The sequence below is a fragment of the Nocardia sp. NPDC004340 genome, from assembly GCF_053602575.1.
The window spans coordinates 112,458-166,856 of the sequence record NZ_JBSGDW010000008.1 but is presented as its reverse complement, the minus strand read 5'-3'; the positions used below and the strand labels follow the sequence as shown (position 1 = coordinate 166,856).

Here is a 54,399-nt window from a genome sequence, read left to right as displayed (position 1 = left end):
TCATCCGCAGGTCGTCGGTCATGCGCTCCCCGACCGCGCGCAGCGGCGCGACGAGACGTTCACCTTCCGCCTCGGTGCCGGTGAAGGCGATATTGATGGTCGCCACGTACCGCCCGCGCAGGTGCGGGGGCAGCTGCGGGATATCGGGGAAGGTCAGCATGGTGATGGCCGAGGTGACGGTCTCGGGCACCTCCCGGGTCCACCGACGCCAGGCCTCCAGCGCCGGGGCGACCAGCGCGGTGTCGAACTGCAACTGGCCGCCGTAGACCCGGGTGACGGGCAGCAGGTCCAGTTCCAGCGCGGTGACCACGCCGAAGTTGCCGCCGGTGCCCAGCACCGCGCCGAACAACTCGTCCGCGGGCGTCAGGCGGCGCAGGCGGCCGTCGGCGGTGACGATCTCGACGGCCCGCACATGCTCTGCGGCATAACCGTATTCACGCGCCAGGATGCCGACCCCGCCGCCGAGAATGTAGCCGACCACGCCGACCGAGAGCGAGGAGCCGTTCAGCGGCGCCAGGCCGTGCGCGGCGGCCGCCTCGATCAGGGCTCCGGCCCGCACGCCCGCCCCGACGCGGGCGGTGCGCGCGTCCGCGTCGACGCGAATGTCGGTGAGGCGGCCGGTGGTGATGAGCACGCCGCCGGCGGCGGCGACCGACAGTCCGTGCCCGGTGGCCTGCACGGCGACCGGAAGTCCGTGCCGCGCCGCGTATTCCACGGCGGCGCGGACGTCCTCGGCGTGGGCCGCGGCCACCACGACGGCGGGCCGGTGGGTGTACGCGGTTTGGAATCCGGCGATCTCGGCGTCGTAGCCGGTGTCGCCCGGCTGGAAGACGGGTCCGGTGGTGGCGGGCAGTTCGGTGATCGCTGTCTTCGTCATGCCTCCCACCCTGCTCGCCCCGGAACAATAACTCCAACAGATAGTTCTTCTCATAGCTAGAATCATTAGTTATGGAACTGCGTCAGCTGCGCTACTTCGTCACGGTCGCCGAGGAGGCGAACTTCACCCGCGCGGCGGCGCGCCTGCATCTGGCCCAGCCCGGCCTCAGCGCGCAGATCCGCCGGCTGGAACGCGAACTGGGACAACCATTGCTGGATCGGACGAGCCGCTCGGTCACGCTCACCCCGGTCGGCGAGGCGGTGCTGCCGATCGCCCGCGCGGCCCTCGAACACGTCGAGCGCATCACCCACACCGTGGACGAATTCACCGGCCTGCTGCGCGGGCACGTGCGGGTCGGCTTGATCTCCGGCGCGGCGGGCGAGGAGATCGACATCGCCCAGGTGTTGTCCGACTTCCACGGCGATCACCCGCAGATCGGCATCTCCCTCACCGAGGACACCTCCGACGCCATGTACGGCGCCCTGCGGCGCGGCGAGCTGGACATCGGCCTGCTCTCCATCTCGGAGGATCTGGACCCGAGCATCGGCACCGAGCTCATCTACGAGAGCACGATCGTGGCGGCGGTGCCGGTGGCGGCCGAGGGCTACGGCGACCGGATCACCCTGACCGAACTGTGCGAGCACCCGCTCATCTGCCTGCCCACCGGCACCGGGCTGCGCGCGCTACTCGAAAACGCCTGCGCCGCGGCCTCTCTGACACCCGATGTGGCCTTCGAGGCCGCCGCACCCCCGCTACTGATCCGGCTGGCCGCCCACAACCTCGGCATTGCCGTCATTCCGCGAATCCCGGCGGACGAGGCCGCCCGCCTCGGTATCCGCACCCTGGAGATCGATCCGGCGATGTGCGGCCGCCTGGTGCTGGCGTGGAGCACCGAACGCCCCCTGAGCCCGGCCACGAAAGTCCTGCTCGGCCAACTCCGTATCGCGCTCGCGACCTGGAAGACGCCGGGTCAGGCGAATACGGCCCGCAGGCCGCGGTCGCGGACGGCCTGAATCCCGACCAGCGCCAGCAGCACGACGCCGGTCACGATGTGTTCGATGGCGTCGCTCCGGTGATTCGGGAAGCTGAACATCAACACGTTGTGCGCGAACAGCGCCCAGATCCCGACCACGAATCCGCCTCCGACAGCGGCGATCACGCAGTACCAGGCGGCCCAGCGCTTACGCAGGGCGGCGAGCAGCGCGGGGGTGAACAGCAGCAGGCCCGCGAGCCCGTGCCAGCCGTTGTAGTCCATGCCGAGAACCGGTGTGGCCGGGGCGTGTTCGCCCATCGCGAAGCTGGGTTCGGCGATCCAGCCCACGATCGCCCACACGATGTGGACGACGCCGACCACGAAGACCGCTCCTTGCAGAAAGCTCCATCGCGCCCGCGCAACCGGACGCTCCCCTGTCGCCGTCATCGCCATGTCGCCGCCTCCCAACGGTGCGACCGAATATCTACTACAAACTGTAGTTGACTTGACGGCTCCGCGTAAGTGCCATCACATAATTACCTAACCATCCCTATTGCTACTCTCAATAGGGATGGTTAGGGTAGTTTTCGTGACCGATCGTCTCTATTCCGTCGAGGAAGTCGCCGAACGCCTCGGCCTGCACGTGCGCACAGTCCGCGGGTACGTGCGGGAAGGAAAGCTGCCCGCCACCCGCATCGGCAAGCAGTACCGCATCACCCGGGCGGATCTGGAAGCCTTCACCGGCCTGCCCGCCCCCGAGGGCGGATCGCCTGCCCCGCAACGGTATTCGGAGGTGTCCAGCATCATCGAGGTCGATGCCGCGGATCCCTCGATCGCCGACCGGGTCAGCACGCTGCTGACCGCGGCGGCGGGCACCCACACCGGTGACGGGCAACCACTGCGGGTGCAGACCTTCTACGACCGCGAACGCGCCCGCCTGAAGGTCATTCTCGTCGGCGGCCTGGGCGATACCGCCCGGCTGCTCGAATACATGGAAGGAGTTCTCGCGTCGTGAACGCGATCTACAAGTCCGAGGCCGGACGGGCCGCCATCCAGGCCCGCTACCAGGAACTGGTGCGCCGCTGGCCGGTCGCGGTGGAGCAGTTGCACATTCCGACCCGGGAGGGCGACACCTTCGTGCTGGCCTCCGGCCCGAAGGACGCGCCGCCGGTGGTCCTGCTGCACGGGTCCGGGGCCAACTCCGCCACCTGGCTCGGCGATATCGCCTCCTGGGCAACCGATTTCCGCGTCTACGCGGTCGACATGGTGGGCGAGCCCGGCGGCAGCGCCGAGTCCCGCCCGGCGCTCGGCTCGGACGCGGTCGCGTCATGGCTCGACGATGTCCTTGCCGGACTGGGCGTTTCCGCCGCGGCCTTCGTCGGCATGTCGCTGGGCGGCTGGACCGCCCTGGATTACGCGGTCCGCCGACCCGACGCCGTCACCAGGCTGGCGCTGCTGTGCCCCGGCGGGATCGGCAAGCAGCGCTTCGGCTGGATCTTCAAGAACCTGCTCGACCACCTGTTCAGCAACCACGACCTGCGCCGCTCGGCCGCCATCGTCACCGGCCTGAACCTCACCGACCACGCCGAGATCCTCGACGACGTGACGCTGACCTTCACCCACTTCAACCCGCGCACCGGCAAACTGCCCCTCTTCACCGACGCGCAGCTGAGCGCCCTCCCGATGCCGGTCCTGGTGATCGTGGGCGAGGACGACGTCATGTTCAAGTCCGCCGACACCGCCCGCCGCGCACAGCAATCCATCCCGAACGCGACCACCCGGGTGCTCCCGGGCGTCGGTCACGCCATCCTCGGTCAGACCACGCCCGTGCTGGAGTTCCTCCGCAAGTGACAGATCAGGGAGCCCTCGCGCCGAGGGCTCTCTGATCTCGTTGTGGGACTACAGGATTCGCGAGAGGAACGCCTTGGTCCGGTCGTGCTGGGGATTGGCGAGCAGCTCACGCGGATCGCCCGCCTCCACCACGACACCGCCGTCCATGAAGGCCAGCTGGTCGGCCACCTCACGGGCGAAACCCATCTCGTGGGTGACGACCACCATGGTCATGCCCGAAGCCGCGAGTTCGCGCATGACGCCGAGCACCTCGCCCACCAGCTCGGGGTCAAGCGCCGAGGTGGGCTCGTCGAAGAGCATCAGCTTGGGGTCCATGGCCAGGGCGCGCGCGATGGCGACACGCTGCTGCTGACCGCCCGACAGCTGGGCGGGGTAGGCATCGGCCTTGTCCGCCATACCAACTCGGGCCAGCAGGTCCCGGGCGCGGGCCACCGCGTCGGCCCGCTTGAGCTTCTTGACCTGGGTCGGCGCCTCGATGATGTTCTCCAGCGCCGTGCGGTGCGGGAACAGGTTGAAGTGCTGGAACACCATGCCGATATCGCGGCGCTGCTTGGCGGCGTCGCGCGGGTGCAGCTCGTAGAGTTTGCCGTTCTTCTCGCGGTAGCCGACCAGATCCCCGTCGACGTACAGCCGTCCGGCATTGACCCGCTCGAGGTGGTTGATGCAGCGCAGGAAGGTGGACTTGCCGGAGCCGGACGGGCCGATCAGGCACAGCACCTCGCCGCGCTTCACCTCGAGGGTGATGCCCTTGAGCACGTTCAGCGCGCCGAAGCTCTTGCACACCCGGTCGGCGCGCACCATCGGCACCGCCGAGGGCGGCAGCGAGCCGTCGATCAGCGGCGTGGATTCCTTGGAGAACGACATCGAATCCTCGGACATGTTCACCTATCCCGTTCCGCCGGCGACCTGCGCCTGGGCCAAGGCGCGCAACTGTTTCGCGGTCAGCTGCCGGGAGGAACCGCGCGAGTAGTACCGCTCCAGGTAGTACTGGCCGATCATGAGCACGCTGGTGACGGCCAGATACCAGGTGGCAGCGACCAGCAGCAGCGGGATCGGCTGGAAGTTCACGCTGTAGATGTCGCGAGCCCGGCCGTAGAGGTCGGTGGTGAGCGGGATGGCCGTCACCAGCGAGGTGGTCTTCAGCATGGAGATGAGCTCGTTGCCGGTCGGCGGGATGATCACCCGCATGGCCTGCGGCAGCACCGTGCGGGTCATGGTCTGCGACCACGACATGCCCAGCGCCACCGACGCCTCGCGCTGCCCCTCGCCCACCGAATTGATTCCGGCGCGGACGATCTCGGCCATGTAGGCGGCCTCGTTGAGACCCAGGCCGATCATGGCGAAGAAGAACGGCGCCGACCAGTGCTGCACATCGAAGTGCGTCAGCGACGGCCCGAACGGCACACCCACGGTGACGGTCTTGTACAGCGACGGGAACAGGCCCCAGAACACCAGCTGCACATAGACCGGCGTCCCGCGGAAGATCCACAGGTACGCCCACGCCACCGAGCGCAGCACCGGGTTCGGCGACAGGCGCATGACCGCCAGCAGCACGCCGAGCACCACGCCGATCAGCATGGCCAGCACGGTCAGTTCCAGAGTCACCAACGCGCCCTGGGCGATTCGCTTGTCACCCAGGTACTTGAAGTAGGTGTTCCAGTGGTAGGCCTCGTTGGTCTTGGCGCCCCAGATGAACAGGGCCAGGGCGATCAGGATGATCGCGGCGGCGATCCACCGGCCCGGCCGTCGCAGCGGAATCGCCTTGATCGGCTCGGGCTCGGAGCTCTCGACCGGCATCGAGAGGTGGTTCTTGTCCTGCGACATAGGAGGTCAGCTGGCCCCGTTGATGACGGACTTGGTGATCGCGCCCTCCTGGACACCCCAGTTCTCGGCGATCTTCTTGTACTGGCCGTTGTCCATCAGGTACTGCACGGCTTCCTGCAGCACCGGCGCCAGCGTGGAGCCCTTCTTGACCGGCCAGCCGTACGGCGCGGAGTCGAAGATCTTGCCCGCGGGCTCGATCTTGTCTCCGGCCTGCTTGATGGCGTACGCGGTCACCGGGGAATCGGCGGACATGGCGTCGACCTGGCCCTGCACCAGCGCGTTGGCGGCGGCGGACTGCTCGTCGTAGGCGACCTTCTGGATCTCCGGCTTACCCGCGGCGACGCACGCCTTGGACTTGGCCGGGATCTCGTCGGTGTCCTGAACGGTGGTGCGCTGCACCGCGACTCGCTTGCCGCAGGCATTGTCGGGGTCGACGGTCTTGCCCTTCTGCTGGGCCCACTGGCTGCCCGCGGAGAAGTAGGTGACGAAGTCGGCGGTGGCCTCGCGCTCCTTGTTGTCGGTGAAGGAGGACATGCCGAGGTTGTAGGTGCCGGCCTCGATGGAGGGGATGATCTTCTCGAAGTCGGCTTCCTTGTAGTCCGCGTTCAGGCCCAGCACCTTGGCGACCGCGTCCATCAGGTCGACGTCGAAGCCGACGATCTTGCCGCTGGACGGATCCCGGTACTCGTTGGGCTGATACGGAACGTTGACGCCGACGGTCAGCTTGCCGGAGGACTTGATGTCGGAGGGGACCTTGCCCGCGATGGTGTCGACCTTGGCCACGTCGACCTTGGCCACCTCGGGACCGCTGGACTCGGAATTACTGGTACAAGCGGTCAGTGCGAGAGCGCCACCGGCGACGACGACAGCGGCTCGCAGGGCACGCCCGCGAAAAGAGTTACGAACAGACACAGCAGTCCTCCACAGTTCGGGTGCGCGACATCCGTGGGTCGCCCGCCGTTTGAAATGTAAGCGAGTGACACCGTCCGCGTCGGCCGGTAACCGAAGATTAATCGGCGACACGCCAGAGCGGGGCCGAACACGCCCGGCCCGGAATGCGCGCTCACCAGCGGTGCAGCCGTGCGCGCACCTGCTCGGTGAATTCGGAGGTAGAGGCTAGCCCACCCAAATCGGACGTTGCAACACCAGCTCGCAACGTGTCAGCAACCGAGCGTTCGATGCGGTCGCCGACCCGGCGCAATGCGCTGTAGCGCTGGGTGCGACCCATCCAGTGCAGCATCGCCGCCGCGGAGTTGAACAGCGCCACCGGATTCGCGCGATTGCGCCCAGCCAGGGTCGGGGCCGCGCCGTGCACCGCCTGCGCCATGATCTGGGTATCGGAGCAGTTCACCGAGGCGGCCATACCGAGCGAACCACTCAATTCGCCCGCCAGATCGGACAGGATGTCGCCGAACAGATTCTCGGTGACGATCACGTCGTAGTCGCGGGCCGCGCGGACCAGATGCGCCGCCGCCGCGTCCACGTGCTCGTCGTCGATCTCCACGTCCGGGTAGTCCGCGGCCACCTCGTAACAGATATCGCGGAACATGCCCATGGTCATGGGCAACACATTGGCCTTGTGCACCACGGTCAGCTTCTTCGAACGCTCCGACGCGATCTCGAACCCCAGCCGCGCGATGCGTTCGATCGCGGCCCGGGTGAACACGCCGACCGACAGCGCGACATCCCGCGACGGCTGGAACTCGCCCGACCCGGCGGCCATATTGCGGTCGGCGTAGAGACCCTCGGTGTTCTCGCGCAGGATCAGCAGATCCATGTCCTGGGCCAGCGCGCGCACCCCTTCGAGGCTGCGGGCCGGGCGGATGTTCGCGTAGAGACCGAAGCGCTTGCGGACCGCGCCCGCGGGCGGCAGGCCGGTGCGGTGTTCGGGGGCGTAGGAGGCGCTGTCGTGCGGGCCCATGATCCAGGCGTCGAGTTCGGCCAGCGCGGCGAGCGTCTGCTCGGGCACCGGGTTGCCGTACTGTTCGATCGCCTCGTGCCCGAGCGGCAGCGGGACCCACTCCACCGGCGGCAGGCCCGTGGTCTCGAAGGCGTCGTCGACCACATGCCGGGTGGCACGGACGATTTCGGGGCCGATACCGTCGCCCTCCAGCAGGCCCAGCCGGATTCGAGTCTCGCTCTCGCTCATGGCAGTCATCCTCGCGCAAACCCTGCCGCCGTCGCGCCCCGGCACACGCTGCCACGCCTGTTTCGAGACCTGGACGAGGATCGCGCGTAAGTTCAGGACACCATGGTGCAATCGGTGGAACTGGTGCTCGACGAGGCGTCCGAGACCGCGGTGCGGCGGCAGTGGGCGGCGCTGAGCGAACTCGGCCTGCACACGCCCGGGCCCTGGTACCGGCCGCACATCACCGTCGCGGTGGCCACCGAGATCTGGCCCCGGCTGGACAAGGTCTTGGCGCAGCAGGACTTCCACCCGTTCCCCGTGCGCCTGGGCGGACTACTGGTCTTCGGATCCCGTGCCGCCGTACTGGTTCGGGCGGTGGTGCCATCCGAACCACTGATCTCCTTGCAGCACAGGCTGTTCCGGGTGGTCGCCGACTGCCCGGGCATCCCCGGCAATGTCCGGCCCGACAACTGGACCCCGCACGTCACCCTCGCCCGCCGGCTGAGACCGGGCCAGTTCGACGCCGCACTGGGCGCGGTGGGCTGGGACAAGGACGTGCGGGCTACCGTGGAGGACATCCGCCGATGGGACGGTGACCGGCGCGCCGAATGGTCGGTGACCCGCCGGTGACCGGCCCACCCGGTAGCGCGGGGAAGATAACCGCAGGGCCCGGTGTTGGACCGGGGACATCGATACGAGAGGAAGCCATGGCCACCCAGACCCTGACCGAACAGAACTTCGACGAGGTAGTCACCGGTAACGACGTGGTTCTCGTCGACTTCTGGGCCTCGTGGTGCGGTCCGTGCCGCAGCTTCGCCCCCACCTTCGAGAAGTCGTCCGAAACCCACCCCGACGTGGTGCACGGCAAGGTCGATACCGAGGATCAGCAGGGACTGGCCGCGGCGGCCAACATCCGCTCCATCCCGACCATCATGGCGTTCCGCGAGGGCGTGCTCGTCTTCGCGCAGCCCGGCGCGCTGCCCCCGGCCGCGCTCGAGGATCTGGTCACCCAGGTGAAGGCTCTCGACATGGACGAGGTGCGCAAGCAGCTCGCCGAGCAGGAGTCCGCCAAGTAGCCGCCTCCCGCCGCAGCGTCAGCGCCGCAACTCCCGAAGGAGTTGCGGCGCTTCGCTTTTCACGGATGAATCAGAAGTGCGAGCCGAGGTGGTTGATGCCCGCGATCATGGCGCGGATGGTCGACTCGGCGGCGTCGTCGGCGAGGGCCGCGCCCCAGCCGCGGCGGCCGTTGAACTCGCACTGCACGAAGGTGGCGGTGCCGTCCGGGGTGCGGCGCTGATGGAAGGCGAGGATCTCCACCGGGTAGCCCTCGTCGTAGAGCGCCGAGGTGAGCGCGGCCACCGGGCTACCGGTCGCCACGACGGTGCGCAGGTGGGAGGCGATTTCCAGGGTGGCCGTACCGGCGCGGTCGCCGATCGGGGTCCAGTCGCTGAGCTTGACCGGGCCCATCGGGTCGCAGTAGCGGTCGTGGAACTCGGCGGGGGTCAGGCCGGTGCATTCGGCCCGCAAGGTCGCGGGAGCGGCGGCGATGAACATGGCGGTATCCAGGGTGATGGTCATTGAACTAGGTCTTCCCGACTTCTTCCGAAGAATTGACAGAGGGGACCAGCAAAAGAAAGTTCTATCGGCCGCAGCGAGGGGCCGGTCCGAATCAGACCCCGCTACGGCGGAGAACTACGAGTACGCGATCGCCGGCCACATTCGCGGTAAGCGAAATAAGCGCTGCGCGGTCGCGGTCTGCGACGTCGAGCGCTGCGCTGCGGCTGTTGGCGGGATTCGGCACGGGGTCGAGCATAGGGGGGAGCTCACGTAATGGCAACCATATTCGTGAGGGACCCACGGGTAACTTCGTCGCAGGTCACCGCCGATGCGACGGGCGCCACACGACCCCCGGCGCGGCCGCGAGCAAACACTGTGGGCCCGGCAAACATCCGATTCGTGAACATCCCCAGGTCGACGCAATTCCGGCAACCCGTACAGCGGGTTGCGGGCGGGTGCCGGTGCGCGCGGAGAGGGCGTCCGAGACACAAACCGCCCGCACCGAAACCCGGTGCGGGCGGTCCGCGTGTCGCACGACTCGCGAGTGCGTGTCGAGTTCCCTAGTGCGCGGCCGAATCCCAGCTGTGGCCCACGCCCACCGACACCTCCAGCGGCACCGACAGCTCGATGGCATTGGACATGTGCTCGCGCGCAAGCGATTCCAACCGCTCCCGCTCCCCCGCGGCGACCTCGAAGACGAGTTCATCGTGGATCTGCAGCAACATGCGGGATTTCAGGCCCGCCTCCCGGATCGCCTTCTGGGTGTCGATCATGGCGACCTTGATGATGTCGGCCGCGGTGCCCTGGATGGGGGCGTTGAGGGCCATGCGCTCGGCGGCCTCGCGGCGCTGCCGGTTGCTGGAATCCAGGTCCGGCAGGTAGCGGCGGCGGCCGAACAGGGTCTCGGTGTAGCCGACCTTGCGGGCCTGATCGACCGCGTCGTGCAGGTAGTCGCGGATGGCGCCGAAGCGGTTGAAGTAGATGTCCATCTGGACCTTGGCCTCGTCGGCGCTGATCTTCAACTGCTGGGACAGGCCGTACGCGGACAGACCGTAGGCCAGGCCGTAGGACATGGCCTTGATGCGGCGGCGCAGCTCCGGCTCCACCTCGGCGATCGGGATGTCGAAGGCCTTGGAGGCGACGAAGTTGTGCAGGTCCTCGCCCGAGTTGAAGGCCTCGATGAGGCCTTCGTCCTTGGACAGGTGGGCCATGATCCGCATTTCGATCTGGCTGTAGTCGGCCGTCATCAGCGACTCGTAGCCGGGGCCGACGACGAAGGTGTCGCGGATGCGGCGGCCCATGTCGGTGCGGATCGGGATGTTCTGCAGGTTCGGCTCGGTCGAGGACAGGCGGCCGGTGGCGGCGACCGTCTGGTTGAAGGTGGTGTGGATGCGGCCGTCGTCGGCGACCGACTTGAGCAGGCCGTCGACCGTCACCTTGAGGCGGGTGGCGTCGCGGTGCTCGAGCAGGTGCTGCAGGAACGGGTGCTGGGTCTTCTCGTAGAGGCCCTCGAGCGCGTCGGCGTCGGTGGTGTAGCCGGTCTTGGTGCGCTTGGTCTTCGGCATGTCGAGCTCGTCGAACAGGACCACCTGCAGCTGCTTGGGCGAGCCCAGGTTGATCTGCTTGCCGATGACGCCGTAGGCGGCCTCGGCGGCCTCGGCGACGCGGTCGGCGAACTCGCGCTGCAACTGCTCGAGCTGGGCGGAGTCGACCGCGACGCCCGCGGCCTCCAGGTCGGCCAGCACGCTCAGCAGCGGGAGCTCCATATCGCGCAGCAGCGCGGTGGACTCGATGCGCTCGAGTTCGGCGTCGAAGGCGTCGGCGAGGTCGTAAACCGCTCGGGCGCGCAGCATCTGGGCATTGGCGGCCTCGGCGTCCACCTCGTCCTCGTCGTCGAGCAGCGACAGCTGGGTCTCCCCGGCATTGTCGACGCGCAGCTCCCGGCTCAGGTAGCGCAGCGACAGGTCCTCCAGGTTGAAGGTGCGCTGGCCCGGCAGGATCAGGTAGGCGGCCAGCGCGGTATCGCTGGTGAGCCCGGCCAGCCGCCAGCCGCGCCCGCGCAGGGCGTGCATGGCGGTCTTGGCCTCGTGCAGCGCCTTCGGCGTCGCCGGGTCGGCCAGCCAGTCGCCGAGCGCCTTCTCGTCCTCGGGGGTGAGGGTGTGCACGTCGATGTAGGCGCCCTCGCCGTCGGCGGCGGCCAGGGCGATGGCCTGGGTGTCGCCGTGCGTCGGCAAGCCGTTGCCGACCACGGAAACCCCGTGCCGCACACCGGTTCCGGCGTGCTCGGCCAGCCAGGCGGCGACGGTGCCGGCGGCCAGCGCGCTGCCGCTGATCTCGAAGCCGGACTCGGCCTCGGGCTCGACCGGGGCCAGGGTGTCGAACAGGCGGTCGCGCAGCACCCGGAATTCCAGCTCGTCGAACAGCCGGTGGATCTTGTCCCGATCCCACGGCTGCACGGCCAGCTGGTCGGGCGTGTAGGGCAGCGGCACCGTCTTCACCATCTCGGTGAGCTGCCGGTTGAGCACCACGCTGGACAGGTTGGCGCGCAACGCGTCTCCGACCTTGCCCTTCACCTTGTCCACCTGGTCGACCAGGGTGGCCAGGTCCCCGTACTCGCGGATCCACTTGGTGGCGGTCTTCTCCCCCACGCCCGGAATGCCCGGCAGGTTGTCACTCGGGTCGCCACGCAGCGCCGCGAAGTCCGGATACTGCGCGGGGGTGAGCCCGTACTTCTCCTCGACCGCGGCCGGGGTGAACCGGGTGAGCTCGGAGACGCCCTTCTTCGGGTAGAGCACGGTGACGTTGTCCTCGACCAGCTGCAGCGAGTCACGGTCACCGGTCACGATCAGCACCCGGAACCCCTGGGCGACGGCCTGCGTGGTGAGCGTGGCGATCAGATCGTCCGCCTCGTACCCCTCGATGGCCATGACCGGAATCCCCAGCGCGCCCAGCACTTCCTGGGTGGTGTCCACCTGCCCCTTGAACTCGTCCGGGGTGGTCGCCCGATTCGCCTTGTACTCCGGGAACGCCTCGGTCCGGAACGTCTTGCGGCTCACGTCGAACGCCGCCGCCACATGCGTCGGCTTCTCGTCCCGCAGCAGGTTGATCAGCATCGCCGTGAATCCGTACACGGCATTGGTGGTCTGCCCGCTCTGCGTCTTGAAGTTCTCCGCGGGCAGCGCGTAGAACGCGCGATAAGCCAGCGAATGCCCATCCAGCAACAGCAGGGTCGGCTGCTCCCCGGGCACGGCTTCGGACGCAACAACAGGACGCTGATCAGTAGAGGCAGGGGTCACCCGCAAGAGTCTAGGTACCGCCCCCGACATCCGTGGGCAGCGGGCGTACTCGGCCCGTCGCCCCAGGTCAGCGAAACCGATTTCATCCTCGACCCGCTACCTGGTAGCGTTGCCCCCGCCAAGGGGTGTAGCTCAATTGGCAGAGCAGCCGTCTCCAAAGCGGCAGGTTGCAGGTTCGATTCCTGTCGCCCCTGCTTGAAGGTTCGGGCCGGTCACCGGAAGGTGACCGGCCCGAATGCTTTTCGGGGTGGGTGGGGCCGGCCGCCGCCGGTCAGCCGACGCCGAGGTAGGCGGACTTGACGGCGGGGTCGGTGAGCAGGGCTCGGCCGCCGCCGGTCTTGGTCACCTCGCCGGTTTCCAGGATGTAGGCGCGGTCGCTGCGGGTCAGGGCCTGCTGGGCGTTCTGTTCGACCAGCAGGACCGTGGTGCCCTGGGCGTTGATGTCGGCGATGATCCGGAAGATCTGCTGGATCACCATGGGGGCCAGGCCCATCGACGGCTCGTCGAGCAGCAGCAGCTGCGGGCGGGCCATGAGGGCGCGGCCGATGGCCAGCATCTGCTGCTCGCCGCCGGAGAGGGTGCCGCCCACCTGGCGGCGGCGCTCCAGCAGGCGCGGGAACAGCTCGAAGACCCAGTCCAGGGTTTTCGCGTAGTCCGCCTTCGACGCGAACGGCCTTGCGTGGCAACCCATGTCGAGGTTCTCCTGGACCGTCATGCCCGGGAAGACGCCACGGCCCTCGGGGGCCTGGATCAGGCCCGCCACCACGCGTTCGTGGGCCTTCATGCGGGTGATGTCGCGGCCCTGGAACATGATGCGGCCGCGGGTCAGCGGCAGCAGGCCCGACAGGGCGCGCATGGTGGTGGTCTTGCCCGCGCCGTTCGCACCCAGCAGGGTGACCAGCTCGCCCTGCCCGACCTCCAGCGAGATGCCGTGCAGCGCTTGGATTCTGCCGTAGTTCACGACCATGTCCTCGACCGTCAGCAGCGGCTCGCCGGTCGAGGCGGTGGGCGCGACGGAACCGGGCGCCTGCTTGGTGAGATCCGGAACCGGTTCGGCGGCAATGCTTCGCGCCTCGGCCGCGTCCTCGGCCGACTCGGCGTCGGCCTCGTCGGGCACGCCCAGGTAGGCGTTGATCACCGCGGGATCCTGGCGGATCTGCTCCGGCAACCCGTCGGCGATCTTGCGGCCGAATTCCAGCACCACGATGCGGTCGGTCACGCCCATGACCAGTCGCATGTCGTGCTCGATGAGCAGCACCGTGTAGCCGTCGTCGCGGATCTTGCGGATCAGATCCATGAGCGCGGACTTCTCGCTCGGATTGAACCCGGCGGCGGGCTCGTCCAGGCACAGCAGTTTCGGCTCGGTCGCCAGCGCGCGGGCGATCTCCAGGCGGCGCTGATCGCCGTAGGAGAGGTTGCGCGCCTTCTCGACCGCGTGCGGCGCGATGCCGACGTACTCCAGCAACGCCATGCCCCGCTCGAGCGAGTCCTTCTCCTCCTCGCGGTGCCGCGGGGTGCGGAAGAGCGCGCCCGGGACCGAGGTCTTGTGCCGGGCGTCCGCGCCGACGACCACGTTCTCCAGCGCGGTCATCTCCCCGAAGAGCCGGATGTTCTGGAAGGTGCGCGCGATGCCCAACCGGGTGATCTCGTTGCGCTTGGTCTTGGTCAGCGGCTTGCCGTCGAAGTAGACCGTGCCGTCCGACGGGCGGTACACCCCGGAGATGGCGTTGAAGCAGGTCGTCTTGCCCGCGCCATTGGGCCCGATGAGTCCGAGGATCTCGCCGCGGCGGATCTCGAAGCTCACATTGTCGAGCGCGGTGAGACCGCCGAACCGCATGGTCAGCCCGTCGGTGCGCAGCAGCGGCGCGCCGACCGCGGTCTCGATGTCCCGGTGCGGCGCAACGACTTCCGCGACCACCTCGGGGTCCTTGTAGACGGGCAGCACCTCGGTCACGTCGAGCATGCCGGCGCTGGGCTCCACCTCGGGCCGCGCGTACCCGGCCGCCATGTCCTCGTTGTCGAACAGCGCGTCGCCCGGCCCCGTCACTGTGCAGCTCCCGTCGTCTGCGCGGCCACCGCCGGCCGTCGCACCGCCCGATACACCTGCCGCCCGTAGGTCAGCAGTTTCTGCCGCGCCGGGAACAGACCCTGCGGCCGGAAGATCATCACGACCACCAGCGTGAGACCGAAGAAGAGGTACTTGTAGTCACCGAGCGACTGCCCGCCCACGTTCACGCCCATGAACCGGTTGGGCAGGTACACGATCAGGAACGCACCGACGATCACGCCGAGCTTGTTGCCCTGCCCGCCCAGCACCACCGCGCACAGGAACAGCATCGAGTTGATGACGTTGAACCCCTGCGGATTCACGTACTGCACCTGACCCGCGTACAGCGCGCCCGACAGACCGCCGATGGCCGCGCCGATCATGAACGCCCACAGCTTGAACTTGAAGGTGGGCACGCCCATGATCTCGGCGGCGTCCTCGTCCTCCCGGATGGCGACCCACGCGCGACCCACCCGGCTGCGCTCGAGATTGCCGACCAGCATGAGCACGGCGACCACCAGGACAATGCCCAGCCAGTACCACCAGGTGCCGGAGTTGGCCCGGTCCAGCACATTCCAGGTGTGCACGTCACCGAGATTGCCGGAGGAGAAGTAGCCGCCCGGATGAGTGTCGGACTCGCCGACGTGCGGGTACTGGATGCGGGACAGGCCGAGGCTGCCGTTGGTGATCTCGGGCAGATTGTCGGCCAGCAGCCGGACGATCTCACCGAAACCGAGGGTCACGATGGCCAGGTAGTCGCCGCGCAGGCGCAGCGTCGGCGTGCCCAGGATGAGACCGGAGATCGCGGTCGCCAGGATCGCGATCGGGACGCATGCCAGCCACGCCCACTGCGGATCGAGCCAGCCCCCATTGGTCTGGTTCCACGGACTGTTCGGACTGGTCAGCAGGCCGACCGAGTACGCGCCGACCGCGTAGAAGCCGACATAGCCCAGGTCGAGCAGACCCGCCTGCCCGACAACCACATTCAGGCCGATGGCGATGAGCGCGTACATGGCGAACTGCGCCATCACCCCGCCGAAACTGGTGCCGGGCGTGTCCAGCAGCGGCAGCTTGAACAGCGGCAGCGCGGCCAGCACGATGACCGCGGGAATGCCGAACGCCCATTGCGCCGGTCGCGAGAGCCCGGCCCACCAGGTGCGGATGGCGTCGCCGACGCCCCGTCCCGCGGGTGAACTGTGCGGCGCGGGAGTCGTTTTCGTGTCGGTCATGCGCGCGCCCTCCCCAGGCTCTCCCCGAGAATGCCGGTGGGCCGGACCATGAGCACCGCGACCAGCACCACGAACGCGACCACGTCACGCCACTGATCGCCGAAGAGCACCTGGCCGTAGTCCTCGGCCAGGCCGAGCAGCAGACCGCCCAGCAGCGCGCCGCGCAGGTTGCCGATACCGCCCAGCACCGCGGCGCTGAAAGCCTTGATGCCCAAAATGAATCCGCCGTTGTAGATGATGCCGTTGGGGATCTTGAGCGTGTACAGCAGCGCGGCGGCGCCCGCGAGCACACCGCCGATGAGGAAGGTCAGCATGATGACCCGCTCCCGGGAGACGCCCATCAGCGTCGCCGTGTCGGGGTCCTGGGCCACCGCGCGAATGCTGCGGCCGAATTTGGTCCGGTTGATCAGCAATTCGGTGGTGAGCGCCAGCGCCACCGCGGCCAGCACGATCACCAGCGCGATATTGGTGACCGACGCGCCGAAGAGCTTGAACTGTTCGGTGGGCGTCACCAGCTGGATCGGCTGCTGCGCGTTGGTGCCGCCGAGCTTGTTGCCGGTGAGCTTGGGCAGGATGTAGTGCACGAATTCCTGCAGCACGAACGACATTCCGATCGCGGTGATCAGGAAGATCAGCGGTTTCGCGCCGCGTTTGCGCAGTGGCCGGTACGCGACTCGCTCCAGCGCCACCGCGGCCGCGCCGGAAACCAACATGCCGAAGACCATGGCCGCTGCGAGGTAGACCACGGTCAGTCCGACACCCTGGGAGTACGTATCACCACTCGCCGCGAATCCGAACACCATCAATCCGACCAACTGGCCGAAGGTGCCGAGCATGAATACTTCCGAATGGGCGAAATTGATCAGGCGCAACACACCGTAGACGAGTGTGTAACCGACCGCGACCAGGGCATAGATCGAGCCGTAGGTCAGTCCTTCGACGGTGAGCCGCCAGAATTGATCGGCGACCCCGGACAGATCGAACTTGATGGACCCGCTCGCGAGGAGGGTCACATCGGCCAAAGCGGGTGCAGACATTCGTTACTTTCCGCTGTCGTGGAAAACAGCGTGTGCCGAAACGAATTTCGGCACACGCTGTTCCGATTAACAGTGATCGCTACTTGACCTGATACATCCAGATCAACGCGTTGGCCAATTCACCCGTGGAACCCCACTTGTACTGACGCGCCAGACCCTGGCCGTCGTATCCACGCACGTATTCGACCAGGTCGGGGCGGGTGACCTTACCGGCCTCGATGCCCTTGAGCACGATCGTGGTCAGGTCGTAGCCCTCGGTCGAGTAGGTGCCGGGCTCGTAGTTGTTGAACGCCTTGTAGGCGGTGGCGAACTTGTCACCGGCCGGACCACACGGGCAGGAGAGCAGCGCGTCCTTGGACTTGCTGCCGGCCTGCTTGGTGAACTCGACGTCCTTGGTGCCGTCGTCGGAGATGAAGGTCGCGGTCACGCCGCCGTCACGCAGCTGGCTCACCAGCGGGGCGGCCTCGGCGTAGTAGCCCGCGTAGAAGATGCCGTCCGGCTTGGCCGACGCCATCTTGGACACGGTCGCCGAGAAGTCCTTCTGCTTCGCCTTCACGCTGGCCGCGCAGCTCGGGTCGGCAATCGGACCCAGGCCCTCGGTGACCGTCTTGGCCAGGCCGGTGCCGTAATCCGAGTCGTCCTGGATGACGCAGATCTTCTTGAACTTGCCGGTGCCCTTGAGGTATCCGGCCACCGCCGGGCCCTGGATGCCGTCATTGCCCAGACCGCGGAAGAAGTTGGTCCAGCCGTTGGTGGTGAGGGTGACATTGGTGGCCGACGGCGTCAGCGACAGCAGGTTGGCCTGGTTGAGGATCGCGCCGGTCGCCTTGGTCTCACCGGAGAAGGTGGGGCCGATCAGCGCCACGATCGACGGGTCGCTGACGATGGTCGGAATGACCTGGGTGGCCTTCTGCGGGTCGCCCTCGGTGTCGAATTCCTTGACCGAGACCTGGCAGCCGGGGTTGGCCTTGTTGTGCTGGTCCAGCGCCAGCTTCACACCGCGGATGATGTTGAGGCCGAGGTTGGCGTTGTCGCCGGTCAGCGGGCCGGCCATCGCGATGGTCTGCGGGGCGCACTTGCCCTTGCCGTCACCGGCGGGGTCGGCGGCCGCGCTGGAGTCCGTGACCGGGACCTCCTTGCCCTGCGAGTCCACCTGCACCAGGGGCGAAATGGTCAGATTCGACCCGCCTCCGCCCGAATTGTCCGTCGATTTGCTACTGCAGCCGGCACTGCCCAATGCGAGTACGGCCGCGGCCCCGACGACAAGCATCTTGACCGTGCGACTGTGCCGCAGGGTCGACGTGCGCGTCATTGAACCAAGCACGATTCACCTCATGTTCTGTGCACCCCCGGGGTGACCGAGGAGGGCCGCCCCATCGATCGGCCCGCACAGAAACATAGTCGGGCCACGTTAGGTCCGCATCACATTCGAATCATTCATGTGACATCGCAACTAAAGTGGAACGCCCTGTTGTTACCGCACTGTTAATTTCCTCAGTGCATTAGTGGCAACAACAGGGCGACGACCCGGCAAATGCGACTTACTTCGGTGCGAGGTTCTCCAGCACCACTTCCGCGACCGCCTTCATAGTGGTGCGACGATCCATGGCGGTGCGCTGAATCCACTTGAACGCCTGCGGCTCGGATAGCCCCTGGGTCTGCATGAGCACACCCTTGGCACGCTCCACCAGCTTGCGCGTCTCGAGCCGGTCGGTGAGGTTCGCGACCTCGCTCTCGAGCGCGGCGATCTCATGGAATCGCGATGCGGCCAATTCGATGGCCGGCACCAGATCCGACTTGGTGAACGGCTTCACCAGGTACGCCATCGCCCCCGCGTCGCGTGCCCGTTCGACCAGGTCGCGCTGACTGAAGGCGGTCAGGATGACCACCGGCGCAACGCGTTTCGACGCGATCTCGGCCGCCGCGTCGATGCCGTCCCGGCGCGGCATCTTCACGTCCATGATCACCAGATCCGGACGCAGCTCCACAGCGAGGTCCACGGCCTGCTGACCGTCACCCGCCTCACCCACCACGTGATAGCCCTCTTCGGAGAGCATCTCCACCAGGTCCATCCGGATGAGCGCCTCGTCCTCGGCAACCACCACCCGCTTGGGGGCGGACGCCGCAGCGTCCTTCTTCGAACCGCCCCCTGCTGTCGTTCCCATAGATGAACCCCTGTCGCTTCCGAAATCCGATACCCGATGCCACCTCGTCTTGCGCCACCCTCACAGGACCAGCACGCACCCGAGTCTCCCAAAGAGTACCGTTCACCCGGCCCTACAACCCACGTACCCAGGGCAAACCGACCAGTATCACAACGATGTAGTCGCCCGACCACCTCGATTTCTTGGTTTGCCCCACCACCCGCTATCATTTCCCTCCGGTGCGCCGAGTTGGCGGAATTGGCAGACGCGACGGTCTCAAAAACCGTTGCCCGGAAGGGCGTGTGGGTTCGATTCCCACACTCGGCACCAAGGTGGAGGGCTGTTCCGATGATCATCGGAACAGCCCTTTTGTCATCCGGCCCGCAGTTGGCCCCGCAGCGGCTTGCGCTCCGGCAACCATCCGTTCGGCGACGGCGTCGAGGTCGTCGTCGTACAGGTGGCCATACCGACCTCTCGGGCGGCCCGGTCGAACACCCACCGGAACTCCGTGGAGGTCAGATAGCCACGCCGATGGCTGGGGAACACCAGCGCGTCGGGATCGCGATCCTTCAGCAGTGGCCGCAGTTCCTCGAGAACCTGATAGGACTGCATGACCCGCGACGCCGACAAGCCACGGCCCTCGAATCTGCTGCTGCCCTTGTGCAGTAGATCCACTCTCCATTCCTGGAACGGCCCGGAACCTGATGGTTCCGGGCCGTTGTCTTTGCCGCGTACGAGGTTTGGCTCAGGCGTCCAGGACGCGGTGTTTACGGCAACGAGCGCATCCAGTCCGGATGCGCGACGAATCCCCGTGGGATGTATTCGGATTCGACGTCGATGTTCATGCCGCGGTCGTGTGCCCAGCATGTGAGGGCGAGCAGCGGGACGGAGACGAATCCGTCCGGGCCACTGCGGCGTTTGGCGGTGTCGAAATGCTTCCGGTGCCGTTTCAGGGCTTTCACCAGCTCTCTGGTGAAAGCCTTCGAGTCGTCGGCGGCCATCGCGGTGAAGACGTCGATCGTGGGCTTGAACAGCTGATCGATGATCGTTTGGGCCCCGATCTTGCTGGTGGTGTCGAGTTCCTGTGCATGCACTACGAACTGGCTCGGGTCGTCGTGCCAGGCTGCTTGGAGGAGATCGACCCACTCGTACTGAAATTCGTCGGCGACCCCGCCATCGCCAGTACCACGCAGACGCTCGACGGGGTACCGAGCGAGCATGTCACCGGCTTCGGTATCGCGGGCGATGATTGCCCACCAGAACGCGGTGAGCCAGCGCCCGACCTCCGCCGCCTGGTCCGGCCCGGTGGGCAGCTGGTAGATCTCGTCGCCGAAGCGCAGATCGACGATATCGCGCTCGCCGGTGACGAAACCATCGGTCACCCAGAACAATCCTGTCGCAGCATGTTCAGCGAGCCGAGCAGCCTCGAGAGTCGCGATCGACTCGGCGTCCGGGTCGCCGATGAGCAGAACGCCGAGCAGTGCTCGTGCCAGTGTTTCGACGAAGAACAGGTTGTCGGGTCGCTGTGGGAGCCGCGGAATGTGGTCACCGAGGTAGCCTCCATACTCGTCGGCGCGGCCTTCGAAGGACTTGGCGTCGATGGGGTGCCGTGGCACAACCTCGGTCACTCCTGGTTCACTTCCCTAGGTCGAAGGTTTTGTCGACGTACCCACCGTACTGTTCGCCGACGACTTGCCCGTTCTTCTTCAAGTCCTGGACCCGAGCCCGCACCAGAACGTACTCGATGTCGGCCGGGTCCGTCGCGAGCAACCTGCTTGCCAGGCCACGCTCGATCGGGGTTCCGTTGTTTGCCATTTCGGTGAGGATGGCACGGTAGTAGCCTCCCGAGCCCTGCTCGTAGCGCTTGGCGTCGTCACCGATGCGGGAACCGAGCCGTGCCTGGGGGCTCTTCTCCTCCACAATCAGGATCTTGGTTCGGCCGTCCTTGCCGGTGATTTCGTAGACCTTGTCGAAACTGCCGGGGCCGGCACGATGCGGATCGCTGATGAGTTTGACGTTGTAGACGCTGGACGGATAGCGGTCCTCAACGTACTGCCCGCCGGCGATGTGACCCAGTCGCTCACCCGCATCACGCTGCGCGACATACGCATTGGTCAGGGCTGTGGCGGTTTGATCGCTGACGTTGCCGGTGGCGGCTTTCTCGTTGTCGGCCTTCATGGACAGCGCCTGCACGAGTTGGATGGACATGTACCGTTTGACCACGTCTCGCATGGCGTTCATACGCAGTTGCAGGCTGGCGGGCGTCGGCTTCACGGGTCCGGGTTTGAAGGTGGCGCCGACCAGGTTCTCGTCGACGATCTCGTATTGATTCGTCGTGGAGTTCAACTGGATCTGCGGAACCGGAACACCGTTGATGTCGACCGCGTGGGCGTCCTTGCGCCGAAACTCACCCAGCGAAGGGTAGGAATTGTAATAGGCCAACTGGTAGGACGAATCCTTGATCTTCTCCGCTATCGGCAGATTGCGGAGTTCGACCTCGGTCGGCTTGGGCGGCGCGCGGGGTGCCGCCGACGCGGCCGCCGCACTGTTCGACGACGGCTGGTTTTTGCCGCTGGGCTTTGCGGACTGCGAGGGCGCAGGTGCTGCGTTGGTGGCGGCGAGCACACACGACTGTGCTTTCGCCTGGAGCGCGGCGCCTTCCGAGTCGAGCTGGTCAGCTTCTGCGTTGTAGCTGTTGACCGCGGCGGCGTTGGTGTTGTCGATGGTCGGGGCGGCGTTGTCGTGGGCGTCGGCTCGCTGTTCCCACGCTTGTTCCTCGGCGAGAACCTGCATGCAGTCGGCGGGCTCACCGGGCTGGGCAGAGGCAACGTCGGAGGGGCCCAGAGCCAGAGCGATGATGGCGGCGAACACCACCGCCAGCACTCGCGGCAGTGCCGATTCCCGCATGCGTTCGGCAGACGTCATCGGGTGTAACGCCATTTGCCACCCTCTTTGACCAGGTAGAACATTGTGGTTTCCTCAGCGAGATCCGGAAAGCGTACTGTCACATCGGCATTCGCGAGATCGCCGTCGATGAGGATGTTGCTGACGAACAACACCTTGCCCTGATCGGATCGGATACCGGCCGGCGGCAGGGTCACTTTTTCGTACCGCTGCCGCAAAGTGCCGCTGTAGAGGTCGAGCACTTTCTTCGGATCGTCGGTTTCCAGCACACCGCGCAGGACCGTCTCGATTTCAGCTTCATCGTGAGCACGCTGGGCAGCGGGATCAGTATGGCGGCCAACCATGACAAACACCCCGATCCCAATAACAGCTGCCACCACCGCGGCGGTCAGTCCGACGAACAAGAGCCGCTTGCGAGAGCCACGTGCGTGAGGCATCGGCTGCGGATCGAATCCGGTGGACGAGGCCGTCATCACTTCGTCGGATGAGTCGAGGAAGGAATGCCCAGGTCAGGGCAGTACTTCCATTGCCCGCTCTCCTTCTTGAAGCTGACCGGGCCGGTGTAGTCATCACCGTTGTCCGACTTGCCCACAGCTTCTGCGGTAGCCGAGTCGCCGGTGATCTCAACCTTGTCGAGCTTGCTCAGTTTGCCCTTCGGGCGGGTAGTCGATGCGTTGGCCATCATCTCGGCCGGAACCGACTTGATCAGATCACTGAACTGGGTGCAGAACTTGTCCGCGACATCACTCGGACTCTTGGCGCTCATCACCGCGCGCAGATTCGACTCCATCTGCGCCTGCTCGGGATTCGCCGAGGTAGTGCCGCTGCTATCACCGTTACCGCAGCCCGCGATCACTCCGGCAACCACAACCGCTCCGACCAGCGCTCCGAGCGTGCGCAGGCTACGCGGGCACGGTTGTACGACAAGCAAATTCATGACGATTCTCCCCACTGAAGTCCCCTCTTCCGGCTCAGGATGCTAGAGGACTTCCTTCGAATTTGCGATCTCGGACAAGGCAATTCCCTGCAGCGTCGGCGTGACGTTCAGCACACGCGAATCGGGGCGCCAACAGATCCCGTCGGCGACAACAAGTCTCGCCCTGGGACAGGGGGGTATGATCAATACCCTTGCCTGCCTGGGTGATTCATCCCGTGCACGCGATGTCACGGAGGTACGCGCCCTATCTCAAGAAGGTCGGGATGGGGTCACCCGTTCATTTCCCTCGCACTTCGCGGAGTCGCCGACGACTGCGCGATCCGGCCGCGGCAGGGTGGTCGCGCGGATCGGGGCGAACAGCACGCGGACGGCGCGCACGAATTCCCTTCGGGTGCAGCCCAGTTGGCGCAGGGCACGGCCGTGATCGAGCAGCACCACCGCGATCGCGGCGTGCAGGATGCCCCACCAGGCCGCGCGGACCAGGGGACGCAACACGGGCGATGTGGACGCGAAGGCGAGACGCAGGCGGTGCGCGTGGAAGGGAATGTGGCGCTGCTCGTCGGCCAGGATGAGGGCGGCGGTGCGGGTGGCGAGCGGGTCGCGGGCGCCGTCGCGCAGGGCCCGGTAATAGGGGACGGCGATGACCTCGGCGACCGAGAGCACCATGAGTTCCAGCCGCAAGCCCAGCCCCCGGCGCAGTACGACGAAGATCGCGTCGGTCCAATGCCGCGAGATCGGCCGCTCCCCCGCCGCCTGTAGGAGGTTCAGCAGCAGCCGCGCGTGATTGCTCTCCTCGGCGACGAACAGCCGAACCGCCGCAGCGTAAACCGGATCCCCCGCGGCCTCGGCCTTGGCGATGAGATGAGCCCCGTCCCCCGACTCCCCCACCTGAAAACGCTGGATACTGCGTACCAGCACCGGATCCAGAGTCGCGCCACCGGACCAGTCCGGGTCGCCGGTCCGGTCCCGGGCCCGGGCCTTGGCCTCGAATTCCGTAGTCCACCGGGTGAATTCATCCGAGTCGCGCATGCGAACCCTCCGTTCTCGAATGTCTGGGCCGTTCGCACACCGACTGTAGGACGACGATGTGCGGACCCGGCGGACACAGTGTGGAGATTCCGTGCCGTCCCGTCCGAGCCGATTCCACGAGTTGCCGTGCCCCGGAACGCCCCTAGACTGCCTTGCAAGATCATCACAAGCATGGGGGTGGAGTTGTGTTCCTGGTTCGGGCATGGCGGCTATTGGTGGCGTTCGCGGCGATCTTCGCAGCGGGCGCCGTCGGAGAGGCGACGGCGATGTGGCTCGGCATCTCCGCGCTCCTCGCAATCCTGATCGGCGGAATAGTGGTCGAGAATCGAGTCATTCGCCGCCGGCTCGGGTAACCGCTGCCGTATCACTGATAATCGCGTCGATGGTGGAATGGGTTGGTTTCCAGCCCATTTCGGCAATGGCTTTGGAAGGGTCCATCACCAGGGTGGGCGGTTCCGGCACCGGGGGCCGGTGATCGAGTGCGACCGGGCGACCGGTGACCCTCTCCACCGTGGCGACGACGTCGAGAATGCTGGTACCGCGACCGCTCCCGATGTTGTAGCGGGTGACCGTGCCGGGGTTCGGCAGGTGGTCGAGGCCGGCCGTGAAAGCCCGAGCGGCATCGTCGATGCGCAGGTAGTCGCGGGTAGCGGTGCCGTCACCATTCACCGCCAGGGGTGAATTCCCCAGTGCCGCAGCCAGAGCACGCGGGATCAGACGGGTGGGATCGGGGTCGGCGCCGCCGGCGAGGTTGGACAGCCGGAGGATCACCGCCGCCACATCGCCGGACTGGGCCGCGGCTTCGATAGTCAGTTCAGCGGCCAGCTTGCTGCGGGCATAGGGGTGCGGTGGGGCGTCCGGGAGATCTTCGGTCATCGGCTGACGGTCCGGGGTCCCATAGATCGTGGCGGTCGACGCGAAGATGATTCTCGCGAGGTCGGCGGCCGCCATGGCCTCCAATAGTGCGAGCGTCGCGGTGGTGTTGGCGCGGAAGTAGCGCAGCGGCTCGGACAGGGACTCGCGGGCTCGGGTCAGGCCGGCGAGGTGGCAGACCACGTCGATGCCGTGCAGGGCGCGGGCGAGTGCGGGCTCGTCGAGGAGGTCGGCGGTGCGGAGTTCGGCGGCACCGGGGATGGGTGGGCAGGCGGCGCGGATCATGGCGACGGGTTCGTGGCCCGCGGCGCGGAGGGCCGCTACGACGGCGCGGCCGAGGTATCCATTGGCTCCGGTGACCAGTACTCGCACCCGCTCATCATGGCATCGCGCACTGCGGGCACTCGGCCGGTCGGAGTTTGCCGCGCGGCGCGAGACGCCCTGCGTGGCAGACCGCTCGCCACCGCCATCGCCGGGCTCGCCCGGCTCGACGCCCACATCGTCGTCGCCGCGGGCCGCCTGACCCCGAGCGAGCTCGGCCCACTGCCCAGCTATGTCAGCGTCCACGGCTGGGTCCCCCAGACCCGGCTGCTGCCGCACGCGGCCGTCGTCGTCCACCACGGCGGGTGCGGCCATCCAGCTCCGGGCGGGCGACATCGATCCGGGCGCCGTCGCCGACCGGGCCGCACGACTGCTGTCCCGCCGTGGCAACGAGCATCGCGACGCGGCCGCCGCGATCGCCGCCGAAATCGCCACCATGCCGGATCCGGAAGCGGTGGTCGGCGCACTGCGCGCCCACGTCACCGGCCGGTGACGGTGATCTTGCGCGAAGCGCTGCCCGGCGGCTCGGCGTCGCGCATGATCGGGGGCAAGTTCCCAGCGCAGTATGGAGGCCGTATGCGAATCCCGAAGACCTCGATGGCGAGAGGCGGGTGGGGCCTCGCCGTGGGCGTGATGATCGCGGGGCTCATCGGGGGATGCGGATCGGAGACGGACGGGCACGCGATGCCCGAGACGACACAGACGGGGACGACGAGCGTGCGACAGAATTCCACGACCACGAATTCCGCGAAGGACACCACGAAAGCCTCGGGCGGATTACCCGCGGCGGCGAATGGGACCGATCTGGGAGCCTGTTCGAAAGGTAATTGCGAAATTCGAGTCGACGGGCCCACGACCATTCCGGTCCCCGGATATTCGCGGATCGGCGGCAGTGTGCGGATCGGGGAGATCAGCGCGCTGTCGACCACGGCGTCCACCACGGTGTTCGGGCTGCCGGTGAGTGGATCCACCGGGGTCGGCGGGACCATTTTCCTGAATGGCCTGACCGTGAAGATAGTTGCTGTCCAGGGCAGCTCGGCCGTGTTGCGGTTGAGTACGTCGTAGACTCGATTCACAGGACCGCGTTTCGAACCGCGGGCACGGGAGCCACGTAGACCCGCACAGAGCAGTCAACCGTGCGGAGGTCACGAATGCCGGTGAAGAGAATGACCGCCGACCTGGCCGACTATCCGGACCTGGTCGTCATCCTGCTCGGCATGCGCGTGCGCAGGCCGCGCGGGATGCTGCGGCTGCTGGGCCTGGGGCCACGGTTGTACAAATCGCATCACGATCGGCCCGACGGGCTGCTGTCCCACGAGGACGTGGTGTGGTCGCTGTTCCCGCCGCACTGGGGCGCGCGACAGTACTGGCGGGACCTGGAGAGCCTGGAACGGTGGACGCGGTCGGAACCGCATCGGGACTGGTGGCAGCGGTTCCTGCGGGACTCCGGCGGGACCGGCTTCTGGCACGAGGCCTATTTCGCCGGGGGCGGAATAGATTCCGTGTACGACGACATGTCCGCGAACACCGGACTGGCGCGATTCGCGCCGATCGTCCCGGCCCGCGGGCGGCTGTTCTCCACGCGCGGGCGCACACGCGGCGCCGCATCCGAAATCGCGCCCGCGGTAACGGAATCCGCGTTGTACGGCACGACCGACGAATAATCGTCGAGCTATTGATTCGGCGTGTGTGAAAAGGCATGATCGTCCGCGATGCCGTTGGCCCGCCGGACACTCCGGTAAACGCCCGCCGACAACAGGTGAGCGACATCCGGCCACCGCATGAACAATGCGGTTGAAACGTGTGATTCGGTCACGGAACTGTTTCGAATCGACAACGGCGGGCATAGGTTGTCCGCATGCACGTCCTGTTCGTCTGCAGCGGAAATGTTTGCCGATCCGTCATCGCCGAACGCCTCACCTTGGCGGTGGCCGCCGACCACGGACTACAAGAGCTCACCGCCGAGAGCGCCGGCGTGCGCGCCCTGGTGGGCTTCCCCGTGGAACCCCTGGCCGCACAGACGATTACCGGCCTCGGCGGTGACGCCTCCAACTTCAAGGCCCGGCGGCTCAAGGCCGAGATGGTGCACCGCGCCGACCTGGTGCTCACCATGACCGAGAAGATCCGCGACCAGGTCCGTGAACTCGTGCCCGCCGCGCTCCCCCGGACCTTCACCCTGCTCGAGGCGTACCGGATCGCGAAGGTCAGCGGTGCGCGCACCGTGGTCGGCCTGCACGCCGCGCGCGACGACCTGGCCTACGTCGGCCGCGAGAACATCTCCGACCCGGTCGGCCTGTCCCCGCAACAGTATTGCGATGTCGGCGACAAGATCGCCGAGGCGCTGGTGCCGCTGCTGCTGGCGATGCACGCGCATCAGCATCCGCAGGCCACGCTGCGTCCGCGCAGCGCCCCCGACGGGCAGCCGCCGCTGCTGGTGATAGACGGCGGACGCGGCGAATCTCCCCGAACGGCAGCGCAATCACCGCGACCGGCCGCGCAATCGCCCCATCCGGCACCGCGCCCGGCCCGCCGCGCGGCGGAATCCGCCGGATAGCAGGCGAACCCGGCAAACCGGCCGGTCGGAGTCCGCGTGTCAATACACCTTGCTGCCGCGATGGTCCGGTAAGGGATTACACTCTCGCGCGGAACACTTATCCGTTCCGCCGAACGCCACTGCCGGTGGTTCGACACAAGAACAGGACCAAGGACATGCCGAAGCGCATTTCGGATGTTTCGCTCCATGTTTACGTGACACCCCACACCCTGCGCCGCGTCACCGAGACGGTGTGCCGGGTGGTCGACGAATACGTCGCCGATCGAGACATCTTCGCGTGGCGCTTCACCCTCCCGGTGGAGTGCGACGATCCCGCCCACACGGTGCTCGAAACCCAATGGCGGCTGGATCATCCCGCCGCCGAGCCGGGCGAGCGCCGCACCTACGAGATCGCGCTCAGCCTCGTCGGGGAAGCCCGCCAGCTCACCAAGGCGGGTATCGCCAAACTGGAGCAGCGGCTACTGCTCGAGCTCTCCGCGGGCGAGCCGATCCCCTACATCGTGCACGCCCTGCAGCGCGAGAACTTCGACCTCGAAGAGAACCGGGAACTGATCTAGCCCCGGACGTGACAACGGGCCGCACCCCGAGGGGTACGGCCCGCCGTCGCGTGTCTCAGCGGCGTGCCGGGAAGTGGCGGATCACGCCTTCCTGGACCGTCGTCGCCAGCAGGTCGCCGTTCGTGGCGTAGAAGTGCCCGCGAGCCAGGCCGCGCGAGCCCGCCGCCACCGGGGACTCGGTCGCGTACAGCGACCAGTCGTCGAAGCGGAAGGGCCGGTGGAACCAGATGGAGTGGTTCACCGTCGCCGCGATGATGCGGTCCCAGCCCCACGACAGCCCGTGCGTGGTGATGATCGAGTCCAGCACCGTGGTGTCGGACGAATACGCCAGCGCCGCAACGTGAATCAGCGGATCGTCGGGCAGCGCGCCGTCGGTGCGCATCCAGACCCGGTTGTGGGCGAGGCTCTCGCCCTTGCCCTTGAGGATCCAGGCCGGGTCGTTGGTGTACCGCATCTCGATGGGATGCGGTGCGTCCACGAACATCTGGAGCTTGTCCTCCATGCCCGCGAACGACTCCTCCACGCGCGGAAGACCTTCCGGCCCCGGCACGTCGGGCAGGGGCGTGCCGTGCTCGAGCCCCTTACCCCAGTCCTGGAAGGCCGCGAGCATGACGAACAGCTCCTGCCCGTCCTGGTACGCGGTCACCGTGCGGTTGGCGATGGAGCGGCCGTCGCGATGCCGATCGACGTGGTATTCGATCGGCTGCTTCGGGTCGCCGCCGCGCACGAAGTGCGCGTTCACCGCGTGGATGGGCCGTTCCGGTCCCACGGTCCGGCCCGCTGCGATGATCGCCTGCGCGACCAGCTGGCCGCCGAACGTGCGGCTCCACACCTTCTCGGGGTGATGTCCGAGGAAGATGTCGGGGCCGTTCTCCTCGAGATCGAGCAGACGCAGCAGCACCCGCAGATCATCCGATAGCCCGGCCCCCTCGGGGTCCGCGACGACGTCCGCAGACGTCTCGTCCAGCGACGCACTCAAATTAGTGGTCCTCCTCGCCGATGCGATGCACGTGGATCAGGTTGGTGGACCCGACAGTACCCGGCGGGGAGCCCGCCACGATGACCACGAGATCACCCTTGCTGTACCGCCCGATCGACAGCAGCGCGTTGTCGACCTGGTGGATCATCTCGTCGGTCGTGCCCACCGGAGGAACGATGAACGTTTCCACGCCCCACGTCAAGGCCAGCTGACTGCGAATCGCGGACTGCGGGGTGAAGGCCAGCAGCGGCAGCGGGGTGTGCAGGCGAGCCAGGCGGCGCACCGTGTCACCGGACTGCGTGAACGCCACCAGCGCTTTGGCATTGAGGCGCTCGCCGATGTCGCGGGCGGCGTAGGAGATGACACCGCGCTTGGTCCGCGGCACGTGGGTCAGCGGCGGCACCCGGGTCGAGGACTCGGACTCCACCGCGTGCACGATGCGGGCCATGGTGCGCACGGCCTCGATCGGGTAGTCGCCGACCGAGGTCTCGCCGGAGAGCATGACCGCGTCCGCGCCGTCGAGCACGGCGTTGGCCACGTCGGAGGCCTCGGCGCGGGTCGGGCGCGAGTTGGTGATCATGGATTCCAGCATCTGGGTGGCCACAATGACCGGCTTGGCGTTCTCGCGCGCCATCTGCACGGCACGCTTCTGCACCAGCGGCACCTGCTCGAGCGGCAGCTCGACGCCGAGGTCGCCGCGGGCGACCATGATGGCGTCGAAGGCCAGCACGATGGCCTCCAGATTGTCGATGGCTTCGGGCTTTTCGAGCTTGCCGATGACCGGCACGCGGCGGCCCACGCGGTCCATGATGTCGTGCACCAGCTCCACATCGGAGGGCGAGCGCACGAAGGACAGCGCGATGAAGTCCACGCCCAGCTTCAGGGCGAATTCCAGGTCGTCGATGTCCTTTTCGGACAGCGCGGGCACGGACACGTCCATGCCGGGCAGCGAGACGCCCTTGTTGTTGGAGACGGGGCCGCCTTCGGTGACCTTGCAGATGACATCGTTGTCATCGACGCTCAGCACGGTCAGCCCGACCTTGCCGTCGTCCACGAGCAGTCGGTCACCGGGCTTGGCGTCCTTGGCCAGGTGCTTGTAGGTGGTGGAGACCCGGTCGTGAGTGCCGATGATGTCGTCGACGGTGATCCGGACTTCCTCGCCGGTGTTCCACACCGTTTTGCCGTCGCCCTCGAACCGGCCCAGCCGGATCTTGGGGCCCTGCAGGTCGGCGAGGATGCCGACCGCGCGACCGGCGGTATCGCTGGCCGCACGCACCTTCTTGTAGTTCTCGGCATGATCGGAGTGCTCGCCGTGGCTGAAGTTCAGGCGCGCAACGTCCATGCCACTTTCGACGAGCTCACGAATCCGGTCCTCGGATGACACTGCGGGTCCGAGGGTGCACACAATCTTCGTTCGTCGCATCACGCGTTCAACCCTAGACCTGTGGTAAGGCTCATGCCGACCCCGGCACACACATATACGGTTCTTGTAAGCACCCGTTCAGCTATCGGCAGGTCACCGAGCGACGTGCCTGGCCAGACGGGTCTCCAAGAAGGTTTGGAAGAATCCCAGGATGAGGCAGACAACCCAGTAATAGATGGCGGCCACGCCGTAGAGGGCGAAAAAATCGAAGGTGGGCGCGGCGGCCATCTGCGCGGTGCGCAGCAACTCGGTGACCAGGATGGTCGACGCCAGCGAGGTGTCCTTCACCAGTGAGATCAGCGTGTTGGACAGCGGGGGCACCGCGATGCGGGAGGCCTGGGGCAGGACCACCAGCCGCAGCGCCTGGGCGTAGCTCATGCCGACCGAGTACGACGCCTCCCACTGTCCCTGGGCGACCGAAAGGATCGCGGCGCGAATGATTTCCGCCGCGTACCCGCCGACATTGAGGCTGAACGCGATGATCGCCGCCGGGAACGGCTCCAGCACGATGTCGAACGCCGGCAGGCCGAAGAAGATGATGAACAGCTGCACCAGCAGCGGCGTGCCGCGAATGATCGAGATGTAGACGCGTGCGGCCGCCGACAGCGGCCACACGCTCGACATCCGCGCCAGCGCCACGAACAGCGCGATCACCAGTCCGATCAGGAAACTGACGGCGGTCAGCGGCAGCGTCTTGTTCACCGTGGCCTCGAGCATGGGCCACAGGTTGTGCCGGATCAGCGCCCAGGTGGCGTCGTCCATGTCGAAATGCCCCGCGCCGCTTACTTGCTGACGTCGGTGCCGAAGTACTTCTCGGAGATCTTGGCCAGGGTGCCGTCGGCGCGCAGCTCGTCGAGGGCCTTGTTCACCTGATCGGTGAGGGCCTGGGAGTCCTTGCGGGCGGCGAAGGCCTGCTTGGAGGTCTCACCGGTCTTCCCGGCGACCTGCACGATGCCCGCGCCCTGCTGCTTGGCATAGGCGTTCACCGCGAGGGTGTCGTTGACGGTGGCGTCGGCGCGACCGGTCTTGAGCAGCTGCACCGCCTCGACGAAGCCGGGGATGGCCTCGACCTTGCAGCCCGCGCCGCGCGCGACCTCGGCCCAGTTGCTGGTCTCGGACTGGGCACAGGTCTTGCCGGACAGGTCGGTGAGGGCGTGGATGCCGCCGTTGCCGGTCTTGGTGACGATGACGCCCTCGGAGACCGTGTAGGGCTGCGACAGCGAATACTTCTGCTCGCGTTCGGGTTTGACGGTCACCTGGTTGGCGACGAGGTCCACGCGCTTGGATTCCAGGGCGGCGAACAGCGAGTCCCAGGGCGCGGTGGTGAACTCGACCTTCTTGCCGAGCTTGTCGCCGACGGCCTTGATCACGTCGACGTCGTAGCCGGTGAGGCTGCCGTTGTCCTGGTAGGTGAAGGGAGAGTAGTTGCCCTCGGTGCCCACCTTCAGGGTGTTCGCGTCGTCCTTGCTCGAGCTGCAGGCGACGAGCCCGGCTGCGGCGACGACGGCGAGCAGGGTGGCGGCTAGCTTGTGGCGCACGACGGGGACCTCTCCTCGGGCGTGTGGAGTGAACACGCGATAAACAACCGACAAAGGGTACGCCGCGGACCGACCGGGCGGCACGGCAACCATCACGATGCGCGAAAACCTGGATCCGGCTCCGGCCCGATGATATGCGCGAAACGGCCGCCACCCGGTCGAGTGACGGCCGCCGACATGCGGAGTGTCGCGCTCGGTCGCGCAGCGGTGGCGCTCAGTCGCGCAGCGGACGCCCCTGGAGATCGGGCACCTTGCCGGTGAGGATCAGGATGCCGTCGATCAGCGCCCAGATACCGCAACCGCCACAGGTGACCAGCTGCAGCACACCGATCGTGGTGTAGCCCAGGTAGAAACGGCCGATCCCGAAACCGCCGGCGAGCAGCTGCAGCAGACCCGCGGTCAGCTTGCTCTTGTCCGACAACGGAACTCCGAACGGATCCCGGCCGAACGGGGCCTCCGGGTCCCCGCCGTAGGGACCGTACGGGCCGGGCGCGGCGAACTGCTGCGGCTGGCCGTAGGGCTGGCCCGGCTGCGCGAACTGCTGGGGCTGGCCGAACTGGTCGCCCGGCTGGCCGAACTGCTGGCCGGGCGCGGCGAACTGCTGGGGATCCGGATAGGGCTGCTGGCCGTAGGGCTGTCCGTACTGCGGGCCCGTGCCGGGCGCGCCGTACTGCGGGCCGTCCTGCGGCGGCTGTTTCTGGAAGGGATCGGTCACGCAGGAATTATCGCGTGCCGTCGCGGATTCGTTGCCGGGCGAAGCGAATCGACCGCTACATGGCGCTGAGTGTGCGCGCGTAGTTCACCTGGTGCATGACCATCGGGAAGGTGGATTCGTTCCGCACCGCGATCATCGCCGAGTGGAACCGGCCCGCGCTGTTCACGGTGACCTGCACGTATCCGGCGACCACCTTCTGCTTGATGAGCAGGAACAGCAACCCGAGGAAACAGAAGGGCAGGAACAGGATCGCCAGCACGATGGCGTACGGCGGGGTCCGCTCCGAGGACTGCGACATATCGGTCGCGGTCCAGATCGCCCCGCGCAGCGGGAAACTGCCCGACGGGGTGGTGATCAGACCCTCCGAGACCGCGATATCGCCGATCGCGATCAGGAACCCGGGTTGCTGCGGCACGGCCGCGGGCATCGGAGCCGGGAGGCCGTACTGCTGCCCCGCCGGTCCGGTTCCCGGTGGACCGTACTGTGGCCCACCGAAACCGGGTTGCTGCTGATACGGACCGGTCACTCGCCCCTCCTGGCATGCGTACGGATCCTCCCGCCGACCCGTTCCCCCTACGGCCGCACCGGCGGCCGTCGATGCCCGATTGTCTCCCGAATCACCGCGCCGCGCTACGGGATTCGCGCGATTCCATGATCAGGAATCGCTCTTGCTGTCCGCCTTGTCCGCGGTGTCGGACTTCTTGGCGACCTCGACCTTCTCCGGCTCCGCGGCGGTTTTCGCCTTGTCCGCGGGCTCCGCGTCATCGGCAGGCACCGGCTTGTCGGCGGATTCGGATTCGGCCTTGTCGGTGGATTCGCCGGCGCCGGACTTCTCGTCGGCGGACTCGTTCGCCGCGGCACTCGCGCTCGGAATCGCGGGTTCGGTCGCGACGGCCGCCCCGTAGGCGCGCAGTGCGCCGAACTGCCACGGCCAGGGGCGTTCCGCGCCCGCCCGCACCTGCGCGGGAGTCTCCCGGCCCTTGGTGGCGAGCAGGAAATAGGCCACGGCGCAGACGAAGACGATCGCCGAGGTGAACGTGTTCACGCGCAGGCCCGCGATGTGGGTGGCCTCGTCGTCGCGCAGCAGTTCCACGAAGAACCGGCCGAAGCAGTAGATGGCCACGTACAGGGCGAACAGACGGCCGTGGCCGATGCGGAACTTGCGGTCCACGTACAGCAGGATCGCGACGCCCAGCAGGTTCCACAGCAGCTCGTAGAGGAAGGTCGGCTGCACGACGTGCACCACCACGCCATTGGAGACGCCGTTCATCGGATCGGAGCCGCCATTGGCGTCGAAGCGGTCGAAGATCTCCAGACCCCACGGCAGCGTGGTCTCGCGGCCGAAGAGCTCCTGGTTGAAGTAGTTGCCCAGACGTCCGATGGCCTGCGCCAGCAGCACGCCCGGCGCGATGGCGTCACCGAAGGCGGGCAAGGGGATTCGATAGTGGCGGCAGCCGATCCAGGCGCCGAACGCGCCCAGCAGCACCGCGCCCCAGATGCCGAGCCCGCCCTGCCAGATGGCCCACCAGTGGGCGTCGGCCTTGCGATGCGGGCCGAAGTACTTCTCCCAGTCGGTGGCCACATGGTAGAGCCGCCCGCCGATCAGGCCCAGCGGCACCGCGAACATGGCGATGTCGAGCACCGCGCCGGACTCGCCGCCGCGGGCCACCCACCGCTTCTCGCCCAGCCAGATGGCCGCGACGATGCCGATGATGATGCAGATCGCGTAGGCGCGCAGCGGGAACGGCCCGAGGTACCACACGCCGCGAGGCGGACTGGGAATATAGGCCAGGACATCGGCGCCGGTGCTCTCGGCAAGGGCTCGTATCGTCACGAGTCCCCACCGTAGCAGTGTTCGAGCGACCCCTCCGTACGGCCACGGGCAGGTTCACGGCCAAAAAGAAAGGTGTATACCGAATTCGGTACACACCTCTCGAAAAGGTCCTTCGGTCAGGAAGCGACCGCCGCCGAGCGGACGCCCTGCGCCAGCTCCTCGGTCAGCGTCCGGATCGCGTCCAGACCCTGCGCCGCCGCCGTCACCAGGGCCGAGCCCACGATGACGCCATCGGCGTAGGAGGCGATCTCGGCGGCCTGCGCGCCGCTGCGCACTCCCAGGCCGACGCCGATCGGGATGTCGGAGTGGGCGCGGATGCGGGCGCACAGGGCCGGAGCCATGGACGACACCGCGTCACGCGCGCCGGTGACGCCCATGGTGGAGGCCGCGTACACGAAGCCCTTCGAGGCCTCGAGGGTCTTGACGAGCCGCTCCTCGGTCGAGGACGGCGCGACCAGGAAGATGCGGTCCAGGTTGTGGGTGGAGGACGCCACGAACCAGTCGTCGGCCTCCTCCGGAATCAGGTTGGGGGTGATCAGGCCCAGACCGCCCGCCGCCGCGAGATCGCGGGAGAAGCTGTCCACGCCGTACTTCAGCACCGGATTCCAGTAGGTCATGACGACGGCCTTGCCGCCCGCCTGGGAGATGGCCTCCACGACCTTGAACACGTCGCGCACCCGCACGCCCCCGGCCAGGGCCTGTTCGGCGGCGCGCTGGATGGTGGGGCCGTCCATCACCGGATCGGAGTAGGCGACGCCGACTTCGATGATGTCGCAACCGGATTCGACCATCGCCTTGCACGCGTCGATCGAGCCCTGCACGTCGGGGTAGCCCGCGGGCAGGTAGCCGATGAGCGCGGCGCGGTTCTCCTCGCGGCAGGCCGCGAAGGTGTTGGCGAGACGGGACTGCTGGCTCACTTGTCGTCCCCCTCGGGCTTGTCGAACAGCCCGAACCACTGGGCGGCGGTGTCCATGTCCTTGTCACCGCGGCCGGACAGGTTGACCACGATGATCTTCTCCGGGCCCAGCTCCTGACCGAGCTTGATCGCGCCCGCCACCGCGTGCGCGGACTCGACGGCCGGGATGATGCCCTCGGCGCGGCTCAGCAGCAGGAGCGCGTCCATGGCCTCGGTGTCGGTGACCGGGTAGTACTCGGCGCGCCCGATGTCCTTGAGGTAGGCGTGCTCCGGGCCGACGCCCGGGTAGTCCAGACCCGCGGAGATGGAATGCGATTCGATGGTCTGCCCGTCCTCGTCCTGCAACAGGTACGAGTACGCGCCCTGGAAGGCGCCCGGGCTGCCACCGGTGAAAGTGGCGGCGTGACGGCCGGTTTCGACGCCGTCGCCGGCGGCCTCGTAGCCGACCAGGCGCACGGCCGGATCGTCGAGGAAGGCGTGGAAGATGCCGATCGCGTTGGAACCGCCACCGACACAGGCGGTTACCGCGTCGGGCAGACGGCCGGTGTGGGCCTGGATCTGCTGCCGCGTCTCCAGGCCGACGACGCGCTGGAAGTCGCGCACCATGAGCGGGAACGGGTGCGGGCCCGCGGCGGTGCCGAAGCAGTAGTAGGTCTGCTCGGCATTGGTGACCCAGTCGCGCAGCGCCTCGTTGATGGCGTCCTTGAGGGTCTGCGAACCCGTTGTCACGCTGATGACTTCGGCGCCGAGCAGGCGCATGCGGGCCACGTTCAGCTGCTGGCGCACGGTGTCGACCGCGCCCATGTAGATGACGCACTCGATGCCCAGCAACGCGCACGCGGTGGCGGTGGCGACGCCATGCTGGCCCGCGCCGGTCTCGGCGATGACGCGGGTCTTGTTCATGCGCTTGGCCAGCAGTACCTGGCCGAGCACATTGTTGATTTTGTGAGAACCGGTGTGGTTCAGGTCTTCCCGCTTCAGGAAGATGCGCGCGCCGCCCGCGTGCCGCGACAGGTTCTTGCACTCGAACACCGGCGAGGGACGCCCGGTGTAGTCGCGCTGCAGCCGGTCCAGCTCGTCGAGGAAGTTCGGGTCCACCCGGCACTTGTCGTATTCGGCGGTGACCTCTTCGATCACGGCCATCAGCGCCTCGGGCACGTGGCGGCCGCCGTAGACGCCGAAGTGGCCGCCCACGTCGGGTTCGTGACTCTTGTGCGCGACACCGTCGCTGGCCTGGGGCAGGCCGAGAGTGTTCTTGCCGGACAGCTTTTCGGTCTGTGTCATCGCTTCTTTCACCGTCCCCGGCGAACCGGTTTCGGGCAGGACGGGTGGGTTCCGGCGGTCACCAGCTCGGCCACCGCGGCGCGCGGGTCGCCGCTGGTCACCAGGCCCTCGCCGACGAGCACGGCGTCCGCGCCCGCGCCGGCGTAGGCCAGCAGGTCGGCGGTGCCGCGAATGCCGGACTCGGCCACGCGGATCACTTCACTGGGCAGACCGGGGGCGATGCGCGCGAACACATCCCGGTCCACCTCGAGGGTCTTCAGGTTGCGGGCGTTCACGCCGATCACGCTGGCCCCGGCCTCGAGGGCGCGGTCGGCCTCTTCCTCGGTGTGCACCTCGACCAGCGCGGTCATGCCCAGCGATTCGGTGCGGTCGATGAGCGCGGACAGCACGTCCTGCTCCAGCGCGGCCACGATCAGCAGGATCACGTCGGCGCCGTGCGCGCGGGCCTCGTGGATCTGGTACGGGCCGACGATGAAGTCCTTGCGCAGGACCGGGATGTCGACCGCGGCGCGGACCGCGTCCAGGTCGGCCAGCGAACCGCCGAAGCGGCGCTGCTCGGTGAGCACGCTGATGATGCGGGCGCCGCCGTCCTCGTAGGCGCGGGCCAGGTCGGCGGGGTTGGGGATGTCGGCGAGCGCGCCCTTGGAGGGGCTGGCCCGCTTCACCTCGGCGATGACGCCGATGCCCTCGGCGTGCAGGGCGGCCTTGGCGTCACGCGGGGACCGCGCCGCCGCCGCGGCCGCTTTCACGGCCTGGAAATCCAGAAGGGCTTCCCGCGCGGCCACGTCCGCACGGACCCCGTCGAGAATCGAGTCGAGTACCGTCATCTGGCTCGAATCCTTTCTGGGGAGACGGACTTGCTGCCTGAGAATCCCCCCAGGCGCTGTCTCACCGCTGCTGATAAAGAGTAAATGGCTATGTTCCCGGTCTTGACGGCGGGGCTGGAAGCGGCGACGCTGCCGCTGTCCGGCCCAGCTCAGTGGTGTTCGCCGCGCGGGGCCCCGGAACCCGGATCGTCCTGCGCGGCAGAGTGATCGGCGTCGTCGGCGGTCGGATCCAGGCCCTCGTCGAGCGCGTCCCACAGCACACGACCCGACAACTGCTCCTTCGACGGCGACTGTGACCCGGATTCCGCGGGTCCCCGGTCGGCGTGATGCTGGGCAACCTGCTCGGCCGCCGCGGACTTACGCACGGCCGGGCTGTCGTACTTGCCCGACATGCGGGCCGTCTCACGGGGCATGCGCACCAGCAGCAGCCCGGCCACGAACGCCGCCACCGCCCCGAACAGCGTCAGCACGGCCGGCAACGACGCGGTGGTGACGGTTCCGGGGTGCTCCCAGCCCCGCAGCTCGGCCAGCCGGGCGGCCCGGTCACCGGTCCTGCCCTGATGGACCAACAGGGCGTAGGCGGGCACCGCGGCCACCGCGGCGAGCACCGCCACCACCACGCCCACGCCACGCCGCCACCAGCCGTGGGTGGCGAACACCGCCGCGATGGTGGCCAGCAGGACCAGGGCCAGCGGCGTCAGCGCGCCGAACCAGGTGCTGCCGTTGAGATGGGCGGTGCGCGGCGGACCGAGCTCGCTGGTCACCTCGAGGGTCACCCAGGTCATCCGCGAGGACGCCCACAGCAGTGCGGCGGCGACGGCCAGCAGGGCCACGGCCAGGTAGGGCCGGGGGCGCTTCCGAGCGCCCTCGGCGACCGCGGCCCGGGCGTCGGCCTCGGCTTCGCGGGCGTCCGCCTCGGCGGCACGCGCATCGGCCACCGCCTGCGCGGCATCCGCGTCCGCCTCGGCTCGATCCGCCGCGCCCGCTCCGCCGGACCTCTGATCAGACTGCGGCACAATGGGTTTCACGCCGGACGAGCCGTCTCCCGTTTGCGGGGCAGGATTCCGCGGCGGGGTATCGGGACCGGACTCGGTCATTGCCCGGTGCCGTTCGGCCGGTAGGCGCGTACGGTCTCCGCCGCAGCGACGGCCTTGAGCACCGCCATGGCCTTGTTGCGCGATTCGACGTCCTCGTACTCGGCGTCGGAGTCGGCGACGATGCCCGCGCCGGCCTGCACGTAGGCGGTGCCGCCCTTGAGCAGCGCGGTGCGGATGGCGATCGCGGTGTCGGCGTCACCGGCGAAGTCGAGGTAGCCGACCACGCCCGCGTACACGCCGCGGCGGGTGGGCTCGAGCTCCTCGATCAACTCCATGGCCCGGACCTTGGGCGCGCCGGACAGCGTGCCGGCCGGGAAGCAGGCCTGGACCGCGTCGAGCGCGACCTTGCCCGCCCGCAGCCGGCCCGACACCGTGGACACCAGGTGCATGACGTGCGAGTACCGCTCGACGTGCCGGTACTCGGTGACCCGCACGGTGCCCGGCTCGCAGACCCGGCCCAGGTCGTTGCGGCCCAGGTCGACGAGCATGAGGTGCTCGGCGTTCTCCTTCGCGTCCTCGAGCAGGCCCTTCTCCAGCAGCAGGTCGTCCTCCTCGGTGGCCCCGCGCCAGCGGGTGCCCGCGATCGGGTGCGTGGTGGCCACGCCGTCCTTCACCGTGACCAGCGATTCGGGGCTGGAGCCGACGATGGAGAACGCGGTGCCGCCGGAGCCGTCCGGGATGTGCATGAGGTACATGTACGGGCTCGGGTTGGAGGCGCGCAGCATGCGGTAGAGGTCCAGCGGGGTGCCGTGGTAGTCCATCTCGAAACGCTGTGAGAGCACCACCTGGAACGCCTCGCCCGCCTCGATCTCCTTGACCAGGCGGCGCACGCCCGCGCCGAACTCCTCGGAGGTGCGCTGGCGGCGGTAGTCGGGCTCGGGCCGGTCGAAGACCGAGACGGTGGACTCGGCGGGCGCGGCCAGGGCCTCGGTCATGCGGTCCAGGCGGGCGACCGCGTCGTCGTAGGCCGCGTCGACGCGCTCGTCGGTGCCGTTCCAGTTCACCGCGTTGGCGATCAGGGTGATCGCGCCCTCGTGGTGGTCGAAGGCGGCCAGGTCGGTGGCCAGCATCAGGACCATCTCGGGGACCTGGAGGTCGTCGGTGGCCAGGCTGGGCAGGCGTTCGAGCCGGCGCACGGTGTCGTAGCCGAGGTAGCCGACCAGGCCGCCGGTCAGCGGCGGCAGGCCGGGCAGGCGCTCGGTGCGCAGCACCCGCAGCGACTCGCGCAGCGCTTCCAGGGGGTCGCCGCCGACGGGCGCGTCGGCTGGGGTCTGCCCGAGCCAGGCGGCCTGGTCGTCGACCACGGTGAGCGCGCTGGGGCTGCCCGCGCCGATGAACGACCATCGCGACCACGAGCGGCCGTTCTCCGCCGACTCCAGCAGGAAGGTGCCGGGCCGGTCGGCGGCCAGTTTGCGGTAGGCGGACAGCGGAGTCTCGGAGTCCGCCAGCACCTTTCGGATCACCGGGACCACGCGGTGATCGGCCGCGAGCGACCGGAACTGCTCCCGGGAGGTGGTGGTGTCGATTGGCAAACCGTGGGCGCCGTGCATTGCCCCATCATTCCAGGCCCACCGGGCGGGATCTAAATCGCTCTCCCCGCCCAGCCGAGCGAGCCGCTGCGGCGAATACCTGAAGCGGTCTCACTACGCTCGCGGCGGTAGCACGCGGTATCCCCCATTTTCGAGAGGAGATCAACACAGATGTACCCCTCGCAACCGGTGGCTCCGGAGGGTCCACGGCACGCAGCTCCGCAGATGGCCCCGGGCGTCATGCCCGGTCAGCTGCCTCGGATGATGCACATGAACCCCGGCGGGAAGTACTCCGCCATCTCCTCGTTCGTCACCTACGTGAAGGCGCTGGAGTCGCTGGATCCGGGCAACTTCCCCGACGAGTACGCCGAGCACACCGATCGCATCAAGGAACTGAAGCCGTTCCTGCGCGCCCACGGCATCCTCGACGTGATGAACATCAAGAACCCGGAGGTCGCCGCCCTGATCGGGGCGTGACGCCGCACCGACACCGCGTGTCGGGGGTGGTTGGGGCTCCGGGGGCCGACCCCCGGACCCCCAGGCAGGGAACCGGCCGACAGGCCGGCGGTGGGCACTCGCCAAGCCCCCTGCCCGGCAAGGGATTCCGACCGGGCGGTCACCGCCTCCCCGAATAGCTCGTGCACGATGAATTGGGGGTAGGGTACGGGCATGAAGGTCGGTCAGCTCGCACCCAATTTCGAACTATCGGATCAGTCCGGCACCCCGCGTTCGCTCGAGTCACTGCTCGCGGACGGCCCGGTGGTGCTGTTCTTCTATCCCGCGGCGAACACGCCGGTGTGCACCGCCGAGGCGTGCCACTTCCGGGATCTGGCAACGGAATTCAAGGCCGCCGGGGCGAGCTGCGTGGGCATCAGCGCGGATTCGGTCGAGGTGCAGTCGGGATTCGCCGAGAAGCAGGGACTGGGCTACCCGGTGCTCTCGGACCCGGGCGCGAAGGTCGCCGCGGAGTTCGGCGTGAAGCGCGGCCTGCTGGGCGCGATCGTGCCGGTCAAGCGGACCACCTTCGTGATCGACCCGGATCGGACCGTGGCCAAGGTGATCACCAGCGAGATGCGCGCCAACGTGCACGCCGACGAAGCCCTGAAGTTCCTGCGCGAACGCTGACGGACCGCTCCCGCTCGGTCCCGGCCGCGCGACCTCGTCGCGTCGGTGCTTCGCCCGCCGACAATTCGGACATACGCTGGGCGCATGACTACGGCCGGCACCGAGCAGGAGCGAAAGTCTTCAACCTTCGTCACGTGGCGCAATCGCATCATTGCCGCGGTCGTGACCCTGGCGGTGTTGTGGCTGTCCTATCTGATCCTGGCCGCGTTCATTCCGCGGTGGTGGGCACAGCGCCTGGGGGAAATGGTCGGCTCGAGTTTCGCCAAGGGCATCTGGTACGGCCTGTTGATGGGGCTGATTTGCACAGCGGTGCCACTGTTCCTGTTCCTGGCGGCGGGTCTGTCCTGGCGTAAACGGGCCGGAAAGTTCGTCGCGGGCGGGGCCGCCGTACTGGCCCTGGTCTTCGCCATCCCGAATTTGATGACGCTGACCATCGTGTGGGGCAACTCCAGTGCCGCGCACGCCGGGGAACGCATTCTCGACGTCGACGCCCCGGGATTCCGCGGCGCCTGCCTGGCGGGCGCGATCATCGCCGCCGTACTGTTCCTGCTGGCCGCATTTCTCTTGGTGCGCAAGCGATTCCGCCGCCACCGCGCCGACAGACAGCGAAACGAACCGGAAAAGCCGAGCGTGTCGCCGGAAACTCCGGCAAATCCTCCCGAAGTCGGCACGAACTAATTCCGCGCGCAACACGCGTGATCGATGTCACGTCATTCGGCAACACCGTGACTGACGAGCGAAGTCGTGGCAAACTTTGACGTGCGAGTGACTTGTTCGATGCCGTGACACGGGCTCTCGAACGGTCGGGGACCAACCGTCACTCGGGTGGTACGAGAGGGCGCGCACGGTGACCAAGTCGATGAATCCCCAAGAACAGCGAGCTTGGCGAACCCTGATCGCGCTCACCACCCGACTGCCCGCCGCTTTGGATACCCAACTGCAACGCGAGTCCGGGATTACCCATTTCGAATACTTCGTGATGGCCTTGCTCTCCGAAGAACCCGATCACCGCTTGCAACTCAGCGACCTCGCGCAAAAGGCAAACGCATCGCTATCACGGCTCTCGCATGTGGTGTCCAAACTCGAGCGGCTCGGCTGGGCGCAACGCGTGGCGCTGACCGGCCGTCGCGGGGCCCAGGCCGTGCTCACCGACGCGGGATATCGCAAGGTCAGCGATGCCGGGCCCGGCTATCTGGAGTGCGTGCGCGGCCTGGTGTTCGACGGCCTCGACGCCGATCAGACCGAGCAGCTGCTGGCACTGGGTGAAACCCTGGTGGCACAGCTCGACAAGGGCATGACCCGCGGGCTCGGCCGCTCGGGGCGGCCCAGCTCGCATCTGGGTCTGGATCCCGCCGAATCCGACTGAGGCTCAGCCCTCGTCGGACAGCAGCCGATCGCCCTGCGACAGCAGCACGTCGGTGTCGAAGCAGGTGTGGGTGCCCGTGTGGCAGGCCGCGCCCTCCTGGTCGACGATGAGCAGCACGGTGTCGCCGTCACAGTCCAGCCGCACCTCGTGCACGTACTGGGTGTGGCCGGAGGTCTCGCCCTTCACCCAGTACTGCTGCCGCGAGCGCGAGTAGTAGGTGCCCTTGCGGGTGTCGAGGGTGCGGGCCAGCGCCTCGTCGTCCATCCACGCCATCATCAGCACGTCCCCCGTGCTCTTCTCCTGGGCGATGGCGGCGAACAGGCCGTCGGCATTGCGCTTGAGGCGCGCGGCGATCGCGGGATCCAGGGCGCTCATCGAACCGTGATCCCTTCCGTGCGCATGGCGTCCTTGACCTCGCCGATGGTGAGATCGCCGAAGTGGAAGACGCTGGCGGCCAGCACCGCGTCCGCGCCCGCCTGCACGGCCGGCGCGAAGTCGGCGACCTTGCCCGCACCGCCGGAGGCGATGACCGGCACCGACACCGCGGCGCGCACCGCGCGGATCATGGTCAGGTCGAAGCCGGCCTTGGTGCCGTCGGCGTCCATCGAGTTCAGCAGGATCTCCCCCACGCCCAGCTCGGCGCCGCGCACGGCCCATTCCACGGCGTCGATGCCGGTGCCGCGCTTGCCGCCGTGGGTGGTGACCTCCCAGCCGGAGGGGGTGGGGTCCTGGCCCGCGGGCACGGTGCGGGCGTCGACCGACAGCACGATGCACTGCGAGCCGAACCGCTCCGACATCTCGCGCAGCACCTCGGGGCGGGCGATGGCGGCGGTGTTCACCGACACCTTGTCCGCGCCCGCGCGCAGCAGCCGGTCCACGTCCTCGACGGTGCGCACGCCGCCGCCGACGGTGAGCGGGATGAAGATCTGCTCGGCGGTGCGGGTGACCACGTCGATCATGGTGCCGCGGTCGCCGGTGGAGGCGGTGACGTCGAGGAAGGTCAGCTCGTCCGCGCCCTGCGCGTCGTAGGTGGCCGCCAGCTCGACGGGATCGCCCGCGTCCCTGAGGTTTTCGAAGTTGACGCCCTTGACCACGCGCCCGGCGTCGACGTCCAGGCACGGAATCACGCGTACTGCCAGTGTCACTGCTCTGCCTCTCCTCGGACCCGATCGGCGGTGTCGGCGATCAGTTCCAGTAGTTCCTCGTGCACGCCGGGCGCGGCGGCCAGCACCGAACCGGATTCGATGGTCCAGTCCGCGCCCAGCAGATCGGTGACGACCCCGCCCGCGGCCCGGACCAGCACCACGCCCGCGGCGTTGTCCCACGGGTGATGTCCGAACACCACGGCCCCGCCCAGAATTCCGGACGCGGTGTAGGCCAGGTCGATGCCGGTGGAGCCGTACATGCGCTGCCGGCCCGACAGCCGCGACAGCGCGCCCAGCAGGTTGAAGCGGAAGATGCCCGGAATCCGGCCCGCCCCATCGATATTGAAGCTGCCGAACCCGATCATGGCGGTGGCCAGTTTGGCCGGGGCCAGCCGCGGCAGCGGGGTGCCATTGAGCAGCAGCGGCCCACCGTCGACGGCCGCGTAGCGCTGGCCCAGGATCGGCAGCCAGGTCAGCCCGATGACGGGGACACCGTCACGCACCAGCGACAGCAGCATCCCGCACATCGGGCTGCCCGCCGAGTAGTTGAAGGTGCCGTCGATCGGGTCGAGCACCCACGCGGTGCCCGAGGTCAGCTGCGGGCCGCCGAATTCCTCGCCGTGCACCGGGATTCCGGTGCGCTCGGCCAGTCGCTGCGAGATGGTGCGCTCGAGTTCCAGGTCGAGTTCGGTGGCGAAGTCGTTGCGCCCCTTCTCGACCGCGCTCGGCGCCCCGATGCCCTCGACGAAACGCGGTGCGGCGGAGTCGAGCACCGCGCTGGCGATGCCGAGCAGTTCGGCGAGTTCGGCGGCCATCGGCGGTTATCGAACCGCGGCCAGGGCTTCGGGCAGGGTGAACCGGCCCGCGTACAGGGCCTTACCGATGATCGCGCCCTCGACGCCCTCGTCCACCAGGGTGGCGATGGCGGTCAGGTCCTCGAGCACCGAGATGCCGCCCGACGCGATGACCGGCGCCTCGGCCGCGTTCGCGACCTGGCTCAGCAGATCCAGGTTCGGCCCGGTCAGGGTGCCGTCCTTGGACACGTCGGTGACCACGTAGCGCGAGCAGCCGTCGCGTTCGAGCCGCTCGAGCACCTCCCACAGGTCGCCGCCGTCGGTGACCCAGCCGCGGCCGCGCAGCCGCCACTCGCCGTCGATGAGCTTCACGTCCAGGCCGACGGCGACCTTGTCGCCGTACTCGCCGATGGCGCGGGCGCACCACTCCGGGTTCTCGATGGCCGCGGTGCCGATATTGACGCGCGCGCAGCCGGTGGCCAGCGCCGCCTTCAGCGACTCGTCGTCACGGATTCCGCCCGACAGTTCGACCTTCACATCGAGTTCGCCGATGACCCCGGCGATGATGTCGCGATTGGACCCCTTGCCGAACGCGGCGTCCAGGTCGACCAGATGCACCCACTCCGCCCCCGCCTGCTGCCAGGCCAGAGCGGCGTCGCGCGGCGAACCATAACTGGTTTCGCTGCCCGCCTCCCCTTGAACCAGGCGCACAGCTTCACCATTGGCGACATCGACGGCAGGTAGCAGCACAAGACTCACGGGGTAAGCCTAGTGGTTGCCCGGCGTCACACCGTTCGCAGGGTGAACCGAGTCGCGGCGGCGCGGCCGGGCCGCCCTCCGTCCCGATTCACTGCCGGGCGAGCCAGTCCGAGAGCCGGGTCGGGGCGAGTTCCGCGCCGGGGCCCGGCACCAGGCTGTCCGGACCGAGCAGGGTCCCGAAGTACCGGGCCTGCGGGTCGGTGACCACGTCGCGCGGGTCGGATCGGGCGGTGAGCACGGTGCGGATCCACTGGTCGAGGCCGAACTTCTCGGGTCCTCCGACGTCGAGTGCGCCATTGCGGGGCGGGTCCAGCGCGGCTCGCGCCGTCACGGCGGCGACATCGTCGGCGGCCATCGGCTGGACGCCGCCGTCCGACATCCGGACGACACCCTCGGTGGTGGCCGAATCGGCTATGCCACCGGCGAATTCGAAGAATTGGGTGGCGTGCACGATCGTGTACGGGAGGCCGGAGCTCTGAATCATTTCCTCCTGCGCCGCCTTCGCCCGCAGGTATCCCGATTCCGGCAGGCGGCCGGAGCCCACCACCGACAAGGCGACATAGTGGCCGACGCCCGCGCTCCGCGCCGCGTCGAGCAGGTGCGCGGTCGAGGCGCGGAAGAACGCCATGACGTCGTCGTCGGCGAACGACGGCGAATTGGAGACGTCGACGACGACGTCGGCCCCTTGCAGCACCTCCTTGACGCCCACTCCGGTCACGGTGTCGACGCCCTTGCTGGGCGAGGCCGGGACCGCCTCGTGGCCGCTCCGGCTCAAACGGTTGACGACATTCGAGCCGATCAGGCCCGTTCCGCCGATGACGACGATCTTCATGTCCGCTCCTTCCGTTGTCGCACTGCCTCGGCTTCCACCATCCCACCGAGGCGGGTTTCAGCTGTCGGCGGCGTGCGCTTCGAGGATGCGATTGAGGGTCAGGACGAAATGCGCGCGGTCGACGGCGGTGAAGCCGGGCAGCAGTTGCCGCTGGGCCGCTTCCAGCCGTTCGTCGAGGTCGGCGAGGTGGGCGCGGCCCGCGCGGGTGAGGGTGAGGGTGTTGCGGCGGCGATCGGCGGGGTCGGGGGTACGGGTAAGGAGACCGCGATCGGCCAGGTCGTTGACGGTGGCGACGACGTCGCTGCGGTCGATGCCGGTGCGGCGGCCGGCCTCGGCCTGGCTGAGCGGGCCGTGCTCGTCGAGGGTGGCGAGCAGCGCGTAGTGGTAGCGGCGGGAACCCGTTGGTTCCAGGGCCTTCTCGGTGCAGCGGTTGGCGATGATGCCGACCTGGCCGATCAGGCGGGTGGGAAGGGCGCGCAGTCGACCGGAGGCTCCCTCGGGCGCGGTGTCCATGAGGCGAATCTACCAACACTTGTTGGGAGCACCCACGATCGGTTACATTGGTTTTACCAACGTTGGCCCAACCAACAAATTCGTCGAAAGACTGCCACCATGAACGCGATCGACATCAGCGCCGGGCGAATCCAGGAGCTGGCGGACAAATTCGAGATCACCGAGCTGGTGCACCGGCTCGGCCGCGCCCTCGACGAGGGCGACTGGGACGAACTCGGCACGCTGTACACCCCCGAAGCCACCGCCCAGACCCCGGGCGGGCTAGCCGTCGGCCGCACCGCCCTGGTCGCTCAGGCCAGCCGAAATCACTCCCCCGACAAGCACATTCAGCACATCATCACGGGAGTCATCGTCGATCTGGACGGCGACACCGCCCGCGTGCGCGCCAACCTGCTGGCCGTCTTCGCCTGGGGGCCCGCCCAAGACCCCACCCTCGGCTCCCGACCCCGCCTCACCCTCGGCGAGGTCTACCGCTTCGAGGCCGCCCGCACCCCGGACGGCTGGCAGCTCGCGGGCGTCGCTTCGTCCCCCGTCTGGTCCGTCGGCGCTCGCCCGACGCGGGAGTGACCCACGTCACCGGCGGTGCTGTCAGGAATCCGCGCGCTGTCTCGTTCAGAGGGCACGCGAACCAGACAGGAGCGAAATCATGCAGCACCGCATCGTCGTCCTCGGGGCCGGCTACGCCGGCGCCTTCACCGCCGGATACCTGGCCCGCACCCTCCACTCCCGCGACTTCGAGATCACCGTGGTCAACGCCGAACCCGATTTCGTCGAACGGCTGCGGCTGCATCAGCTCGCGGCCGGACACGCGCTGCCGCACCGGCCGCTGGCGGAGGTGTTCGCGGGCACCGGCATCCGGCTGCGGGTCGCGCGGGTGATCGGTGTCGACGCCGACCACCGCAGCGTCACCATCGCCGATGCCGAAGGCACACACCGCATCGAATACGACACCCTGCTCTACGCGCTCGGCAGTACCGCCGCCGTGCACGACGTTCCGGGTGCCGCGGAGCACGCGTTCAACGTCGCCGGACGGCCGTCCGCGCTGGCTCTGCGCGCCCGTCTGGACGAGCTCGGCGAGCAGGGCACGGTGCTCGTGGTCGGCGGCAATCTGACCGCGATCGAGACCGCCACCGAGATCGCCGAAGCCCGTCCAGGACTGCGGGTCCAGCTGGCCACCAGCGGTGAACTGGGCGGCTGGCTGGGTCCCAAGGCCCGCCGTCATCTGCTGCGCGCGTTCGATCGATTCGGGATCACCATCCACGAGCGCACCGCCATCGCGCGGGTCGAGGCGCGGCGGGCCGTCGCCGACGATGGGACCGTCTTCGCCTCGGACGCGATCGTGTGGACCGCGGGCTTCGCCGTCCATCCGATCGCCGCCGACAGTGGCCTGGCGGTGGAAGCCAACGGGCAGATCACGGTCGACCGGCAGATGCGGTCGGTCTCGCACCCGGAGGTGTACGTCGCCGGTGACAGCGTCTTCGTCATCGGCGAGAACGGCCGTCCGCTGCCGATGTCGTGCGCGTCGGCGGGATTCACCGGCATGCAGGCGGCGGCCGCGATCCTCGGCGACCGGACCGGGCGCACCGTCAAGGCGACCACCCTGAGCTACGTCGGCAACCACATCAGCCTCGGCCGCGAGGACGCGATCTTCCAGCTGGTCGACGGTGCCGGGCAGGCGAAGCCCGGGGCCCTGTGCGGCCGCCCGGCGGCGCTGGTCAAGGCGGCGATCGTGGCGGGCAGCGGTTGGAGCATCGGCCACCCGACCTTCGGAATGCCAAGCCGCACACGCCGCTCGGCGCCGGCCCGCCCGCACCCCGTGGATGCGGTCACCGCATAGGGTGACGCTCATGGATGCCGCCACCGTGGCGCGTTTCGAGGCCAGCCGCAACCGGCTGGCCTCCCTCGCCTACCGTCTGCTCGGCTCGGCCGCCGACGCCGAGGACACGGTGCAGGACGCGTTCCTGCGGTGGCAGGCGGCCGACCGGGACTACATCGAGGTCCCCGAGGCGTGGCTGACGAAGATCGTCACCAACCTGGCGCTCGACCGCCTCCGCTCGGCGCGGGTCCGCCACGAACGCGCGGTCGGCGCCTGGATGCCCGAACCCTTGCTCGACGGCGATCCGATGCTGGGCCCCGCCGAAACCGCCGAACAACGCGAATCGGTGACCGTGGCGGTCCTGCTGCTGATGGAGCGCCTGACCCCGCTCGAACGAGCCGTTTACGTTCTGCGCGAGGCCTTTTCCTACACCCACGCCGAAATCGCCGACATCCTCGCCATCACCGAATCCGCCAGCCAGCAGCACGCCCACCGAGCCCGCCGTCGAATCACCTTCTCCGCCAGCAACACCGGCAGCGACCCCGCCGCCGCCCGCGGCATCGTCCAGGCTTTCGTCGACGCCGCCGCCTCGGGCCGCACCGACCACCTCGTATCCCTGCTCACCGCCGACGCGACCGCCACTTCCGACGGCGCGGGCGGCTCGGCGCCCAAGCTGATCCACTTCCGCACCCCCGAACGCGTTGCCATCGCAGTCCGAGCCGGCTTCACCCCCACACCCGCGAAACTCCGCCAGTTCAACGGCTCCCCCGCAATCCACGCCGCCGTTCTCAACGGCTGCCCCGCCATGCTCATCACCCTCGACGACCGAATCCTCAGCGTCACGATCCTGGAACTGCGCGACGACAAGATCGCCGCCCTGCACGGCATCGGCGCCCCGGCCCGCCTCCACCGCCTCACCGAGCAATGGCGACGCCGCGACCACGACGCGCCACTCGTCGAGCTGTGGAGCCGGACTCCCGAGTAGCGCGGCCGTCGTGCCTATCCGTGTCGTGCCACGTCCTCGCACAGGATGCCCGGCCAGCGAGCGAGATCGGCCGGTGTGTACGCCACCTCCAGGGTGGCCTTCGGCAGCAGGTCCACCAGCGCCTCGGCGGTCGACACCGGATGGGCGGGGTCGTCTGTCCAGGCCAACACCGTGGTCGGCACGTCGATCGCGGCGATCGCCCCGGGGGCAGGCAGGTCGCTCATCGCCGCCCCGCGGAACAATGCGGGCAGTAGGTGCTCGGCGACATCCGGCACGGTTTCCGGCGTTCCGACGGTGGCCGGCGGGCGAGGCGCGGTGAGATCGGCGCCGAGGAAGGCGGCGAGTCCCTGCTCCTCGATCAAGCGGGCATTCTTCCGGTAGAGGTCGGCCTTCGCGGCTCGGGTGCGCCACGCGGTCGCGGGCACGAGCAGGGTGAGGCCGGCGAATCGGCCGGGATCGCGGACAGCGGCATGCAGCAGTGTCCCGGTACCCATCGACGGACCGACACCGTGCACCTGTTCACCGGGGAACCAGTGGTCGAGCAGGTTCAGCAGGTCATCGGCCAGAACCGGCCACCGATAGTCCTCGGGGACGGCACGACCCGTCGAGTGGCCGTGGCCGCGCGCGTCGTACCGCAGCAATCGGGTTCCGCTGAGTCCGCGGCCGAGATCGAGGTCCATCAGACGGTCGCGGTGGCGGCTGGAGGTGAGGCCGTGGAGTTGGACGACCGGGTGGCCGCCCTCGTCGCTCAATTCCACGTCGATGTCGGCGCCGGAAACGCGGAAGGTCGGCACGGTGGCTCCAGGGTGCTGGTGAGACGGCGATCGCTCGAGAAGGAGCCTAGGATACCGGCATGCGGCTGACCAACGTCGCGCACCTGCGCCTGCCGTTCGGCCGCCTACTGGGCTTCGACGTCACCGCGGGGCGGGTGGGCCGGGCTCTTCCCGTGTCCTTCGACCAGCGACGCCATGTCGGCGCCGGCGACCGAGCGGGATCCTGGATGGCGTTGTCCTTCAAGCTCTCCGCGCCGGTACCGCCCGACGAGCTCGCGGCCGCCTGGCTGGCGGTGATCGAGCGGCACGGCACGCTGCGGTCGGTCTTCGTGCCGGGCGCGGACGGCGAGCCTCAGCTGTACGAGGTCGATATCGTCCCCGGCGGCTGGGTCGAGCATGTGATCGCTCCGGGGCAGGCGGTCAACGATGCGCTCCGCGCCGTGCTCGACCACGCTTGTTCACCGTACAGTCGCCCGTCGCATCGGCTGTGTGTACTCGAGACCGCGGTCGGGCCGACCGTGGTGGTCGCCGCCGACCACTCGCACGTCGACATGTGGTCGATGCTGGTGATCGCGCGTGACCTGCTCGCCGCGCTGGCCGCGGTGCAGCAGGGTCGTTCACCGTCGTTACCGCCCGTACCCGCCTTCGCGGAGCACACCCGCGCGCTGCGGGACCGCCCGCCGGCGCCCGCCGAGGTGCACCGCCGCTGGGCAGAGGTGCTGGCGGGCAGCGGTGATGTGATGCCACGGTTCCCGCTGTCGCTGGGCGAGGCGACATTGCAGCAGGAGCGTGTGGAGGTGCGCGATGTCCTCGACGTCGACGACAGCGCCGCGTTCTCGGCGCAGGCCCGCGACGACGGCGTCTCGACCTTGGCGCTGGTGGTGGGGGCGATGACCGAGGTGACCCGCGAGCTGGCCGGCACCGCACTGCGGGCGGTGTTTCCGGTGCACAGTCGGTATGACACCACCTGGCACGACTCGGTGGGGTGGTTCATCACCAACTCGGTGCTCGAGTCGGCCGACTCCGATCCCCGTGCCAGTGCCGAGGCGGTGAAGGAGGCCGTCCGGATGGGGTCCTGGCCACTGGAGGACATCCTGCGTCCGTGGGGCGGGATGCCCGAGGCGCCGGGGATGTTCGCGATTTCGTGGCTGGACCTGCGCCGGCTGCCGGTGCGAGTCGACGCGACCGGATTGGAGGCGCAATACGTCGGCGCGACGATTCGGACCGACGGCGTGATGCTCTGGTTCGTCCTCGACGAGACCGGGCTGCACCTGCGCTGCCGGTACCCGGACACTCCCGAGGCCCGGCGGCACGTCGGCGCCTGGCTGGACACGCTGATCGCCCGGCTGCAGGCCCGGGCACGGGCTTCGGTCGGTGGCCGGCTCCGACTCGGCGACCGGATCTATCGTGTGCAGCGGGCGGCGCGGTCCGACGTTCCGGCGCTGGTCGCGCTGCTCGCCGATGACGAGATCGGCCGTGCCCGTGAAGGTTCCGAGATTGCCCGCTACGAGGAGGCGTACGACGCCATCACCAGGGATCCCTCGCACTATCTGGCCGTGGTCCGGGACGAGGGCGACCGGATCGTCGGCACCATGCAGCTCACCATCATTCCGGGCCTGTCCCGCGGCGGCACCACTCGCCTCCAGATCGAGGGAGTTCGGGTCGCCGCCGCGGAACGCTCTCGCGGCATCGGAACCGCGATGCTCGAGTGGGCGCACGACCACGGCAGGCACCGAGGCGCGACACTCGCGCAGGTCACCACGGACCGGGTCCGCACGCGGGCGCACGCCTTTTACGCGCGGCTCGGGTACGACAACAGTCATGTCGGGCTGAAGCGGGCGCTCTGACGGATTCGCCGCGGAACCGGGGGTTTGGGCGAGCGCGGTCGATCAGATCGAGTCGACCCAGTTCCGGAGGAGGTGGGCTCCGGCGTCACCGGACTTCTCGGGGTGGAACTGCGTCGCGGACAGGGGGCCGTTCTCGACGGCCGCGAGGAAGGGGACGCCGTGTTCGGCCCAGGTGAGTTTGGCCGGGGCGAGGTGGCCGCCGCCGTCGTCGGTCCAGCCCCAGTGCTGGGCGGCGTAGGAGTGGACGAAGTAGAAGCGGGTGTCGGCGTCCATGCCCGCGAACAGCACGCTGTCCTCGGGAGCCTTGACCGTGTTCCAGCCCATGTGCGGCAGGACCGGCGCGTCCAAACGCTCGACGGTGCCGGGCCATTCGCCGCAGCCGTCGGTCTCGACGCCGAACTCGACGCCGCGTTCGAACAGGATCTGCATGCCGACGCAGATGCCCAGGATCGGGCGGCCGCCGGAGAGCCGCTTGCCGATGATGCGGTCACCGCGCACGGCGAGCAGGCCCGCCATGCAGGCCGCGTAGGCGCCGACGCCGGGGACCACGAGACCGTCCGCGTTCAGGGCGGTTTCAGCGTCGGCGGTGATGATCACCTCGGCGCCGGTGCGGGCCAGGGCGCGGCTCGCCGAGTGCAGGTTGCCCGAACCGTAGTCGAGCAGGGCGATCTTCTTGGTCACAACGAACCCTTGGTGGACGGGACCCCGGACACGCGCGGGTCGTATTCGACCGCCGCGCGCAGTGCCCGCGCGACGGCCTTGTATTCGGCCTCGGTGATGTGGTGCTGGTCGCGGCCGTAGAGCACGCGTACGTGCAGGGCGATGCGCGCGTTGAGCGCGATCGACTCGAACACGTGGCGGTTGATGACCGTCGAATAGGACGCGGTCGGGGCGACGCTCGGAATGATGGTGTGCAGCATGTGATCCGGCTCGCCGGTGTGCACGCAGTACGGCCGGCCGGACACGTCTACGACGGCGTGGGCGAGGGTCTCGTCCATCGGGATGAAGCAGTCGCCGAAGCGGCGGATGCCCTTCTTGTCGCCGAGCGCCTGGCCCAGGGCCTGGCCGATGACGATGGCGGTGTCCTCGACGGTGTGGTGGGCCTCGATCTCGATGTCGCCCTTGGCCTGGACGGTGAGGTCGAAGCTGCCGTGCTGGCCGAAGGCGGTCAGCATGTGGTCGTAGAACGGGACGCCGGTGGAGATGTCGGTCTTGCCGGAGCCGTCCAGGTTGAGCTCCACCACGATGCTGGACTCGCGGGTGGTGCGCTCGACCCGGGCGATGCGGTCGGCGGGACGTTCGGTGGTCATCGGGCGATCAGCTCCTCGGACGCCAGTTTCGCGCTGACGCGCAGGAATTCGTCGTTCTCGGCGGCCAGGCCGATGGTGGTGCGCAGGTAGCCGGGGATGCCGACATCGCGGATGAGCACGCCCTCGTCGAGGTAGTGCTGCCAGGCGCGCGCCGCGTCGGCGAAGCGGCCGAACAGTACGAAGTTGGCGTCGGACGGGATCACGTCGTAGCCCAGTTCGGTCAGCGCCGCCATCACGCGGTCGCGCTGCGCGGCCAATTCGTGGACGCTGCCCAGGGTTTCGTCCGCGTGCCGCAGCGCCGCCCGCGCCGCGGCCTGGGTGACCACGGACAGGTGGTAGGGCAGGCGCACCAGCAGCATGGCGTCGATGACCGCGGGCGCGGCCACCAGGTAGCCCAGCCGTCCGCCCGCGAAGGCGAACGCCTTGGACATGGTGCGGCTGACCACCAGCTTGGTCGGGTACTTGTCGATCAGGCCGATGGCGCTGGGCGCGGAGGAGAACTCGCCGTACGCCTCGTCGACCACCACGATGCCGGGGGCGGCGTCGAGGATGCGCTCCAGGTCCGGGATCGGGATGCTGTGCCCGGTCGGATTGTTGGGGCTGGTCACGAAGACCACGTCGGGGTTCTTCTCCCCCACCGTGAGCACCGCGAAGTCGATGTCGAGGGAGAAGTCGCCGTTGCGCTTGGCCTCGATCCACTCGGTGTCGATGCCCTCGGAGATGATCGGGTGCATCGAGTACGAGGGCACGAAACCCAGTGCGCTGCGGCCGGGTCCGCCGAACGCCTGCAACAGCTGCTGCAGGATCTCGTTGGAGCCGTTGGCCGCCCACACATTGGCCACGTCCACCGCGAC

60 protein-coding genes, 2 tRNA genes and 2 pseudogenes (2 of these 64 running past the window's edge) are annotated in these 54,399 nt (G+C 68.2%); 21 read left to right on the top strand and 43 right to left on the bottom strand.

Going from position 1 to position 54,399, the window contains the following annotated elements; genetic code table 11:
• Positions 1-877, bottom strand: partial view of an FAD-binding oxidoreductase gene (locus ACWEOI_RS27910; RefSeq protein WP_452361502.1) — the 5' portion only. Its footprint begins 488 nt before the window's first position; only the first 877 of its 1,365 coding nucleotides appear in the window; its start codon is at positions 875-877; its stop codon lies beyond the left edge, outside the window.
• A gap of 71 nt (positions 878-948) precedes the next feature.
• On the opposite strand from ACWEOI_RS27910, the gene ACWEOI_RS27905 reads away from it, so the two are divergent.
• The gene (locus tag ACWEOI_RS27905; protein ID WP_452361501.1) at positions 949-1,890 is read left to right on the top strand and encodes a LysR family transcriptional regulator; all 942 of its coding nucleotides are present in this window, start codon (positions 949-951) and stop codon (positions 1,888-1,890) included.
• Here ACWEOI_RS27905 and ACWEOI_RS27900 read toward each other — a convergent pair.
• Positions 1,848-2,231 carry a DUF4383 domain-containing protein gene (locus tag ACWEOI_RS27900; RefSeq protein ID WP_452361500.1) on the bottom strand — a complete coding sequence of 128 codons (384 nt, stop codon included), beginning with the start codon at positions 2,229-2,231 and terminating at the stop codon, positions 1,848-1,850. The genes ACWEOI_RS27905 and ACWEOI_RS27900 overlap by 43 nt on opposite strands.
• A 208-nt stretch (positions 2,232-2,439) precedes the next feature.
• On the opposite strand from ACWEOI_RS27900, the gene ACWEOI_RS27895 reads away from it, so the two are divergent.
• Together ACWEOI_RS27895 and ACWEOI_RS27890 are read left to right on the top strand one after the other, a co-directional pair.
• The gene (locus ACWEOI_RS27895) at positions 2,440-2,865 is read left to right on the top strand and encodes a helix-turn-helix domain-containing protein (protein WP_452361499.1); all 426 of its coding nucleotides are present in this window, start codon (positions 2,440-2,442) and stop codon (positions 2,863-2,865) included.
• On the top strand, positions 2,862-3,701 hold the full coding sequence (locus ACWEOI_RS27890; protein ID WP_452361498.1) for an alpha/beta fold hydrolase: 840 nt from the start codon (positions 2,862-2,864) through the stop codon (positions 3,699-3,701). The genes ACWEOI_RS27895 and ACWEOI_RS27890 overlap by 4 nt, the downstream gene beginning before the upstream one ends.
• A 48-nt stretch (positions 3,702-3,749) precedes the next feature.
• Here ACWEOI_RS27890 and ACWEOI_RS27885 read toward each other — a convergent pair whose 3' ends face one another.
• From ACWEOI_RS27885 to ACWEOI_RS27870, 4 genes are all read right to left on the bottom strand, one after another.
• Positions 3,750-4,502: an amino acid ABC transporter ATP-binding protein gene (locus tag ACWEOI_RS27885; protein WP_379279564.1), complete on the bottom strand. Its 753-nt coding sequence runs from the start codon at positions 4,500-4,502 to the stop codon at positions 3,750-3,752.
• An 84-nt stretch (positions 4,503-4,586) separates the two neighbouring features.
• Positions 4,587-5,525 (bottom strand): ABC transporter permease subunit, encoded by a 939-nt coding sequence (locus ACWEOI_RS27880; protein WP_433666684.1) that lies wholly within the window; start codon positions 5,523-5,525, stop codon positions 4,587-4,589.
• A 6-nt stretch (positions 5,526-5,531) separates the two neighbouring features.
• A complete protein-coding gene (locus tag ACWEOI_RS27875) occupies positions 5,532-6,437 on the bottom strand; it encodes an ABC transporter substrate-binding protein (protein WP_433666685.1) in 906 nt (301 codons plus the stop codon).
• A gap of 151 nt (positions 6,438-6,588) precedes the next feature.
• The gene (locus tag ACWEOI_RS27870; protein WP_452361497.1) at positions 6,589-7,674 is read right to left on the bottom strand and encodes an isocitrate/isopropylmalate dehydrogenase family protein; all 1,086 of its coding nucleotides are present in this window, start codon (positions 7,672-7,674) and stop codon (positions 6,589-6,591) included.
• A 102-nt stretch (positions 7,675-7,776) separates the two neighbouring features.
• On the opposite strand from ACWEOI_RS27870, the gene ACWEOI_RS27865 reads away from it, so the two are divergent.
• Positions 7,777-8,283, top strand: a complete 507-nt coding sequence (locus ACWEOI_RS27865; RefSeq protein ID WP_433666687.1) for a 2'-5' RNA ligase family protein — start codon at positions 7,777-7,779, stop codon at positions 8,281-8,283.
• A 77-nt stretch (positions 8,284-8,360) separates the two neighbouring features.
• Positions 8,361-8,729 carry a thioredoxin gene (gene trxA / locus ACWEOI_RS27860; protein WP_357097888.1) on the top strand — a complete coding sequence of 123 codons (369 nt, stop codon included), beginning with the start codon at positions 8,361-8,363 and terminating at the stop codon, positions 8,727-8,729.
• A 70-nt stretch (positions 8,730-8,799) separates the two neighbouring features.
• Here trxA and ACWEOI_RS27855 read toward each other — a convergent pair whose 3' ends face one another.
• Together ACWEOI_RS27855 and polA are read right to left on the bottom strand one after the other, a co-directional pair.
• On the bottom strand, positions 8,800-9,231 hold the full coding sequence (locus tag ACWEOI_RS27855; RefSeq protein WP_433666689.1) for a 2-keto-3-deoxygluconate kinase: 432 nt from the start codon (positions 9,229-9,231) through the stop codon (positions 8,800-8,802).
• A 539-nt stretch (positions 9,232-9,770) separates the two neighbouring features.
• Positions 9,771-12,506 (bottom strand): DNA polymerase I, encoded by a 2,736-nt coding sequence (gene polA / locus ACWEOI_RS27850; RefSeq protein ID WP_452361496.1) that lies wholly within the window; start codon positions 12,504-12,506, stop codon positions 9,771-9,773.
• A gap of 121 nt (positions 12,507-12,627) precedes the next feature.
• Here polA and ACWEOI_RS27845 point away from each other — a divergent pair.
• A tRNA-Trp gene (locus tag ACWEOI_RS27845) sits at positions 12,628-12,700 on the top strand.
• Positions 12,701-12,777: 77 nt separating this feature from the next.
• Here the strand turns inward: ACWEOI_RS27845 and ACWEOI_RS27840 are convergent.
• The 6 genes and pseudogenes from ACWEOI_RS27840 to ACWEOI_RS27815 all read right to left on the bottom strand — a co-directional run bounded on the left by ACWEOI_RS27840 (position 12,778) and on the right by ACWEOI_RS27815 (position 18,984).
• Positions 12,778-13,473 (bottom strand): ABC transporter ATP-binding protein, encoded by a 696-nt coding sequence (locus tag ACWEOI_RS27840; protein WP_379278071.1) that lies wholly within the window; start codon positions 13,471-13,473, stop codon positions 12,778-12,780.
• Between the two features lie 138 nt (positions 13,474-13,611).
• Positions 13,612-14,469: pseudogene (locus ACWEOI_RS27835) on the bottom strand (ABC transporter ATP-binding protein); the annotation flags it as partial.
• Between the two features lie 80 nt (positions 14,470-14,549).
• Complete coding sequence (locus ACWEOI_RS27830; RefSeq protein ID WP_433666691.1) at positions 14,550-15,782, bottom strand: ABC transporter permease subunit; 1,233 nt, start codon at positions 15,780-15,782, stop codon at positions 14,550-14,552.
• A complete protein-coding gene (locus ACWEOI_RS27825; protein ID WP_433666692.1) occupies positions 15,779-16,819 on the bottom strand; it encodes an ABC transporter permease subunit in 1,041 nt (346 codons plus the stop codon). Before ACWEOI_RS27825 ends, ACWEOI_RS27830 begins: the two co-directional genes overlap by 4 nt.
• 79 nt (positions 16,820-16,898) lie before the next feature.
• Positions 16,899-18,131 carry an ABC transporter substrate-binding protein gene (locus ACWEOI_RS27820; RefSeq protein ID WP_433666693.1) on the bottom strand — a complete coding sequence of 411 codons (1,233 nt, stop codon included), beginning with the start codon at positions 18,129-18,131 and terminating at the stop codon, positions 16,899-16,901.
• Between the two features lie 229 nt (positions 18,132-18,360).
• Positions 18,361-18,984 carry an ANTAR domain-containing response regulator gene (locus ACWEOI_RS27815; RefSeq protein WP_357097904.1) on the bottom strand — a complete coding sequence of 208 codons (624 nt, stop codon included), beginning with the start codon at positions 18,982-18,984 and terminating at the stop codon, positions 18,361-18,363.
• A gap of 222 nt (positions 18,985-19,206) precedes the next feature.
• Here ACWEOI_RS27815 and ACWEOI_RS27810 point away from each other — a divergent pair.
• Positions 19,207-19,293 (top strand) — tRNA-Leu (locus ACWEOI_RS27810).
• A gap of 42 nt (positions 19,294-19,335) precedes the next feature.
• On the opposite strand, the gene ACWEOI_RS27805 is transcribed toward ACWEOI_RS27810, so the two are convergent.
• The 7 genes from ACWEOI_RS27805 to ACWEOI_RS27775 form a co-directional block, all read right to left on the bottom strand.
• Entirely contained in the window at positions 19,336-19,638 is a 303-nt protein-coding gene (locus tag ACWEOI_RS27805) for a hypothetical protein (RefSeq protein WP_452361495.1), read from the bottom strand.
• A 92-nt stretch (positions 19,639-19,730) separates the two neighbouring features.
• Positions 19,731-20,591, bottom strand: coding sequence for an immunity 49 family protein (locus ACWEOI_RS27800; protein WP_452361494.1), 861 nt, complete (start codon positions 20,589-20,591; stop codon positions 19,731-19,733).
• Between the two features lie 7 nt (positions 20,592-20,598).
• Positions 20,599-21,888 (bottom strand): hypothetical protein, encoded by a 1,290-nt coding sequence (locus ACWEOI_RS27795; protein ID WP_452361493.1) that lies wholly within the window; start codon positions 21,886-21,888, stop codon positions 20,599-20,601.
• Positions 21,885-22,340: a hypothetical protein gene (locus tag ACWEOI_RS27790; protein WP_452361492.1), complete on the bottom strand. Its 456-nt coding sequence runs from the start codon at positions 22,338-22,340 to the stop codon at positions 21,885-21,887. Before ACWEOI_RS27790 ends, ACWEOI_RS27795 begins: the two co-directional genes overlap by 4 nt.
• On the bottom strand, positions 22,340-22,804 hold the full coding sequence (locus ACWEOI_RS27785; protein WP_452361491.1) for a hypothetical protein: 465 nt from the start codon (positions 22,802-22,804) through the stop codon (positions 22,340-22,342). Before ACWEOI_RS27785 ends, ACWEOI_RS27790 begins: the two co-directional genes overlap by 1 nt.
• A gap of 249 nt (positions 22,805-23,053) precedes the next feature.
• Complete coding sequence (locus ACWEOI_RS27780) at positions 23,054-23,833, bottom strand: ferritin-like domain-containing protein (protein WP_452361490.1); 780 nt, start codon at positions 23,831-23,833, stop codon at positions 23,054-23,056.
• Positions 23,834-24,163: 330 nt separating this feature from the next.
• The gene (locus ACWEOI_RS27775; protein WP_452361489.1) at positions 24,164-25,204 is read right to left on the bottom strand and encodes an NAD-dependent epimerase/dehydratase family protein; all 1,041 of its coding nucleotides are present in this window, start codon (positions 25,202-25,204) and stop codon (positions 24,164-24,166) included.
• Between ACWEOI_RS27775 and ACWEOI_RS27770 the strand changes: the two are divergent.
• The 6 genes and pseudogenes from ACWEOI_RS27770 to ACWEOI_RS27745 form a co-directional block, all read left to right on the top strand.
• A pseudogene (locus ACWEOI_RS27770) lies at positions 25,148-25,282 on the top strand (hypothetical protein); the annotation flags it as partial. The gene ACWEOI_RS27775 and the pseudogene ACWEOI_RS27770 sit on opposite strands and share 57 nt — an antisense overlap.
• Entirely contained in the window at positions 25,260-25,520 is a 261-nt protein-coding gene (locus tag ACWEOI_RS27765) for a hypothetical protein (protein WP_452361554.1), read from the top strand. The pseudogene ACWEOI_RS27770 and the gene ACWEOI_RS27765, both read left to right, overlap by 23 nt.
• Complete coding sequence (locus ACWEOI_RS27760) at positions 25,517-26,092, top strand: hypothetical protein (protein WP_452361553.1); 576 nt, start codon at positions 25,517-25,519, stop codon at positions 26,090-26,092. The genes ACWEOI_RS27765 and ACWEOI_RS27760 overlap by 4 nt, the downstream gene beginning before the upstream one ends.
• Positions 26,093-26,178: 86 nt before the next feature.
• Positions 26,179-26,691, top strand: coding sequence for a monooxygenase family protein (locus tag ACWEOI_RS27755; protein WP_452361488.1), 513 nt, complete (start codon positions 26,179-26,181; stop codon positions 26,689-26,691).
• A gap of 194 nt (positions 26,692-26,885) precedes the next feature.
• The gene (locus ACWEOI_RS27750) at positions 26,886-27,581 is read left to right on the top strand and encodes an arsenate reductase/protein-tyrosine-phosphatase family protein (protein ID WP_433666698.1); all 696 of its coding nucleotides are present in this window, start codon (positions 26,886-26,888) and stop codon (positions 27,579-27,581) included.
• Between the two features lie 155 nt (positions 27,582-27,736).
• On the top strand, positions 27,737-28,138 hold the full coding sequence (locus tag ACWEOI_RS27745) for a hypothetical protein (RefSeq protein ID WP_357099926.1): 402 nt from the start codon (positions 27,737-27,739) through the stop codon (positions 28,136-28,138).
• Between the two features lie 55 nt (positions 28,139-28,193).
• Here the strand turns inward: ACWEOI_RS27745 and ACWEOI_RS27740 are convergent, their stop codons facing one another.
• The 12 genes from ACWEOI_RS27740 to ACWEOI_RS27685 form a co-directional block, all read right to left on the bottom strand.
• Positions 28,194-29,105 carry an acyl-CoA thioesterase domain-containing protein gene (locus ACWEOI_RS27740; RefSeq protein WP_433673415.1) on the bottom strand — a complete coding sequence of 304 codons (912 nt, stop codon included), beginning with the start codon at positions 29,103-29,105 and terminating at the stop codon, positions 28,194-28,196.
• 13 nt (positions 29,106-29,118) lie between these two features.
• Positions 29,119-30,543 (bottom strand): pyruvate kinase, encoded by a 1,425-nt coding sequence (gene pyk, locus ACWEOI_RS27735; RefSeq protein ID WP_433666699.1) that lies wholly within the window; start codon positions 30,541-30,543, stop codon positions 29,119-29,121.
• A gap of 90 nt (positions 30,544-30,633) precedes the next feature.
• On the bottom strand, positions 30,634-31,302 hold the full coding sequence (locus ACWEOI_RS27730; RefSeq protein ID WP_433666700.1) for an ABC transporter permease subunit: 669 nt from the start codon (positions 31,300-31,302) through the stop codon (positions 30,634-30,636).
• Between the two features lie 20 nt (positions 31,303-31,322).
• Entirely contained in the window at positions 31,323-32,078 is a 756-nt protein-coding gene (locus tag ACWEOI_RS27725; RefSeq protein WP_433666701.1) for a transporter substrate-binding domain-containing protein, read from the bottom strand.
• 214 nt (positions 32,079-32,292) lie between these two features.
• Positions 32,293-32,793, bottom strand: a complete 501-nt coding sequence (locus tag ACWEOI_RS27720) for a TM2 domain-containing protein (protein WP_357285843.1) — start codon at positions 32,791-32,793, stop codon at positions 32,293-32,295.
• Positions 32,794-32,848: 55 nt separating this feature from the next.
• Entirely contained in the window at positions 32,849-33,319 is a 471-nt protein-coding gene (locus ACWEOI_RS27715) for a hypothetical protein (protein WP_433666702.1), read from the bottom strand.
• Between the two features lie 129 nt (positions 33,320-33,448).
• Positions 33,449-34,627, bottom strand: coding sequence for a prolipoprotein diacylglyceryl transferase (gene lgt / locus ACWEOI_RS27710; protein ID WP_452361487.1), 1,179 nt, complete (start codon positions 34,625-34,627; stop codon positions 33,449-33,451).
• Between the two features lie 116 nt (positions 34,628-34,743).
• On the bottom strand, positions 34,744-35,544 hold the full coding sequence (gene trpA / locus ACWEOI_RS27705) for a tryptophan synthase subunit alpha (RefSeq protein ID WP_433666704.1): 801 nt from the start codon (positions 35,542-35,544) through the stop codon (positions 34,744-34,746).
• A complete protein-coding gene (gene trpB, locus ACWEOI_RS27700; RefSeq protein WP_452361486.1) occupies positions 35,541-36,827 on the bottom strand; it encodes a tryptophan synthase subunit beta in 1,287 nt (428 codons plus the stop codon). Before trpB ends, trpA begins: the two co-directional genes overlap by 4 nt.
• An 8-nt stretch (positions 36,828-36,835) precedes the next feature.
• Positions 36,836-37,654, bottom strand: a complete 819-nt coding sequence (gene trpC, locus ACWEOI_RS27695; RefSeq protein WP_213560553.1) for an indole-3-glycerol phosphate synthase TrpC — start codon at positions 37,652-37,654, stop codon at positions 36,836-36,838.
• A gap of 149 nt (positions 37,655-37,803) precedes the next feature.
• Positions 37,804-38,682, bottom strand: a complete 879-nt coding sequence (locus ACWEOI_RS27690; RefSeq protein ID WP_433666706.1) for a TIGR02234 family membrane protein — start codon at positions 38,680-38,682, stop codon at positions 37,804-37,806.
• Between the two features lie 65 nt (positions 38,683-38,747).
• Positions 38,748-40,301 (bottom strand): anthranilate synthase component I, encoded by a 1,554-nt coding sequence (locus ACWEOI_RS27685; RefSeq protein ID WP_452361485.1) that lies wholly within the window; start codon positions 40,299-40,301, stop codon positions 38,748-38,750.
• Positions 40,302-40,451: 150 nt separating this feature from the next.
• Here ACWEOI_RS27685 and ACWEOI_RS27680 point away from each other — a divergent pair, with 150 nt between their 5' ends.
• From ACWEOI_RS27680 to ACWEOI_RS27665, 4 genes are all read left to right on the top strand, one after another.
• Positions 40,452-40,757, top strand: coding sequence for a hypothetical protein (locus ACWEOI_RS27680; protein ID WP_433666708.1), 306 nt, complete (start codon positions 40,452-40,454; stop codon positions 40,755-40,757).
• 192 nt (positions 40,758-40,949) lie between these two features.
• The gene (locus ACWEOI_RS27675) at positions 40,950-41,405 is read left to right on the top strand and encodes a peroxiredoxin (RefSeq protein ID WP_379275708.1); all 456 of its coding nucleotides are present in this window, start codon (positions 40,950-40,952) and stop codon (positions 41,403-41,405) included.
• A gap of 84 nt (positions 41,406-41,489) precedes the next feature.
• Positions 41,490-42,083 (top strand): permease, encoded by a 594-nt coding sequence (locus ACWEOI_RS27670; protein ID WP_433666709.1) that lies wholly within the window; start codon positions 41,490-41,492, stop codon positions 42,081-42,083.
• A gap of 181 nt (positions 42,084-42,264) precedes the next feature.
• Entirely contained in the window at positions 42,265-42,771 is a 507-nt protein-coding gene (locus ACWEOI_RS27665) for a MarR family winged helix-turn-helix transcriptional regulator (RefSeq protein ID WP_379275730.1), read from the top strand.
• Between the two features lie 3 nt (positions 42,772-42,774).
• Here the strand turns inward: ACWEOI_RS27665 and hisI are convergent, their stop codons facing one another.
• From hisI to ACWEOI_RS27635, 6 genes are all read right to left on the bottom strand, one after another.
• Positions 42,775-43,146: a phosphoribosyl-AMP cyclohydrolase gene (gene hisI, locus ACWEOI_RS27660; protein ID WP_433666710.1), complete on the bottom strand. Its 372-nt coding sequence runs from the start codon at positions 43,144-43,146 to the stop codon at positions 42,775-42,777.
• Positions 43,143-43,916 carry an imidazole glycerol phosphate synthase subunit HisF gene (gene hisF, locus ACWEOI_RS27655; protein WP_357097965.1) on the bottom strand — a complete coding sequence of 258 codons (774 nt, stop codon included), beginning with the start codon at positions 43,914-43,916 and terminating at the stop codon, positions 43,143-43,145. Before hisF ends, hisI begins: the two co-directional genes overlap by 4 nt.
• Entirely contained in the window at positions 43,913-44,731 is an 819-nt protein-coding gene (locus tag ACWEOI_RS27650; protein ID WP_379275702.1) for an inositol monophosphatase family protein, read from the bottom strand. The genes hisF and ACWEOI_RS27650 overlap by 4 nt, the downstream gene beginning before the upstream one ends.
• 6 nt (positions 44,732-44,737) lie before the next feature.
• Positions 44,738-45,469 (bottom strand): bifunctional 1-(5-phosphoribosyl)-5-((5-phosphoribosylamino)methylideneamino)imidazole-4-carboxamide isomerase/phosphoribosylanthranilate isomerase PriA, encoded by a 732-nt coding sequence (gene priA / locus ACWEOI_RS27645; protein WP_357097970.1) that lies wholly within the window; start codon positions 45,467-45,469, stop codon positions 44,738-44,740.
• Positions 45,470-45,557: 88 nt separating this feature from the next.
• The gene (locus ACWEOI_RS27640) at positions 45,558-46,301 is read right to left on the bottom strand and encodes an NAD(P)H-binding protein (protein WP_433666711.1); all 744 of its coding nucleotides are present in this window, start codon (positions 46,299-46,301) and stop codon (positions 45,558-45,560) included.
• A gap of 57 nt (positions 46,302-46,358) precedes the next feature.
• On the bottom strand, positions 46,359-46,814 hold the full coding sequence (locus ACWEOI_RS27635; RefSeq protein WP_433666712.1) for a MarR family transcriptional regulator: 456 nt from the start codon (positions 46,812-46,814) through the stop codon (positions 46,359-46,361).
• A 99-nt stretch (positions 46,815-46,913) separates the two neighbouring features.
• Between ACWEOI_RS27635 and ACWEOI_RS27630 the strand changes: the two genes are divergently transcribed.
• The 3 genes from ACWEOI_RS27630 (at position 46,914) to ACWEOI_RS27620 (ending at position 49,615) form a co-directional block, all read left to right on the top strand.
• Complete coding sequence (locus ACWEOI_RS27630; RefSeq protein WP_452361484.1) at positions 46,914-47,381, top strand: nuclear transport factor 2 family protein; 468 nt, start codon at positions 46,914-46,916, stop codon at positions 47,379-47,381.
• 79 nt (positions 47,382-47,460) lie between these two features.
• A complete protein-coding gene (locus ACWEOI_RS27625; RefSeq protein ID WP_452361483.1) occupies positions 47,461-48,651 on the top strand; it encodes an NAD(P)/FAD-dependent oxidoreductase in 1,191 nt (396 codons plus the stop codon).
• A 10-nt stretch (positions 48,652-48,661) separates the two neighbouring features.
• On the top strand, positions 48,662-49,615 hold the full coding sequence (locus ACWEOI_RS27620) for a sigma-70 family RNA polymerase sigma factor (RefSeq protein ID WP_452361482.1): 954 nt from the start codon (positions 48,662-48,664) through the stop codon (positions 49,613-49,615).
• A 14-nt stretch (positions 49,616-49,629) separates the two neighbouring features.
• On the opposite strand, the gene ACWEOI_RS27615 is transcribed toward ACWEOI_RS27620, so the two are convergent.
• Complete coding sequence (locus ACWEOI_RS27615; RefSeq protein ID WP_452361481.1) at positions 49,630-50,409, bottom strand: alpha/beta fold hydrolase; 780 nt, start codon at positions 50,407-50,409, stop codon at positions 49,630-49,632.
• Between the two features lie 59 nt (positions 50,410-50,468).
• Between ACWEOI_RS27615 and ACWEOI_RS27610 the strand changes: the two genes are divergently transcribed.
• The gene (locus ACWEOI_RS27610) at positions 50,469-52,235 is read left to right on the top strand and encodes a GNAT family N-acetyltransferase (protein WP_452361480.1); all 1,767 of its coding nucleotides are present in this window, start codon (positions 50,469-50,471) and stop codon (positions 52,233-52,235) included.
• 42 nt (positions 52,236-52,277) lie between these two features.
• On the opposite strand, the gene hisH is transcribed toward ACWEOI_RS27610, so the two are convergent.
• The 3 genes in view from hisH to ACWEOI_RS27595 are tightly spaced (each overlapping or abutting the next) and all read right to left on the bottom strand, a layout consistent with a single transcriptional unit that may run on beyond the window.
• On the bottom strand, positions 52,278-52,916 hold the full coding sequence (gene hisH, locus ACWEOI_RS27605) for an imidazole glycerol phosphate synthase subunit HisH (protein WP_433666718.1): 639 nt from the start codon (positions 52,914-52,916) through the stop codon (positions 52,278-52,280).
• The gene (gene hisB, locus ACWEOI_RS27600) at positions 52,913-53,545 is read right to left on the bottom strand and encodes an imidazoleglycerol-phosphate dehydratase HisB (protein WP_379275685.1); all 633 of its coding nucleotides are present in this window, start codon (positions 53,543-53,545) and stop codon (positions 52,913-52,915) included. The genes hisH and hisB overlap by 4 nt, the downstream gene beginning before the upstream one ends.
• A protein-coding gene (locus tag ACWEOI_RS27595; protein ID WP_433666719.1) for a histidinol-phosphate transaminase crosses the window boundary here: on the bottom strand, positions 53,542-54,399 show its 3' portion. 288 nt of this gene lie beyond the right edge of the window; the window shows 858 of its 1,146 coding nt (coding positions 289-1,146); its start codon lies off the right edge, out of view; its stop codon occupies positions 53,542-53,544. The genes hisB and ACWEOI_RS27595 overlap by 4 nt, the downstream gene beginning before the upstream one ends.

Bases quoted from the DNA above. Each gene is read 5' to 3' on its own strand.
- hisI (WP_433666710.1), bottom strand. From the start codon at position 43,146: ATGAGCGCCCTGGATCCCGCGATCGCCGCGCGCCTCAAGCGCAATGCC.
- ACWEOI_RS27755 (WP_452361488.1), top strand. From the start codon at position 26,179: ATGCCGGTGAAGAGAATGACCGCCGACCTGGCCGACTATCCGGACCTG.
- ACWEOI_RS27870 (WP_452361497.1), bottom strand. From the start codon at position 7,674: ATGAGCGAGAGCGAGACTCGAATCCGGCTGGGCCTGCTGGAGGGCGAC.
- ACWEOI_RS27815 (WP_357097904.1), bottom strand. From the start codon at position 18,984: ATGGGAACGACAGCAGGGGGCGGTTCGAAGAAGGACGCTGCGGCGTCC.
- ACWEOI_RS27635 (WP_433666712.1), bottom strand. From the start codon at position 46,814: ATGGACACCGCGCCCGAGGGAGCCTCCGGTCGACTGCGCGCCCTTCCC.
- ACWEOI_RS27825 (WP_433666692.1), bottom strand. From the start codon at position 16,819: ATGTCTGCACCCGCTTTGGCCGATGTGACCCTCCTCGCGAGCGGGTCC.
- ACWEOI_RS27745 (WP_357099926.1), top strand. From the start codon at position 27,737: ATGCCGAAGCGCATTTCGGATGTTTCGCTCCATGTTTACGTGACACCC.
- ACWEOI_RS27670 (WP_433666709.1), top strand. From the start codon at position 41,490: ATGACTACGGCCGGCACCGAGCAGGAGCGAAAGTCTTCAACCTTCGTC.
- trxA (WP_357097888.1), top strand. From the start codon at position 8,361: ATGGCCACCCAGACCCTGACCGAACAGAACTTCGACGAGGTAGTCACC.
- ACWEOI_RS27675 (WP_379275708.1), top strand. From the start codon at position 40,950: ATGAAGGTCGGTCAGCTCGCACCCAATTTCGAACTATCGGATCAGTCC.
- ACWEOI_RS27765 (WP_452361554.1), top strand. From the start codon at position 25,260: ATGTCAGCGTCCACGGCTGGGTCCCCCAGACCCGGCTGCTGCCGCACG.
- ACWEOI_RS27790 (WP_452361492.1), bottom strand. From the start codon at position 22,340: ATGACGGCCTCGTCCACCGGATTCGATCCGCAGCCGATGCCTCACGCA.
- ACWEOI_RS27685 (WP_452361485.1), bottom strand. From the start codon at position 40,301: ATGCACGGCGCCCACGGTTTGCCAATCGACACCACCACCTCCCGGGAG.
- ACWEOI_RS27620 (WP_452361482.1), top strand. From the start codon at position 48,662: ATGGATGCCGCCACCGTGGCGCGTTTCGAGGCCAGCCGCAACCGGCTG.
- ACWEOI_RS27630 (WP_452361484.1), top strand. From the start codon at position 46,914: ATGAACGCGATCGACATCAGCGCCGGGCGAATCCAGGAGCTGGCGGAC.
- ACWEOI_RS27885 (WP_379279564.1), bottom strand. From the start codon at position 4,502: ATGGTGCGCGCCGACCGGGTGTGCAAGAGCTTCGGCGCGCTGAACGTG.
- hisB (WP_379275685.1), bottom strand. From the start codon at position 53,545: ATGACCACCGAACGTCCCGCCGACCGCATCGCCCGGGTCGAGCGCACC.
- trpC (WP_213560553.1), bottom strand. From the start codon at position 37,654: ATGACGGTACTCGACTCGATTCTCGACGGGGTCCGTGCGGACGTGGCC.
- ACWEOI_RS27625 (WP_452361483.1), top strand. From the start codon at position 47,461: ATGCAGCACCGCATCGTCGTCCTCGGGGCCGGCTACGCCGGCGCCTTC.
- ACWEOI_RS27750 (WP_433666698.1), top strand. From the start codon at position 26,886: ATGCACGTCCTGTTCGTCTGCAGCGGAAATGTTTGCCGATCCGTCATC.
- ACWEOI_RS27730 (WP_433666700.1), bottom strand. From the start codon at position 31,302: ATGGACGACGCCACCTGGGCGCTGATCCGGCACAACCTGTGGCCCATG.
- ACWEOI_RS27880 (WP_433666684.1), bottom strand. From the start codon at position 5,525: ATGTCGCAGGACAAGAACCACCTCTCGATGCCGGTCGAGAGCTCCGAG.
- ACWEOI_RS27830 (WP_433666691.1), bottom strand. From the start codon at position 15,782: ATGACCGACACGAAAACGACTCCCGCGCCGCACAGTTCACCCGCGGGA.
- ACWEOI_RS27680 (WP_433666708.1), top strand. From the start codon at position 40,452: ATGTACCCCTCGCAACCGGTGGCTCCGGAGGGTCCACGGCACGCAGCT.
- ACWEOI_RS27610 (WP_452361480.1), top strand. From the start codon at position 50,469: ATGCGGCTGACCAACGTCGCGCACCTGCGCCTGCCGTTCGGCCGCCTA.
- ACWEOI_RS27840 (WP_379278071.1), bottom strand. From the start codon at position 13,473: ATGGTCGTGAACTACGGCAGAATCCAAGCGCTGCACGGCATCTCGCTG.
- ACWEOI_RS27865 (WP_433666687.1), top strand. From the start codon at position 7,777: ATGGTGCAATCGGTGGAACTGGTGCTCGACGAGGCGTCCGAGACCGCG.
- ACWEOI_RS27905 (WP_452361501.1), top strand. From the start codon at position 949: ATGGAACTGCGTCAGCTGCGCTACTTCGTCACGGTCGCCGAGGAGGCG.
- ACWEOI_RS27795 (WP_452361493.1), bottom strand. From the start codon at position 21,888: ATGACGTCTGCCGAACGCATGCGGGAATCGGCACTGCCGCGAGTGCTG.
- ACWEOI_RS27855 (WP_433666689.1), bottom strand. From the start codon at position 9,231: ATGACCATCACCCTGGATACCGCCATGTTCATCGCCGCCGCTCCCGCG.
- trpB (WP_452361486.1), bottom strand. From the start codon at position 36,827: ATGACACAGACCGAAAAGCTGTCCGGCAAGAACACTCTCGGCCTGCCC.
- ACWEOI_RS27820 (WP_433666693.1), bottom strand. From the start codon at position 18,131: ATGACGCGCACGTCGACCCTGCGGCACAGTCGCACGGTCAAGATGCTT.
- ACWEOI_RS27665 (WP_379275730.1), top strand. From the start codon at position 42,265: ATGAATCCCCAAGAACAGCGAGCTTGGCGAACCCTGATCGCGCTCACC.
- ACWEOI_RS27640 (WP_433666711.1), bottom strand. From the start codon at position 46,301: ATGAAGATCGTCGTCATCGGCGGAACGGGCCTGATCGGCTCGAATGTC.
- ACWEOI_RS27785 (WP_452361491.1), bottom strand. From the start codon at position 22,804: ATGAATTTGCTTGTCGTACAACCGTGCCCGCGTAGCCTGCGCACGCTC.
- ACWEOI_RS27780 (WP_452361490.1), bottom strand. From the start codon at position 23,833: ATGCGCGACTCGGATGAATTCACCCGGTGGACTACGGAATTCGAGGCC.
- ACWEOI_RS27650 (WP_379275702.1), bottom strand. From the start codon at position 44,731: ATGGCCGCCGAACTCGCCGAACTGCTCGGCATCGCCAGCGCGGTGCTC.